Genomic DNA, 47,606 nt, shown 5'->3' on the forward strand with positions numbered 1-47,606 from the left:
GACACGACCTACACGCTGCGGCTCGGGCGCCACGCCGGTCCGCTGGGCTTCGACCCGACGGTCCGGTTCGAGCACGATTGCGGCACGACGATCGCGGGCACTCCGATCCGGCCCCTTTGGAAAGTGTACTACCTCTACCGGAACCGGGCGATGGTCTATCGCGCGGCCGTCGGGCGGGCGTGCGGCACGATGATCTATCTCGCCCTCGGCGTGGTCTGGCGGTTCCGGGCACGGCGGTACGGGGCCGACCGGGCCGCCTATATCCGCTTGTGGCGGGCGGCGGTGGCGGACGGTCTGGCCGGACGGCTCGACCGCGAATTCGATGGGGTCCGCGCCCTCATCACCGGATCTGGACCCGGCCGTTGAAGCGCCGCATCAGGAGCATCCCGAGGAACAGGGTGATGAATATCACCCCGCCCGTATAGGCCGCCGAGACGAATTGCGGGTCGTAGGTCGGGAAGAACCCGCTGCGCGCCGTCGCCGTCATGTGCAGCAGCGGATTGTACCACAGGATGTCCTGCGCGATCCGGGGCAGATCCTCGTAGATGTAGAGCACCCCGGAGGCGAGCATCAGGGGCCGCGTCACGATGGTCCAGATCGTCCGCCAGATCGGGAAATAGGCCAGCAGGACGCCGTTCGTCATGCCCACCCCCGTCCCCAGCAGGATCGCGGTCACGAAGGCGATCAGGATCGGCACCATGTCGACCTGCACGTCGAGGTCGAGGAGCACCACGATCCCGATCAGCAGCAGCGTCGCCACCAGCACGCCGGTCAACGAATGCAGCAGGACCCGGGCGAGGATGGCGTCGAACCATGTCACGACCGGATAGACGAGGAGGCTGCGGGAGTATTTCAGGGCCTGCGAGACCATCTGCTGCAAGCGCCCGTACAACTGGAACGGCAGATATCCGGTCGCGTAGAACAGCAGGAAGCTGTCTCCGAGGGAAGGCCGCCGCAACAGGAGCGAGAAGCCGAAGGCGAGCAGCGTGATCATCCCCAGCGGTTCGAGTATGGCCCAGACGTAGCCGCCGGGCGAGCGTCCGTAGCGCGACTGCATCTCGCGCAGCGCGAGCGCCGCGATCGAGCGGAGCCGGCTGCCGTTCTGCCGCATCCGCTTCCGTGGTGCGAGGGCCGGGGGTATGGTGGTTGCGTCGACCACGTCTTCCATCGAACTGGTATTTCCAAGCACACCTATTTAGGAGATCCGGACGAACATCAATCGTGCGCCCGATCCGGGCGACGCCATCCGGCAGGCCACCAGCCCCCATGACAGACCGCGACAGCTCCGCATCCGATCCCGAGAACGTGTCCCCGATCACGTTCGCGTCCGGCGTCGCGCGGCGCCGCACGGCCAGTGACGAGGAGCGCGAGGAACGGCGCATCGCAAGACGCGCGGAGCGGGGCGCCGACCGCGAGGACGACGCCGACGCGCGCGAGGAGCGACGCGCCGCGCGCCGCGCGGAGCGGGACGCCGCGCGCGAAGCCGAGCCCATCGGCGAGGATGAGACGAAGGGCGGCAAGCGCAAGAAGGGCGGCAAGAAGAAACGCAGCGGGAAGCGGAACAAGGCCGACGACGACCGGGTGGTCGAGGTCGCGCCGATGGCGGCGCCTGCGCGGATGCGGCGTCGGCACTGGGGCGTGCTCCTGAGCTTCGTGCTGATCGTCCTCGTGCCCACGACACTCGTCGGCGCGTATCTCTGGACGACGGCGCGCGACCAATACGCTTCAACGGCCGGATTCACCGTCCGGCAGGAGGAGGGGGGCGCGGCGACGGAGCTTCTGACTGGCTTCGCCGCGCAGCTTTCGAGCGGCTCCGCCGGGTCGGATGCGGGCATCCTCTACGAATACATCCAGTCCCAGGCGATGCTGCAGGCCATCGAATCGGAGGTCGGTCTGGTCGAGCACTACGCGCAATACTGGGACGAGGACCCGGTCTTCTCGATCTGGCCCGATCCGACCATCGAAGAGCTCTTGTGGTACTGGTCGCGGATCGTCCGCGTCTCCTACGACCAGACCAGCGGGCAGGTGGAACTTCGCGTCCTCGCCTTCGACCCGGACAAGGCGGTCCGGATCGGGCAGGCCATCCTGCGCGAGAGCCAGCGGCTCGTGAACGAGCTCAACGCGACGGCGCGCGAGGATGCGAGCCGTTTCGCGCGGGAGGATCTCGACGAGGCGCTGGCGCGGCTCAAGAAGGCGCGCGAGGCTCTCACCCTGTTCCGCACCCGCACGCAGATCGTCGATCCCGAGACCGACCTCGCCGGCCGCATGGCCGTCGTGAACACGCTGCAGGCGCAGCTCGCGCAGGCTCTGGTGGACCTCGACATCCTGCGGGAACGGACCAGCGCCACCGATCCGCGCGTCGATCAGTCCGAACGCCAGATCGCCGTCATCCGTGAGCGCATTGCCGCGGAACGGGCCGCCGTCGCGGCCGGGCAGGACGACATCGACGGCGACGACTATCCGACCCTGCTCGCGGAGTACGAAGGGCTGGTCGTGGACCGGGAATTCGCAGAGGAAAGCTACCGTGCCGCGCTGAGCGCGCTCGACATCTCGCGAACGAACGCCAGTCGGCAGACGCGCTACCTCGCGACCTATATCAGCCCGACCCGGCCGCAATCGGCGGAATATCCCCGACGCAGCGTCCTTCTCGCGCTGACGGCGCTGTTCCTGATTCTCGGCTGGTCGATCCTCGTGCTCATCTACTACTCCGTCCGGGACAGCCGCTGAGGATCCCGGCGATGCTCCGGCTCGAGAACCTGTCGAAGAGCTTCTGGTACAAGGGTGTCCGCCGCACGGTCATCTCGAACCTGAACCTCACGCTGCCCGAGGGCCGGTCGCTCGCGCTTCTGGGCGGAAACGGCGCCGGCAAGACGACGCTTCTCGAAATCATCGCGGGCGTGCAGCAGCCTGATACCGGGCGCATCGTCACCGACGGTTCCGTTTCCTGGCCCGTGGGTTTCAGCGGCTCCTTCAACAGCGACATGACCGGGGCGCAGAACACCATCTTCGTCGCGCGCGTCTACGGCGTCGACACGGCGAGCCTCGTGCGCTTCGTCCTCGACTTCTCGGAGCTCGGCACGCAGTTCGACGCACCGGTGCGGACCTATTCTTCGGGCATGAAGGCGCGGTTGAGCTTCGGGCTTTCCATGGGTATCCAGTTCGACACCTACCTCGTGGACGAGACGACGGCGGTGGGCGACGCCAGCTTCAACCGCAAGTCGAAGGCCGTGTTCCGCGAGCGGATCCGCAACGCCAGCGCCATCATGGTCAGCCACCAGACGCGCAAGGTGAAGGATTTCTGCGACGCGGCCCTCGTCCTGCACGAGGGCAAGCTCGAATATTACGACGACCTCGACGAGGGCGTGGCGCGGCACAAGGCGCTGATGGGCGAGGACTGACCGTTCCCCCGTCCGGGGCGCCGGAAACCATGTTGCGCCGCTTCGCTTGCCGGCCCGTTCCCATATCTCTATCGGTCGCGCCAACCGACACGAGGACGACATGACCAGGCGCAAGGGCATCATCCTTGCCGGCGGCTCCGGCACCCGGCTTTATCCGATCACCGCGGGGGTCTCCAAGCAGCTCCTGCCGATCTACGACAAGCCGATGATCTACTATCCGATCTCGGTGCTGATGCTGGCGGGCATCCGCGAGATCGCGATGATCACCACCCCGCAAGACCGCGAGCAGTTCCAGCGCACGCTGGGCGACGGCAGCCTCTGGGGCATCTCGCTCACCTATATCGAGCAGCCCTCGCCCGACGGTCTGGCGCAGGCCTACCTGCTCGCCCGTGACTTCCTCGACGGGGCGCCCTCCGCGATGGTGCTGGGCGACAACGTGTTCTTCGGCCACGGCCTGCCCGAGATCCTGCGGGCGGCGGACGCGCGGACCGACGGCGGGTCGGTCTTCGGCTATCAGGTCGCCGATCCAGAGCGCTATGGCGTGGTTGATTTCGATACGTCGGGGCAGGCCAAGGCGATCATCGAGAAGCCGGAGGTGCCGCCCTCGAACTACGCGGTCACGGGCCTTTACTTCCTCGACGGCACGGCGCCCGACCGCGCCGAGGGGATCGAGCCTTCGGCGCGCGGTGAGCTCGAGATCACGTCGCTTCTGCAGCTCTATCTCGACGACGGGTTGCTGTCGGTGGAACGGATGGGACGCGGCTATGCGTGGCTCGACACCGGCACGCACGAGAGCCTGCTGGATGCGGGCAACTTCGTGCGGACGCTTGAGCGGCGGCAGGGCCTGCAGACCGGCTGCCTGGAGGAGATCGCCTTCGACGCGGGCTGGATCACGCGCGACGACCTGCTGGCACAGGCCGACCGCTACGCGAAGAACCGCTACGGCACCTATCTGCGCCGCATCGCCGGCGCCTAGGGGCGGGAGCGAGACGCCCGCCGGCCCGGCGGTGCCCTTCTGTTGCCGTCCGCCCTCCGCAACATTCGGTTGCGATGCGCGCGGCACTCAGCTCATCGAGCCCGTCAGCCCGTCAGCCCGTCAGCCCGTCAGCGCGCGAGCCGGGCGAGCAGGCTCTGCCGGTCGACGATCCCGATCGGGTGGCCGTCGCGTTCCACCGGGATCGGGCCGTCGCGTCCTGCGCAGAGCTCGATGAGCTCGCGGACGGGCATCTCCGCCGGGATCGCCGGTCCGGCCCCCTCACCGGGCGTGGCCGCATCGGCCGCGGTCAGCACGCCGAGCGGGTTCATGTGCGCGACGAAGTCAGCCACGTATTCGTTCGCGGGCCGGGTGAAGATCTCCGCGGGCGTGCCGCACTGGATGATGCGGCCGCCCTCTAGGATGGCGATGCGCTGGCCGAGCTTGAACGCCTCGTCGAGATCGTGGCTCACGAAGACGATGGTCCGCCGGAGGCGGGATTGCAGCTCCAGGAGCTCGTCCTGCAGACGCGTCCGGATCAGGGGGTCGAGCGCGCTGAACGGCTCGTCCATCAGCAGGATCGGCGCCTCGGTCGCGAAGGCGCGGGCGAGGCCCACGCGCTGCTGCATCCCGCCGGAGAGCTCGCCCACCCTGCGGTCGGCCCATTCCGTCAGCCCCACCAGTTCGAGCTGCCGGTTCACGATCTCGCGCCGCTCCGCCGCCGATCGGCCGGCAAGCTCCAGCCCAAGGCCCACGTTCTCCCGCACCCGCCGCCAGGGCAGGAGGCCGAATTGCTGGAACACCATCGCGACACGTTCCTGCCGGAGCCGGCGCAACTCGCGCGGGCGGGCCTGCGTGACCGAGGCCATCCGGCCGCCGTCGTCGATCCGCACCTCGCCGCGCACGACCGGGTTCAGCCCGTTCACCGCGCGCAGCAGCGTGGACTTCCCGGAGCCCGACAAGCCCATCAGCACGACGATCTCTCCCTCGGCGACGGAGAGGGAGCAGTCGTGGACGCCGAGCACCTGATCCGTCTCCGCCTGCACCTCGGCGCGGGTTCGGCCCTCGTCCATCAGCGGCAGCGCGCGGTCCGGGCGGTCGCCGAAGACGATGGAGACGCGGTCGAACTCGACGGCGGGGCGGCTCATCCGGGCATCTCCTGCCGCGTGTAGGTCAGCACGCCGGCGACGCGCGAATGGCCCACGTCGCTCGGATGCGCCTGACCGTCGTGGACGACGACGAGCGGCAGATCGAAGGGCGAGACGCCGTCGAGGCAGGCGACGTTGACGCCGTATTCGTCCGGGTGCGAGCGGCGACGGTGATGGGTGTAGATGCCGCAGCGGCCGCAGAAGTAGTGCTGCGCCGTCTCCGTGTTGAACCGGTAGAGCGTCAGCACATCCGCCCCCTCGACGATCTCGATCCCGTCCCCCGTCGCGGTCACGGTAACGGCCCCGCGCATCGCGCAGAAGCTGCAATCGCACCGGCGGGCGGTGTGGAGCCCGTCCACGAGGGCGACGCGGAGGCGAACGGCCCCGCAATGGCAGGCGGCATCGCGTGTCTCGGTCATTTGTGCTCCATTCGCAGCATCCGGTCCAGCATGATCGCGACGACGACGATGACGATGCCGCTTTCGAATCCGAGGGACGTGTTCACCTGATTGAGCGCGCGCACGACCGGCACGCCCAGCCCGTCCGCCCCCACCAGCGCGGCGATCACCACCATCGACAGCGACAGCATGATCGTCTGGTTGAGGCCCGTCATGATCTGCGGCAGCGCGTAGGGCAACTCCACCTTCCACAGCGTCTGCTGCGGCGTGGCGCCGAACGCCTCCGCCGCCTCGGTCAGGGCTGCGGGCGTGCTGGAGATGCCCAGGTGCGTGAGCCGGATCGGCGCGGGCAGCACGAAGATCACGGTGGCGATCAGGCCCGGCACCATGCCGATGCCGAAGAACACGATCGCGGGGATCAGGTAGACAAAGGTCGGCAGGGTCTGCATCAGGTCGAGCACCGGCCGCATCCAGGCGTAGAGGCGCGGCCGATGGGCCACCGCGATGCCGATCGGCACGCCGACGCCCATGCAGACGACGCAGGCCGACAGGACGAGCGTCAGGCTTTCCGCCGTCTCCTCCCAATAGCCCTGGTTCAGGACGAAGAGAAAGCCGAGCGCGACGAAGAGCGTGATCCGCCACGAGCGCTGCAACGCCCAGGTCAGCGCCGCGAACGCCCCGATCACGAGAAGCGGGTGTGGCGTCTGGAGGACCCACAGGATCGCCTCGATCATCGCCTCCATCACGAGGGCGAGCGCGTCGAAGAACGGCTGGCCCACGTCCTGCAGCCAGTCGAAGGCGTCGGCAGCCCAGTCGCCCAGCGGGATCTTGTTGTCGGTCAGCCAGTTCATGTGCGTCCGCTCCTTTTGCGTTCCGCGGCCGGACGAATCGTGTCAGCGTTTCGGCAGGCAGACATGGGAAGCCCGCCATGTCCGAATTGATCCTCTACACGAACCCGATGTCGCGCGGGCGCACGGCGCGCTGGATGTTGGAGGAGGTCGGCACGGAATACGAGACCGTGACCGTCGATTTCGCGAGCAAGGGGGCGCTCGATGACGTCAATCCGCTGGACAAGGTCCCGACGCGCGTCCACGGTGGGACCGTCGTGACGGAGATGGCGGCGATTTGCGCTTGTCTCGCGGATGCGTTCGCCTGGGCCGGGCTCGTCCCGCCGCCGGACAGCGCTTTGCGGGGCGCCTGTCATCGCTGGCCCTTTTTCGCGGCCGGGCCCGTCGAGGCGGCGACCACGGATCGCGTCCCCGGTGCCGGGGCGACGCCGGAGCAGGAGCGCACGGTCGGCTACGGCAGCCTCCGTCGGACGCTCGAAGCCACTCTGACAGAGAACGCGCATCCGGTCAGCTTCCGTTTCACGACGGCCGAACCCGATGACGCGCTGTTGCCGCCGGCTACCGGGTCGCGCCGCCGCGTGAGGGCGCGCGCATGGCGATCGCGCGCCGCCCCGACCATGTATCCGGCGGGAAACGATCAGCTCTCGAGCTCGGAGGTGACGGCCTCCATCGCGTCGCCGCCGTCGATCGTAGTGACGCCGTCGAGCCAGACGCCGAGCACATCCTGGTTGGATGCGAGCCAAGCGGTCGCCGCGTCCCGCGGATCTTCTCCGTCGTCCAGGATCCCGCCCATGATCTCGTTCTCCATGGCGAGCGAGAAGCCGAGGTTCTCCAGCAGGCGGCCCACATTCGGGCAATCCTCGACATAGCCGGCGCGGGTGTTGGTGTAGACCGTCGCGCCCCCGAGATCGGGGCCGAAGTAGTCGTCGCCGCCCTGCAGGTAGGTCAGGTCGAAATTGGCGTTCATCGGATGCGGCTCCCAGCCGAGGAACACGATGGGCTCGTCGCGCTTCGTCAGGCGCTCGACCTGGGCCAGCATCCCCTGCTCGGAACTTTCCACGACCTCGAAGTCCGACAACCCGAACGCGTCGTCGTCGATCATCGACTGGATAAGGCGGTTGCCGTCATTTCCCGGCTCGATGCCGTAGATCTTGCCGTCCAGCGCTTCGGCCTGGCTCACGATGTCGCCGAAGGACGCGATGCCGAGCTCCTTGGCGGGCCGGTTGACGGCGAGCGTGTATTTCGCACCTTCGAGGTTGGCACGCACGGTGTCGACGGTCCCGTCCTCGCGATAGGACGCGATGTCGGCCTCCATCGTAGGCATCCAGTTGCCGAGGAACACGTCCACGTCGCCCTCGGCCATCGAGGTGTAGGTGATCGGGACGGACAGGAGCTTCACGTCGGTCTCGTAGCCGAGCGCGTCGAGCAGGACGGTGGTCGCCGCGGTGGTGGCGGTGATGTCGGTCCAGCCGACATCGGCGAAGACGATCTCCTCGCAGGCCTCCTGCGCGTGGGCGAGGCCGGCCGACAAAGCCAGAGCCGAGGCAGTCGTGACGATGCGTTTCATGAGTATCTCCCCATTCGATATTGACGAGGCCGATATATTGATTGATCAGTCAATCAGTATTCGGCCGGGTCTTGATCGGAGTTTGCTGTGCCGCGCAGCGGAATGGAACCCCGACGTAGGGAGGACCTGGTACGCGCCGCGATCTCCGAGATCGCCGCGACCGGGGCGGGCGACGTCACCGTGGCGGGAATCGCCCGCCGCGCGGGCATGTCGCCGGCGCTGGCGCATCATTATTTCGGCTCCAAGGACCGGATGTTGCTGGCCGCGATGCGCCATGTCCTCGCGGTGTTCGCCGCCGAGGCCCGGACCTCGCTCGCCGCCGCGAAAACGCCGCGCGCGCGGCTCGAGGCGATCGTGCGGGCGAGCTTCGCGCCCTCGAACTTCCGCGACGAGGTCGTGGCGGCCTGGCTCAACTTCTACGTCCAGGCGCGGCGCCCCGGCGAGACGCAGCGGCTCCTGCGCGTCTACCAGTCGCGCCTGCGCTCGAACCTCGTCCATGCGCTCCGCCCCCTGACGGACCGGCCGGAGGCGCTGGCCGAGGGGATCGGCGCACTGATCGACGGGCTCTACGTCCGGCAGGGGCTCCGGCCGGGCGATCTCGACAGCGCGGCCTCCACCGCGCTCGTCCTCGACTACATCGACAGGGGGTTGGCATGAGCATGCCCGAAGGCGGGGGGCCGAACATCCTGATCCTCATGGTGGATCAGCTGAACGGCACGCTGTTTCCCGACGGGCCGGCCGACTGGCTGCACACGCCGAACCTGAAGCGGCTCGCCGCGCGGTCGCGGCGGTTCCGGAACTGCTACACCGCTTCGCCGCTCTGCGCGCCGGGGCGGGCCTCGTTCATGTCCGGTCTGCTGCCCAGCCGCACGCGGGTCTACGACAACGCCGCCGAGTTCGCCTCCGACATCCCGACCTACGCGCACCATCTGCGCCGCGCGGGCTGGCGCACCTGCCTGTCGGGCAAGATGCACTTCGTCGGCCCCGACCAGCTGCACGGGTTCGAAACGCGGCTCACGACCGACATCTATCCGGCCGATTTCGGCTGGACCCCGGATTATCGCAAGCCCGGGGAGCGGATCGACTGGTGGTACCACAACATGGGGTCGGTGACCGGTTCGGGCTTGGGCGAGATCACCAACCAGATGGAATACGACGACGAGGTCGCGCATTTCGCCAAGATGTGGCTCTACGACGCCGCACGGAAGCAGGATGCGCGGCCCTGGTGCCTGACGGCGAGCTTCACGCATCCCCATGACCCCTACATCGCCCGCAGGCGGTTCTGGGATCTCTACGAGGATTGCGCGCATCTGCTGCCTGACGTGGGCGAGATGCCCTACGAGGCGCACGACCCGCATTCCAGGCGCATCCTCGACGCCAACGACCGGAGCAACTTCGACGTGACCGAAGCGGACGTCGCGCGCTCCCGCCGGGCCTATTTCGCCAACATCTCCTACCTCGACGAGAAGGTGGGCGAGTTGCTGCAGGTCTTGGAGGATACGCGGCAGGAGGCGATCGTGCTCTTCGTGTCCGACCACGGCGACATGCTCGGCGAGCGGGGGCTGTGGTACAAGATGAGCTTCCTCGAGGGCGCCTCCCGCGTGCCGTTGATGATTGCCGCGCCGGGGCTCGAGCCGGGGCTCGACCTCACGCCGGTCTCCAGCATCGACGTCTGTCCCACGCTCTGCGATCTCGCGGGCGTGGATCTGAGCGAGGTCGAGCCGTGGACCACCGGCGAATCGCTCGTCCCGCTGGGGCAGGGCGGGCGGCGCGAGACGCCCGTGGCGATGGAATACGCGGCCGAGGGAAGCCACGCGCCGCTGGTCGCGCTGCGGCAGGGGCGGTGGAAGTACACCCGCTGCGCGCTCGACCCCGAGCGGCTCTTCGACCTCGACGCCGACCCGCACGAGCTTGCGAATCTCGCGGACGATCCGGCCCATTCCGAAACGCTGGCCGCGTTCCGTGCCGAGGCCGACCGCCGCTGGGACCTCGACCGGTTCGACGCCGAGGTGCGCGAAAGCCAGGCCCGCCGCTGGGTCGTGTACGACGCGCTGCGCCAGGGCGGTTACTATCCGTGGGAGTACCAGCCGCTGCAGGCCGCCTCCAGGCGGTACATGCGCAATCACATGGATCTGAACGTGCTGGAGGACAGCCAGCGCGCGCCGAAGGACTGAACCGGCGGAGCGTGGGGCTGGTCCCGCGCGCTCCGTGGAATATTTTCACCGAGAAGAAGGGCGCGGGTCCGGCAGGGCGGCGTCCGGAGAGTTCACCATGACCAGACCCGATGCGACGCCTGTCGCCAGCCATTTCATCGACGGCGCCTATGCCGAGGATGCGTCCGGCACGCCGATCCCGGTGATCTATCCCGCGACCGGCGAAACCGTCGCGACCGTGCATGCGGCAACGCCGGAAATCCTGGAGCGGGCGCTGACCTCGGCCGAGCGGGCGCAAGCGGAATGGGCGTTGGCCGATCCGGTCGAACGGGGCCGCGTGCTCCGGCGGGCGGCCGACCTGATCCGCGCGCGCAACAGGGAGTTGTCCGTGCTCGAGACGCTCGACACCGGCAAGCCGCTGCAGGAGACGCTGGTGGCCGATGCGACGTCCGGCGCCGACGCGCTCGAGTATTTCGGCGGGCTGGCGGCGGACGTGACCGGGACGTCGATGCGGTTCGGCGGGGACTGGGCCTACACGATCCGCCGGCCGCTCGGCGTTTGCGCGGGCATCGGCGCGTGGAACTATCCGACGCAGATCGCCTGCTGGAAGGCGGCGCCCGCGCTCGCCACCGGCAACGCGATGGTCTTCAAGCCGTCCGAGACGACGCCGCTTTGCGCTCTGAAAGTGGCCGAGATCCTGATCGAGGCGGGGCTGCCCGCCGGTCTCTTCAACGTGGTACAGGGCGCGGGCGAGGTCGGCGCGGCGCTGACGACCGACCCTCGCGTGGCGAAGGTCTCGCTGACGGGGTCCGTGCCGACGGGCCGCAAGGTCGCGGCCGCCGCAGCGGGCGGGATTAAGCATGTCACGATGGAGCTCGGTGGGAAATCCCCGATCCTCGTCTTCGAGGATGCCGACCTGGAGGATGCGGTCTCGGGCGCCATCAACGGGAACTTCTATTCCTCGGGGCAGGTCTGCTCCAACGGGACGCGCGTCTTCGTGCACGAAAGCCTGCACGACGCGTTCCTCGACCGCCTGCGCGCGCGTCTCGGGGGCGTGGTCATGGGCGACCCGCTCGATGAGGCCACGAATTTCGGGCCCATCACGACCGCGGCGCAGGCCAACCTCGTGATGCGCCACATCGCGACGGCGGAGGCCGAGGGCGCGACGGTCGCGATCGGCGGCGCGCGCCTGGATCGCGCGGGCTACTGGATCGAGCCGACCGTGCTGACCGGCCTTTCCGACGACATGACCTGCGTGCGCGAGGAGATCTTCGGCCCCGTCATGTCGGTTCTGACCTTCGCCGACGAGGACGAGGCCGTTGAACGGGCCAACGCGACCGAGTTCGGGCTGAGCGCCGGTCTTTTCACCAGCGACCTCGCGCGCGCGCACCGGGTCGTGGCGCAGCTTCGCGCGGGGACCTGCTGGATCAACCAGTACAACCTGACGCCCGCGGGCATGCCGTTCGGCGGCTCCCGCGCTTCGGGCATCGGACGGGAGAATGCCCGGATGGCGATGGATCACTTCACCGAGGTGCAGACGGTCTATGTCGGCATGGGCCCTGTCGAGAGCGCGTTCTGATGCAGACCGACTATGTCATCGTCGGCGCCGGCAGCGCGGGCTGCGCCATGGCCTACCGGCTCGCCGAAGCGGGGCGTTCGGTCATCGTGCTCGAATTCGGCGGAACCGATGCGGGGCCGCTCATCCAGATGCCGGGTGCGCTCAGCTTTCCGATGAACATGCCGCGCTACGACTGGGGCTACTGGACCGAGCCGGAGCCGCATCTGGGCGGTAGACGACTGGCCTGTCCGCGCGGCAAGGTCTGGGGCGGGTCGAGTTCCATCAACGGAATGGTCTATGTCCGCGGCCATCCGCTCGACTATGCGCATTGGGCGGAGCAAGGGGCGACCGGCTGGGACTTTCCGGACGTGCTGCCCTATTTCAAGCGAATGGAGACCTGGCACGACGGCGGCCATGGCGGCGACCCGGCCTGGCGCGGCACCGACGGGCCGCTGCACGTCACGCGGGGGACGCGGCTCAACCCGCTCTACCGGGCCTTCGTCGAGGCGGGCCGGCAGGCCGGATACGAGGTCACGGGCGACTACAACGGCCAGAAGCAGGAGGGCTTCGGGCCGATGGAGCAGACGGTCTGGAAAGGCCGGCGCTGGTCGGCGGCGAATGCCTACCTTAAGCCCGCCCGCGCGACCGGTCGCTGCCGGCTCGTGCGTGGACTGGCGGAGCGCATCGTCATCCAGGACGGCCGGGCGACCGGCGTGCGCCTCAAGGGCGGACAGCTGCTCGAGGCCGGGCGGGAGGTCATCCTCGCCGCCTCCTCCATCAACTCGCCGAAGCTTCTGATGCTGTCGGGGATCGGGCCGGCCGGGCATCTGGCGGAGCACGGGATCGAGGTCGTCGCGGACCGGCCGGGCGTGGGACAGAACCTGCAGGACCATCTGGAAATGTACATCCAGATGGCCGCGTCGAAGCCGATCACGCTCTTCACCTACTGGAACCTGCTGGGCAAGGCGTGGATCGCGGCCCGTTGGCTGTTCCACCGCAGCGGGCCGGGGGCCACCAACAACTTCGAGAGCGCGGCGTTCATCCGGTCGCGGGCGGGGATCCGCTACCCGGACATCCAGTACCATTTCCTGCCGCTCGCCGTGCGCTACGATGGCAAGATCGCGGCGGAGGGGCACGGCTTCCAGGCGCATGTCGGGCCGATGCGCTCCCGCTCGCGGGGCGACGTGACCCTGCACTCCGCTGATCCCGAAGCGCCGCCGCGCATCCGGTTCAACTACATGGGGCACCCGGAGGACTGGGCGGAGTTCCGCACCTGCATCCGCCTGACGCGGGAGATCTTCGCGCAGGACGCCTTCGCCGATTTCCGGCGTCACGAGATACAGCCGGGCGCGCATGTGCAGAGTGACGACGAGCTCGACGACGCGATCCGTGAACATGTCGAGAGCGCGTACCACCCCTGCGGGACCTGCCGCATGGGCGCGAAGGACGATCCGGGCGCGGTGGTGGATCCGGAATGCCGCGTCATCGGGGTCGAGAACCTGCGGCTGGCGGACAGCTCCATCTTTCCCCGGATCACCAACGGCAACCTCAACGGCCCGTCGATCATGGTCGGTGAGAAGGCGTCGGACCATATCCTCGGACGGTCCCTCCCGCGCGATCCGCAACCGTTCTGGCAGCATCCGCACTGGGAAACCGCACAACGCTGAGGCAATCGACGCCGGACCGCGCATCGTCGCGGCGACCGGCTTGATTCTTTCCGATCGGCGCGGGATCCTGTGCCCGATCGGGGCTGATGACGGGGGGAGACGTCGATGAATCTCGAAGGATCCTGCCATTGCGGCGCCGTGCGGTTCACCGTCGACGCCCCGCATCCGGTTCCGTACCAACGATGCTATTGCTCCATCTGCCGCAAGACGGCGGGCGGCGGGGGCTTCGCCATCAACATCGGCGCGCGGCGCGACACGCTCGACGTGACGGGGCAGGAGAACGTATCGACCTATCAATCGAGCGAGAGCGCCGAACGGGCATTCTGCCGCAATTGCGGCAGCGCGCTGTGGCTCTATTCGCCGTCCTGGTCGGACCTGATCCATCCCCATGCCTCGGCCATCGACACGGACCTGCCGGTGCCGCCGGAGCGGACGCATATGCTGCTCGACTCGCGCGCGAACTGGGCCGAGCCGCAGGTCGCGCCCGGGGACAGGACCTTCGAGGGCTATTCGGAGGAAAGCCTCGCGGCGTGGCACGAGCGGACGGGGCTCGCGCGATGAAGGATCCGTACACGAAAACGCCTTTCTGGCGCCCGTCGGTGGCCGAATGCGAGGCGCTCCGGACGCATCTGCTGGCGGAGCTTCCGGTAGGGCACGCCCTGTGGCCGCCGAGCGACCGGCTTCAGGTCATCGCGCGCGATCGGAACGGGGACAGGATCGTGGTACGGACCGGGATCGCCGTCACGCCGGTCGCGCTCGTTCACATGAGCTGGGCCGGGCGGCCGCCGATGGCCCCGTTTCTGCCGGAGACCGAGTTCTATGCCTCCGACGAAGAGCTGATCGCGGCGGTCCATGATGCCCCCGCGCCGAACGGGGCCCGGCGGGCCTGACGCTCTAGCGCGACTCCATCGCGATCAACGTCGCATTGCCGCCCGCCGCCGTGGTGTCGGTCGAGACGACGACCTCCTCCACGAAACGCTGAAGATAGAGGGGGCCGCCCGCCTTCGGGCCCGTACCGGACTTGCCGCGCCCGCCGAAAGGCTGGGAGCCGACGATGGCGCCGATCTGGTTGCGGTTGACGTAGACGTTACCGGCCGGCGCACGGGCGGTGACGCGGTCGATGGTGTGGTCGATGCGCGAATGGAGCCCGAAGGTCAGGCCGAAGCCGGTCGACTCGATCTCGTCAAGCACGGCGTCGATCCGCCCGGCCTTCCAGCGCTTGACGTGCAGGACGGGGCCGAACACCTCCTCCGTCAGCCGGTCGTCGGGGCCGAGCTCGATGATCGTCGGCGGCATGTAGAGGCCCTCGGGTGGCGCGTCGCCCTGCCAGCGCACGCGGTGCGCGGAGACGTGCTCGCGCAGCTTTCGCAACGCGGCCTCGTCGATGACGGGGCCGATATCGGTCGCCGGGTCCATGGCGTCGCCGAGGGTCAGCGTCGCCGCCGCGCCCTCGAACATTTCGAGCATCCGGTCGGCCACGTCCTCCTGCAGGTAGACGATGCGGCAGGCGGAGCAGCGCTGGCCGGCGGAACGGAAGGCGGAGGCGACCACGTCGCGCGTCACCTGCTCGGGCAGGGCGGTGGCGTCCACGATCATCGCGTTAACCCCGCCGGTCTCCGCGATGAGGGGGACGATCGGACCGTCCTTCTGTGCGAGCGCGAGATTGATCGCCTTGGCCGTGGCGGTGGAGCCTGTGAACGCGACGCCCGCGACATCCGGATGCGCGATCAGCGCCTGGCCCGTCTCGACGCCGCCGGGCACGAGGATCAGCGCGTCCTCGGGCACGCCAGCGCGGTGCATCAGCGCCACCGCCTGCGCCGCGATCCGGGGCGTCTGCGGTGCGGGCTTGGTGGCCACGGCGTTGCCCGCGGCGAGCGCGGCGGCGTTCTGGCCGAGGAAGATCGCTAAGGGAAAGTTCCAGGGCGCGACGGTGACGAAGACGCCGCGGCCCCGGACCCGCCATTCATTCGACTCGCCCGTGGGCCCGGGCAGGATGCGCGGCTGGCACAGCGTCTCGGCCTCGTCGGCGTAGAAGCGCAGGAAGTCGACGGCCTCGCGGATCTCCGCAATGCCGTCGTCGATGGTCTTGCCCGCTTCCCGCGCGAGCGTCGCCATCAACGCGGGCCGTTCCGCTTCCAGAAGGTCCGCCGCCCGGCGCAGGATCGCGGCACGGGTGGCGGGTGCGGTGGTGGACCAGTCGGCGAAGGCCGCGCGGGCCCGGGACATCGCGCCGTCGATGTCGGACGGGGCCATCGGGGCGATTTCGGGCGCCGCCGGGGCGCGCTGCATGTCGTGGCACAGCGCGTCGAGCTCCCGCCGTGCGCCGATCTCGACGCCGGCGGAGTTGCGGCGCCCGGCGAACAGGCCGTTCGGCATCGGGATGCGCGGATGCCGCGGCGTCGCGGCGAGATCCTGCGGCATGTCGAGCACGGCGGCGACGTCGACGTCCTTGTCGCCCGCCATGGCCACGAAGCTCGTGGAGGCGCCGTTCTCCAGCAGGCGGCGGACGAGATAGGCCAGAAGGTCGCGGTGCCCGCCGACGGGGGCGTAGATCCGGCACGGCATCTCCGTTTCCTTCGCGACGGCGGCGTAGAGCGCCTCGCCCATTCCATGCAATCGCTGGAACTCGAACCCGCCGGGATGGCGGTTGCCGGTGCCGTGGCCCTCCGCGTCCATCTCGAGGATCTTGGCGATGGTCAGCGCGTTGTGGGTGGCGAATTGTGGATAGAGGTGCGGGCGCAGCGCCAGCATCTTCTTGGCGCAGGCGAGGTAGTTCAGGTCGGTGACGGCCTTGCGGGTGAAGACCGGGTAATCGGCATGGCCCTCGACCTGCGCGTGCTTGATCTCGGTGTCCCAGTAGGCGCCCTTGACCAGCCGGACCATCATCGTCTGTCCGTACCGGCGGGCGAGGTCGCCGGTCCAGTCGATCACCGACTCGGCCCGCTTGCCGTAGGCCTGAATGGCGAGGCCGAAGCCGTTCCAGTCACGCAGGCCCTCGTCCTCGAACGCCGCCCCGATTACCTCGAGGGACAGCTCCAGCCGGTCCTGCTCTTCCGCGTCGACGGTGAAGTTCAGGTCGTAGGACTTCGCCTTGCGGGCCAGATCGACGAGGATTGGGGTAAGCTCGCGCAGCACCGCCGCGCGGTTGCGCGGCTCGTAGCGGGGATGAAGGGCGGAGAGCTTGACGGAGATGCCGGGCCGGCGGGGCAGGGCGCGGTTGCCCGCCGCGCGGCCGATCGCGTCGATCGCGCCGGCATAGGATTTCGCATAGCGCTCGGCATCGGCGCGCGTCTTCGCGCCCTCGCCCAGCATGTCGTAGCTGTGCAGCGCGCCCTTCGCCTCGTTCTCGCGCGCCCGCTTCAGCGCGCCTTCGATCGTTTCGCCCAGCACGAACTGGTGGCCCATGAAGCGCATCGCCTGCCGGACGCCGGTGCGCACGGCGGGCGTGCCGATGCGGCGGGCCAGCCCCGTCAGGACACCGGGCACGGTATCGCCCGGACGAAGCAGACGGTTCGACAGGTCGAGCCCCCAGGTCGCCGCGGAAACGAGCCAGGCATCGGACGGCGCATGCTCGTCCCACTTTCCGGCGCCGATCTTGTCGGCGATCAGCGCGTCCTGCGTCGCCTCGTCAGGCACGCGCAGAAGCGCCTCCGCCATCGCCATCAGCGCGAGCCCCTCGCGGGTGGAAAGGTCGTAATCGCGCAGGAAGTCCTCCAGGCCGCCGATCCGCGTCTGCGCGCGGCGGATGCCTTGGATCAGGCGCTCGGCCCGCTGGCGCGTCTCGGGCGCGACCTCGGCGAGCGGCAGGAGCGCCGGGACGAGCGTTTCGTCGGGCGCGGCGAAGGGGGCGGAGAAGGACATGGACGGGCTCCTCGGATTGTCTCGTTGCAGAGATAGCACGGCGAAGGCGGCATGATTCACCGAAAACGCGACCTGACGCCCGGAAGGGCTTGTCGTATGATCTGCGGGACGGCCGAAAACGGAGGATTTCGCGGTGCCTGCTTCCATCGACCGGACGGATCGGCGGCTGATCCGCGCACTGCAGGAAGATGCGCGGCTTTCCGTCACGGCCCTGGCCGACCGGATCGGCCTGTCGGCCAACGCGACGGCGGAGCGGATGCGGCGGCTGCGTCGCGCGGGCGTCATCGCGGGCTACACCGTCCGCCTCGACCACGCCGCGTTGGGGCTGGGCCTGATCGCCTTCGTGGAAGTCAAGCTGGAGCGGACGGACGGCGACGTCTTTTCGGCCTTTGCGCAGGCTGTCGCCGGCGTGCCGGGGATCGAGGAATGTCACATGGTCGCCGGCGGGTTCGACTACCTCCTGAAGACGCGGCACCGGGACATGGCCGACTACCGCGCCTTCCTCGCCGAGGCTCTGGCCGCGCTTCCGGGCGTACGGGAAACGCGCACCTATGTCGTGATGGAAGAGCTCGTGGCCGGAGGTCCCGCGCTGCCGCTCTAGGCTTTCCGCCGGGCCGTCGTCCGCCGGTGTCCGGGTCTTGCCCAGCAAACCACTCAAATGCGACGCAAAGTCGAGGAACAGGCAACCTCGCTGTTAGGCTTCGCTTAAGTCCGTGACACTAAGACCACCCATGCCGAGAACGGCGATACGGGAAACACCGAAGCGATCGGGTCCCGAAGGACAGAATGTCGAGCCATCCGCGAAGGCGGACGTCACATGCCTGCGAAGCAGGCGCATTCAAAGGAACACACCCATGACCAGCATTCTGACCAACAACGGCGCGATGGTCGCGCTGCAGACCCTGAAGTCGATCAACAGCAACCTCGAGACCACGCAGAACGAAATCTCGACCGGCAAGAAGGTCGGCTCCGCCAAGGACAACTCGGCGATCTGGGCGATCTCGAAAGTCATGGAATCGGATGTCAGCGGCTTCAAGGCCGTCAAGGACTCCCTGTCGCTGGGCGAGTCGACGGTGTCCGTCGCCTCCGCCGGTGCCGAGCAGATCGTCGACGTGCTCAACGAGATGAAGGAACTCGCGATCTCGGCGCATTCCGAGAACGTCGACCATGGCAAGATCGAGGCGACGCTGGCCAAGAAGCGCGAGCAGATCCAGGCGATCATCGGCTCGTCGCAGTTCAACGGCACCAACCTGCTCAAGACCGATACCGACGGCAACGGCAGCACCGGCCTGACGGTCGTTTCCTCGCTCGACCGCACGGGCGCCGGCGCGCCGGCCACCTCGACGATTACCGTCGCTTCCGCCGACTTCGAGACCAACGTCGATACCACCGGCGCGACCGCGATCACCGACAAGGCCAGCGCCGCGACGGCCCTGACCGAGATCGAAGGCTGGCTGACCAAGGCCGTGGAAGGCGCGTCCTCACTGGGTGCCGCCGCCGCGCGCATCTCCGACCAGTCGGAGTTCATCGGCAGGCTGTCCGACACGATGGAAATGGGTATCGGCAGCCTCGTCGATGCCGACATGGAAGAGTCCTCGGCCCGCCTCAAGGCCCTGCAGACGCAGCAGCAGCTCGGCGTCCAGTCGCTGTCGATCGCCAACCAGGCGCCCGGCGCGATCATGTCGCTCTTCCGCTGATCTGAACCCTCCGCCCGCCCCGGTCCTCCGGGGCGGGCCTCCCTCTGGACCACGGCGTAAAGCGCCGGACCTTCGCCGCCCGCGTCGCATCAGGCGCGCGAAGCTCGCTAAAAGTGAGTTCTCGAATCCATGGGTTACTCCCAGCACGCTGCCGCGGCCTATGCCGCCATCGATCCCTGCCTCACGACGCCCGGCCGCGCCGAAGCCCTGGTCTTCGCCAAGGTCACGCGCCGGATGCGGGCGGTCTTCGCCGACGAGGACGCTCCTTACTCGGAGAAAGTCTCTGCCCTTCACGACAATCGCCGCCTCTGGCAGGAGGTCGTCTCGTGCTGCGTATCGGATGCCAACCTGATGGCGCCGGAGCTTCGCGCCAGCCTCATCGGCCTCGCGGCCTTTGTCGACCGCCACACCAGCGCCGTGCTCCGCAGGAAGGCCGAGCCCGAGGTGCTTTGCGAGATAAACCAACGTATTGCGGCGGGCCTGTCCGCGGGGGCGAAGTAAATGGCCGGTCTCATGCTGAAATTCCCCGCCGGCGACCGGATTGTGGTCAATGGCGCGGTGATCGAGAATGTCGGGCGCGGCGCCCGGCTGCGTCTTCTTACCCCGGACACGCAAATCCTGCGGCTTCGTGATGCGGTCGATCCCGCGGAGGCGACGACCCCGGTCAGTCGGGTCGCGCATACCGTGCAGATGATGCTGATCGGCGAGATCGAGCCGCGCGTGGCGCTGGACGACGTGCTTGCCGCGCTCGTGCCGCTCAGGCACGCTTTCGTGGCCGACATGGACCGGGACTGCATCGACCGGATCGTGGCGCATCTGCGCGAGGGCCAGTTCTATCAGGCGCTGCGCCTGCTGGGCGGATTGCGAAAGAAGGAAGCCGTCCTGCTGTCGCTTGGCACGTCATGACGTTCCAGCCGTTCGTCCCGACCGGCGGACTGGCCGGATGGCGCTTCCTCCAGACGACCATGGAGGTGCAGAAGACGGCGCATGGCAAGAGCGCCGTCATCCAGCGGGATCTGGACTACTTCCGTGAGAATATCGGCAAGATCAACACGCCGGAGGAGCTGGTAAAGGACTACCGGCTCCTTTCCGTCGCGCTCGGTGCGTTCGGCCTCGACGAGGACATCAACTCCAGGCATCTGATCAAGACCGTGCTGGCGGAGGGCGTCGACGATCCGAAATCGCTCGCCAACAAGATGTCCGACAAGCGCTACCGCGACCTGAGCCGAGCCTTCGGGTTTGGCGATTTCGCGTCGCCGAGCAGCAAGATGCCCGATTTTGCCGACAAGATCGAGGCGCTCTACAAGGACCGCAGGTTCGAGACCGATATGGGCGCGACGGACGAGACGATGCGTCTGGCCCTGAATGCGAAGCGGGAGCTTGCCGAGCTCGGTGCCGGTCCGGGATCGAACCGCACCAAGTGGTTCACCTTGATGAGCACGCCGCCCCTCCGCACGGTCATGGAGACCGCGCTGAACCTGCCGTCCTCGTTCGCCGCGCTTTCCATCGATCGTCAGCTCGAGGATTTCATGGAGCGCGCGGAGGCCCGGTTCGGAACGTCAGACCTTTCCGAGCTCGGCAAGGGGGAGGCGCTGGACAAGGTCGTCGATCGGTACACGATCATGGCCGGGCTTTCGACCGAAAGCAGCGCATCTTCGCCCGCCCTGATGCTGCTTCGTGGCTACTGATCCGCCCGTGACGGCCCCAGGCAAGTCGCGGCCCTACGCCGTGCGGCCCGTATAGGGCTTCCCCAAGAGCCCGCCCAGGAGTCGGAAGCCGTCGCCGGGGCGGGCCAGTCCCTGCGTCGTGAAGATCTCGTTCATGCGCGGGACGAGGGCGGTCGCGCGGTCGATCTCCGGATTCGAGCCCTTCTCGTAGAGGCCGGAGCTGACCATCAGGTCGCTGCGATCGTGGGTGCCGAGAATCTTCCGCGCTTCCGTGATGATTCCGTTCTCCTCCCGCGTGGCGACCTCGGGCAGGGAGCGGGACACGGACCGGAGCACGTCGATGGCCGGAAAGCGACCCGCTTCCGCGATCTCGCGCGACAGGACGACATGGCCGTCGAGCTGGCCGCGGGTGATGTCGGCCACCGGTTCCTCCATGTCGGAGCCGGCGACGAGGACGGAAAAGATCGCGGTGATGTCCCCCTGCGCGTCCACGCCCGGACCCGTCCTTTCACAGAGAGCGGCGAGAAGCGGCGTGAGGCTGGCGGGGTGGCCGCGGAGCGAGGCCGGCTCGCCCGCGGCGGTCGCGACCTCCCGGTGCGCTTCGGCAAGCCGGGTGACGCTGTCGCAGAGATAAAGGACCTTGCGGCCCTTGTCCCGGAAGTGCTCGGCCACGGCGAGCGCCGCGAAGGCGCAACGCCTGCGCGTATTGGCCGGCATGTCGGAGGTCGCGGCGACGACCACCGTGCGCGCCATGCCCTCCGGCCCGAGGACGCGGCGCACGAAATCCGAAACCTCTCGGCCCCGCTCGCCGACGAGCGCGAGGACGCAGATGTCCGCCTCCATCTCGCGCGCGAGCGATCCCAGAAGGGTGGACTTGCCGACGCCCGACCCCGCGAAGAGGCCGATCCGCTGGCCGGCCGCGATGGGCAGCATCGTATCGAGGACGGCGAAGCCTGTCCGCTGCCGCGCCCCCATGCCGCGTCTCCGCGCCGGTGCGGGCGGCTCGGCGTGGAGCGGCACGGGCGCGCCGTTGCCGAGCGGGCGACCGTCGAGCGGCCGGCCGAACGGGTCGACGATGCGGCCGATCCATGACGCGTCGGGGGCGATGCGCGGCGAGCCGGCCGGCCGCACGGCGAGGCCGATCCGCAGGCCCTCCGCGGCCCCGAAGGGCGTGGCGCGCAGCGATGTCCGGTCGAGCCGGGAGACTTCGGCCCGAAGCTTCTGTCCGCCCGCCGCGTCGATGATGAGCTCGTCGCCCAGAAGCGCGTGATCGGACAGACCCTCGACCACGAACCCGGCCGGGTCGAGACTGGTGATGCGCCCCAACGGATAGCTCTGCTCGATGAGCCTGACCTGCGCGCGCAACGTGCCGAACGGATCGGGTGCATGGGTCTCGTCGGGTTCGGTCACGGACGACCTCCATTGGATATGCAACGGTTTCTAAAGGAATCAGTCTTAAGGCATCGTTTCACGGACGACGAAGGAGTTCGCCAGTGAACGAGATGCCCGCCATCATGCGACTCGCCGCAGGATCCGCCAAGCAGGCGGCCGCGCGGCAGGCCGTCATTTCCGGCAACGTCGCCAACGCCGACACGCCGGGCTTCCGGGCCCTCGACCTCGCTCCGTTTTCCCCCGACGACGAGTTCGGCCTGCGTCGTACGCATCCGGGGCATTTCGCGGGGCGGGAGGGCCAGATGGAGGCCTTCCAGCTTCGCGGTGTCGCGGCCGATCCCAACGGAAACACCGTCGATCTCGAAGACCAGATCCTGCGCGGCGTCGACGCCGCTCGAGAGCACGACCGCGCCCTCACCGTTTATCGCAGCGCGCTCGGCATGATGCGCGCCGGACTCGGGCGGGGCTGATCATGACCGAATTTTCGAGCGCACTTTCGGTCCTGTCCAGCGGCATGCGCGGGCAGGGTCAGCGCCTGCGCCACATCTCCGAGAACATCGCGAACGTCGACACGCCGGGCTACCGTCGCAAGACCATCGAGTTCCGCGCGGCGGTCGAGGACGGACGCCGCTCCGGCGCGATCGAGGCCGGCCCGGTGCAGCTCAAGAGGGGCGACCTCCCCCGCATCTACGACTCCGCGCATCCGATGGCCGATGCGGAGGGCTACTACGACGGCTCCAATGTGGAGCTTGTCACCGAACTGGCCGATGCCCGCGAGGCGCAGCGCAGCTACGAGGCCAACCTGAAGATGTTCGAGCAGGTGCGACGCATGTCGGCCGAGCTTTTCGGGCTCCTCAAGCGCTAGGGCCCCACCCCGCAAACTAGACGAGACGACCCATAGGAGGCCAGAATGGACCTTTCACCGATTCAGGCGGGCCTGGCAGGCACGCCCGCACCCAAGCCGAACGCTGCCACGAAGGCCGCCGCCGGATTTGCCGACATGCTTCGCCAGGCCGAGCTGCAGGCCGGGGCCGCCGTCACCGGCGGCGCCGATCCGCACGCGCTCGTCACCGCGCTCGCCGAGGGCCAGCTCGCTGTCGACACGGTGGTGACGGTCCGCGACCGCGTGGTGGAGGCCTATCAGGAAATCCTCCGGATGCAGGTCTGAGACCCGCGCCCGATGTCCGAGCTTCTTTTCTTCGACACGCTTCGCCAGGGTCTCTGGATCGCCGTCCTCATCTCGGCTCCGATCCTGGCGGTGGCGCTGGTGGTCGGTCTCGCGATCGGCCTGCTTCAGGCGCTGACCTCCATCCAGGAGATGACGCTGACCTTCGTGCCGAAGATGGCCGCGATCCTCGCCGTGTTCTGGGGGACGATGGGCTTCATGACGCTGACGCTCGGACGCTACTTCACCGACACGATCGTGCCCATCATCCAGGGATTCTGACGAGATGACGGACGGCATCTACACGACCATCGGCCGTCAGGCCGGCCTCCTGCGCGAGATCGACGTGATCGCGCAGAACATCGCCAATGCCAACACCACCGGCTACCGCGCCGAGGGGCTGATCTTCTCCGAGCACGTGACCCGGACGGGACGCGACTCCCCCTCGATCTCCTTCGCCAGCGCCACGGGGCGGCAGACCCGCTTCGATCAGGGCGGCCTCGAGCGGACCGGCGGGTCCTTCGACCTCGCCATCGAGGGCGAGGGCTACTTCACGGTGGAGGTGGACGGCGCGACGCACTTGACCCGCGCCGGCGCCTTCGTGGCGGCCGCGGACGGATCGCTGCAGACGCCGGAGGGCCACCCGCTCCTCGACGAGGGCGGCGCGCCGGTCTTCGTGCCCCAGAACGCCCGCGCGGTCAGCGTCGGCACGGACGGGACGCTTTCCGCCGACGGCCAGCCGATCGCGCGCGTGGGCGTCGTGCTGCCCGACGATGCCGGCGCGATGACGCGCCGGGCAGGGACGATGTTCGCGACCGAGGAGTTCCAGCCGGTCGAGAACCCGCGCGTGGTGCAGGGCTTTCTCGAGGCCTCGAACGTCGATCCGGTGATCGAGATCGCGCGGATGGTCGAGGTCCAGAACGCCTACAAGATGGGCCAGGACTTCATGGACAAGGAGCACGAGCGGATGCTCGCCATGCTCCGCCTGATGGATCAGTGAAAGGAGCGGCAGAATGCGCGCACTCAGCATCGCGGCGACCGGCATGGCCGCCCAGCAGACGCGGGTGGAGGTCATCTCCAACAACCTCGCGAACATGGACACGACCGGCTACAACGCCCGCCGGGCCGAGTTCGCGGATCTGCACTACCAACAGGTGACGCGTGCCGGCTCGATCAACGCGTCCAACGGGGCGATCGTGCCCGCGGGCGTGCAGCTCGGCCTCGGCGTGCGCCCAACCGCGGTCGCCATGGAGGTCGCGCAGGGCGCGCTGGCCGCGACGGGCGGCGACCTCGACATGGCGATCGAGGGGCGCGGCTACCTCGAGGTGACGCTCCCGTCGGGCGCGTCGGCCTATACCCGCGACGGCGCGCTCAAGCGGACCGGCGAGGGGCAGCTCGTCACCTCGGACGGGCACCCCGTCGTTCCCGACGTCACCATTCCCGCCGACACCCGGTCGATCACGATCAACCCCGAGGGCGAGATCTACGCCTACTTCATCGACCGGGTCGAGCCGGAGCTGCTCGGGCAGCTGTCGCTCGTGAACTTCTCCAACGAGAAGGGGCTTGAGGCGCTCGGCTCCAATCTCTACGGGCAGACGGCCGCGTCGGGCGATCCGCTCGTGGGCTTCCCGGGCGAGGACGGACTCGGCTTCTTCCGCCAGGGCTATCTCGAGGAAAGCTCCGTCGACGCCGTGCGCGAGATCACCAACCTGATCGAGGCACAGCGCGGCTACGAGATGAACGCCAAGGTCATCACCGCGGCCGACCAGATGATGTCGGCGACGACGCAGATCAGATGATCCGTCTCCTCGCTCTTCTCGCCATGATGACCGGCCCGGCCCTCGCGGAATCGGTGATGGTCGTCCAGCCGATCCGCGCCGGGACGGTGCTGACGTCCGACGACCTCGCCTTCGCCGACACGGCCGTGGAGGACGGGTTCGAGGACCCGCGCGACCTTGTCGGTCTCGAGGCGCGGGTGAACCTTTATCCCGGTCGGCCCGTCCAGACACGCGATGTCGGCCTGCCGACGGTCGTTCAGCGCAATGCCACGGTCCCCCTCGTCTTCAACCGCGGCGGGCTCACCATCACCCTCGAAGGTCGCGCGCTCGGCCGCGCGGGCGAGGGCGAGCCGGTCCGCGTCATGAACCTGTCCTCCCGCAATACGGTCACCGGCATCGCCACGTCCGATGGCGCCGTGGTCGTGAACTAAACCAGATCGGTCGGAGCCCTCAGATGAAACGACTTCCGCTTCTTTTCCTTTGCGCCGCGCTCGCGCTCGGCGCCTGCGGGCGCATCAAGGATGTGGGGCAGGCCCCCGAACTGACGCCGGTGCAGCAGAGCAACGAGAGCCTCGCGATGGCCGCGCCGCAGCCCGTCGACATTCTCGCCTCGCGGGATCCGCTCAGGGCGGCGTCGCTCTGGACCGGCGGGAAGCGATCCCTGCTTGGCGATCATCGGGCGCGGAACCGCGGCGACATTCTCACCGTCGTCGTCGAGATCGACGACCGCGCCGAGATCGACAACGCCACCAACCGCTCGCGCAGCGGGTCCGAATCCATGCAGATCCCGCAGCTCTTTGGCGTGCCGCAGAACCTTCAGGACCGTCTCCCCGAGGGGGCGAGCCTCGCCGACGCCGTCGATCTCGATTCCTCGAGCACCTCGAAGGGGCAGGGCGGCGTGCGTCGCAAGGAACGCCTGACCGTCCGCCTCGCCGCCACGGTCATCAACGTGCAGCCGAACGGCGTGCTCCAGATCGAGGGGCGTCAGGAGGTTCGCGTGAACTTCGAACTTCGCGAGATGCTGGTGACCGGCTATGTCCGGCCCGAGGACATCTCGCGCCAGAACGAGATCACTTACGACAAGATCGCCGCAGCGCGCATCTCCTATGGCGGCCGCGGCCAGATCACCGATGTCCAGCAGCCGCGCTACGGCCAGCAGGTCGCCGACATCATCCTGCCGTTCTGACATGGGCAAGCTGATCCCCGTTGCCGTGATCCTCGTCACACTGCTCGGAGGCGGTGCGGCGGGATACGTCCTGAAGCCCCCGCCCGCCGAGGAGAAACCCGCGGAGGAGGGCGCTCACGTGGCCAAACCCGTGAAGGCCGATCTGGTCGAACCATCGGCCGTGACCCTGCGCGACCCCTTCGTGGTGCCGGTCCTGCGGAATGGCCATGTCTGGAGCAATGTGATCGTGACGCTCGGCCTGCGATCCGAGCAGACGCCGGAGGAGAAGATCCTGTTGCGGGAGCCCGTCCTGCGCGACGGGCTGAACCAGGCGCTCTTCCTGCATGGCAGCCTCGGCGGCTTCGACGGCGACTTCACCGAGCCCCGCGCGATGGAGCGGCTGCGCAAGCGGCTCGACGAGGTGGTGATCCGCCACCTGTCGGACGAGACGGTCCGAATCCTGATCGTCTCGCTGGCCCGACAATCGGCCTGACCCGGCTCTCGCCCGGGGTCAGGGCTTGAGCCGGTCCTTCAGCTTTCCCAGTACCGCAGCCCTCGCGCGATCCCGTGCGAGGGTTTCGCGTTGCGGTTGCGCGACGGCGTTGAGCCGGGCGACTTGTGTGTTCAGCATCGTCACCTGCTCCCGCCGCCAACGATTCCAGCGGTCCTGCATCTGCGCTTCGCCGATGGAGGCGGGCGGCTCGGGCCGGGCATCGCGAAGCGCACCCGCGCGTCCCTCGAGTTCGTCGATCAATCCCTGGATCCGGGCAAGCCGGGCGGCCGAGCGGTCGGTCCGCAGGTCGGCGAGCCGACGCAGCCGCGCGAGCTCGGCGGTCTTTCTGGACGTCCCGCTCACGCCCCGCTCTCCTTCATCATGCCGCGCGCGAAGCGGACGGCGACGGCGACGGCGGCGAAGTGCTCGCGCTCGATCGGCGCGCCGACCTCTACCGTGGCGTGAAGCGCGCGCGCCGTGGGCGGGTCGCTGTAGATCGGCACGCCCGCTTCGGTCGCCGCCTCGCGGATGCGCAGCGCGACATTGTCCACTCCCTTGGCGAGGCAGACGGGCGGCGACGGGTCCGAAGGCGACCATTTGAGCGCGACCGCGTAATGGGTCGGGTTGACGATGACCACGGTCGCGTCGGGCACGTCGTGGATCATCTTGTTCATCGCGATTTCCTGCGCGCGCTGACGCCGCTTGCCCTTCATGTGCGGGTCGCCCTCGGACTGCTTCATCTCGTCGAGGACTTCCTGGCGCGTCATCATCTGCTTCTTGATGAACGAATGATGCTGCCAGAGGTAGTCGACCGCCGCGATCGCGCCCGAGACGAGGACGACGGCGATCGTGAATTCCGACAGCAGCGCCGGCATCATCGCTCCCACGGCGCGCGGATCGCTCGCCGCCGCGCCGACCATCTCGTCCGCGTGGCGCAGGAGAAACCAGCCGAGGAGCCCGCAAAAGACGAGCATCTTCACGGCTGACTTCGCGAACTCGAAGAGCCCGGTCGGGCCGTACTTGTTCTTGGCGTTGCCGAGGATGGAGATCCGCGACAGCTTCGGCTTGATCTTGTCGGGCGCGACCACGAAGGCCTGTTGCACCACCAGAACGACGATCACCAGAAGGGCCGCCGGCAGGGCGACGAGGCCGATCACCGTCATGGTTTCCAGAAGGATCGCGCCGCTCTGGTTCGCGCCGCCCGTGCGCAGCGGCTCCGACAGGCGTTCCGCGCGCAGAAGGAGCGTGCCGCCCAGATCGACGATCCGTTGCGAGGCCGGTGACGCGATCATGAACAGGCAGAGCAGGACCCCGAGATAGCTGGCCCAGGTGGAAAGGTCCTGCGACTTGACGATGTCGCCCTTCTCGCGCGCCTGGCGGAGCTTCTGCTCCGTCGGCTCGTGGGAGCGTTCGGCGCCGTCGTCCTGGCTCACGGCATGCCGCCCCCGATCGGGTCGCCGAGCGCGGCGAGCATGGCGGATCTCCAGACCGTCAGGATGAGCGGGGCGGACAGGAACAGCAGGACCGCGCTCGCCCCGGTGATCGCGGGCGCCCCGACCAGCGCCACCATGAGCTGCGGCATCGCGCGATTGATGACGCCCATGGCGGCATTGTAGAGCAGCGCCGCCAGCGCGAAGGGCGCGGCCATCCCGAAGGCCAGCGCGAAGGCGCGCGCCGCGCGCGCGACACCCCATTCCGCGAGGTCGCCGCCCGCCGGCGCCAGTCCCATCGGCAGCACGTCGTAACTGCGGATCAGCATGTCCACGAGCATCAGCGGCAGACCCGACGCCATCAGCAACGCGAGTCCGGCGAGGTTGAGGATGTTGCCCATCGCGGAGGACGGCTCCGCGCCGCCGAAGAGCTGCGACAGCGAGGTGAGCTGCGCCGCCATCATCCCCGCCATGGTCAGCGCCATCGCGACGAAGCGCAGGACGGCCCCGAGGGCGAGGCCGATGGTCAGCTCGACGGCGATCAGGCCGGGCGGAACCGTGTCGGGCTGGACGACGGACGGCGCCACCGCGGCCGACAGGGCGAAAGCCGCGACGAGCTTGACGCGGACCGGGATCATCCGGTCGCCCAGACCCGGCACCAGAAGCATCATGCCGCCGACGCGCAGGAACGTCGCGAAGAACTGCATGAAGACGGGCAGCGCCGCGTCGTGAAGCGCGAGCGCGCCCTCGATCATGCGGCGACCGAGCCGACGATGGCGGGCGACGTGTTGTGGCCGATCTCCTCGTAGGCGATCACCGGGTTCGACAGGCCGCGCGCCGCCATGACGTCGTGGAGGAACCGGCGCCGGCGGGAAGAGGTGACGATGGCCGCATGGCTGCCCTGCTCCGCGACACGGCTGATTCCTTCGGCGAGGCCCTTGGCGAGCTTCTGGAACAGCTCCGGGGGAAGCGCCACGTCGCTGCGTCCGCCCGCGCCGTCGAGCTGATGCTGCTCGAACGCGGCCTCCCAGTCGGGCGCGAGCTGGATCAGCGGCAGGGTGCCGTCCGATCGCTTCAGCTCCGCGGTGATCTGCGCGGCGAGGCGATGGCGGACATGCTCGGCGATATCCTCGGGCGAGAGGCCCATGTCGCGGCGTTCGGCGATCGCCTCCAGGATCACGGGGAGGTTGCGGATCGAGACCCGCTCCGCCAGCAGCAGCCGCAGGACCGCGAGAAGAAGCTCCGGCTGCACCTTCGACGGGACCAGATCCTCGAGCAGGCGGCGGTTCGCGACGGACCGTTCGGGCGAGGAGACCTTCGCGAAGGCGTCGAGCAGGCGTTGCAGGCCCTTCAGGCCGAGCAATGTGGGGAAATTCGACTTGATGACCTCGAGCAGGTGCGTGGCGAGCACCTCGCCCGGGGTCACGATGGTCTCGCCGATCAACTCCTCGGCGGCGCTTGCGGGAATCCAGCGCGCGGGCGCGCCGTAGACCGGCTCCTTCACGTCGCGGCCGGGCACCGTTTCCGGCGAGCCCGCCCCGGTCAGCATCAGCACGTGATCCCGCTCCAGCCGGTCGCAGGCCATCTCCACGCCATGTATGCGGATCGCATAGGTGCCCCCCGGCAATCCCTGGTCGTCGGTCAGGCGGATCTCGGGCAGGATGAGGCCGAACTTCTCGGCGATATGGTCGCGCAGGCCATTGATGCGGGATTCGAGGCCGTTCGACGGATCGAGGGCCAGGTCCACGAGGTCGAGCGAGAACTCCACCCGGATGTCGTCGAGCGCCAGCACGTCGCCGATCTCCCGCCGGGGCATGGCTTCCAGCTCCTCGACGGGTTCGGGCTCGGCAGCCTTCAGGTCGGATTTCCGACGCAGCCAGGCGCAGCCACCGAGAATGAGGGCACCGGCCGTGAAGGGCAGGAAAGGCAGACCGGGGACGAGGGCGAAGACCATCATGATTCCGGCCACCGTGGCGAGCGCGGCCGGCTTGCGTCCGATCTGCGCCACGATCTCGATATCGACCGCGCCCTTGCCGCCGCCGCGCGCGAGCAGGAGGCCCGACGCGATGGAGATGATGACCGCCGGGATCTGCGAGACGAGCCCGTCGCCCACCGTGAGGATCGCATAGGTCTCGACGGCCTGCCCGATCGGCATCCCGTGCGCGATCATGCCGGCGGACAAGCCCACGACGAGGTTCAGGATGGTGATCAGAAGGCCCGCGACGGCATCGCCCTTGACGAACTTGGAGGCACCGTCGAGCGAGCCGAAGAACGTGGTCTCGGCGAGGTCGGTCTCGCGGCGGCGCTTGGCCTCCTCGTGGTCGATGGCGCCCGCCGACATGTCGCTGTCGATGGCGAGCTGCTTGCCGGGCATCCCGTCGAGCGCGAAGCGCGCGCCGACCTCGGCCATGCGCGTCGCGCCCTTGGTGATGACCATGAAGTTCACGATCAGCAACACGCCGAACACCACGAGCCCGAGCGCGATGGAGCCGCCCATCACGAAGCTCGCGAAGCCCTCGATCACGTGGCCGGCGGCGTCGGTCCCGGTATGGCCCTGTCCGATGATGAGCTTGGTCGACGACACGTTGAGCGACAGACGAAGCATCAAGGAGGCGAGCAGGATCGTCGGAAAGGCCGAGAAGTCGAGCGGCCGTTCGATGAAGAGCGTCGTGGTGAAGATCAGGATCGCCAGCGCGAAGCTCGCCGACAGGCCGATATCGAGCACCCAGGACGGCATCGGCAGGATCATCATCAGGATGATCGCCATCAGGGCCACGGCCATCATCACGGTGGGCTGGAAGATCGATCTCATGGATGGGGGGCTCGCGGCGAAGGTCTCGGGGAGATGGTTTCCCTCTAGTCGCCGGATGGTTAATCCGCGGTTACGACGGCGCGTCGCCGGCGAGCAGATCGGCCAGCAGGGCGCCCAGACGCTCGCTGTCGCGCAGCACGCGCTCGGCCGCCGCGAGGTCGGTTTCGGGCAGCGGCGTGGTGTTCCGCTCCACGATGGCGGCGGAGACCTCGCCCCGGATCGCCTCGTCCGCCGCCTCCGCCATGCCCACGAGATCGCGCGCGAGCCACGGGTCGGTCGCAGGCGCGTCGGTCACTTCGCGCGGACGGTCGGGAATCGTCTGCCCGGCAAAGCGGGCGGCAGCCCCCGGCAGCCCGATCGCCGCGAAGAGCGGCGGCAGGCGGGGATCCGCGCGACGTTCCGGCGAAAGGTGGGGGCGCAGGCGCGCGAGAAACTCCGCGGCCACCGCCGGCTCCAGACGGGTCACCACGACGTCGAACACGGGGTCGGCGGGCACGCTGCCGTCGGCGACGAGATCGACCGTCTCCACCGGTCGGCGCGACAGGGCGAAGGCGGTCGCCAGCGCGAGGTCGAACTGCGCCTTCTCCGGGCCGGGGGGGATCGAGCTGCGCAGCGCCATGGCGTTCACGAGATGGATGTCCTCGCTCGCCGCGCCGTCCTCGTTGGCGCGCGACAGGATCGTCCGCACGGCCGTTATCGCCGCCGCGTCGGTTCCCGCCGCGGTGGCGTCGTCCGTCGCGACCTGCAATTCGGGCGTCCCGACGTCCTCGCGGATGCCGGTCAGCAGGTCGTCCTCTCCGACCATGGCCAGCCGCGCGCCGAGACGCCCCTTGAGGTCGCGCCAGCGTTCCAGCGGCAGCTGATCGACGAACGCGACCAGCCCCTTGCGATCCGCGCGTTCCCAGTCCTTCGCCGGATCGGTGTCCAGAAGGGCGACGAGCGTCGTCGCGGGGCCGCAAGCCGGGTCGAGTCGGGCATCGTCCGGGCGGGGCAGGTCGTCGAGCGCGGCGGCAAGGGCCGCGACATGCGGGGCGGACCGGTCGGCCTGATCGGCGATCTGCAGCGCCTCCGTGCCGAACCCGGCGGCGAGATAGGTTTCCGCGAGATCGATCAGACGGTCGGGCTCGAAGCGATCCTCGCCGTCGAGGACGTCCGCCATCGCCCCTTCGAGCGCGACGAACGCCTCGTTCGGGTCGCGCAGCAGGATGTCGGACGCGATGGATTCGAGGTCGCAGGACGGGACCAGGGGCGTCTTCGCGGCCTTTCTGGTCTCCGGAAGAACGAACGGCCGGTCGCGGACCTCCATCCGCCGCACCTGTGGCGGGACGTCGTCCGGTTCGTCGGGCGTCACGGCCGTCGGCGCAGGCGGATGGCGCGGCTTCGAGGTTTCGGCGGGCATCTGCGGAAAGGTCAGCGTCATCGGCAGCGGTGCAAGGGGGAACGGCAGGGCGTTCGCGACCGCGACCGGGGCGGGGCGTTCCGGCAGCGGCTCGCCGTCGAGGACGTCGATCACGATATGGCCGGAGCCGATCTGGCTTACCTCGACGGGGCAATCGCAGCCGAGGTCGAGGACGACCGCCCCGGTTCCGGCGGTCATGCCCCTCAGGCGGGTTCGGGGAATGCGCGCGAACACGTCCGTCAGGTCGAGATCGGGGGAGGGCATGAACGCGATCCGCGCCTCGCCCGCCCACGGGCGCTCCACGGTCCATTCCAGCGCCTCCTCGCTCGGAAAGACGAGGCGCGAGAAGGTGGCGTGCTCTCCCGAGCGGACCCTGACGGATTCCGCGGCGGCGGAGACGGGCAGGGCGGCCAGGGCCGCCAGAACGGGGGCGATCCGCATCACGCGGCCGCCTTCCGCGCCTTCAATGCCTCCTCCAGCTCGGAGAAGCTCGGACGCATGTGGGTGGGGGTGCGCTGACGGCCGACCTCGATGCAGATGTTGGTGGCGTGGTTGTGCAGGTTGGCGACCAGCACCTCCTGGATGAGCGAGTAGAAGTTCGCGTCCTGCTCGCCGATGGCCTTGAGCCGGGTCGCGAAGGGGCCGACGAGGCCGTAGGCCAGGAACACGCCGAGGAACGTCCCGACGAGCGCGCCGCCGATCAGCTTGCCCAGAACCTCGGGCGGCTGGTCGATCGAGCCCATCGTCTTGATCACGCCAAGCACGGCCGCGACGATGCCGAGCGCGGGAAGCGCATCCGCCATGCCTTGCAGCGCATGGCTCGAATGCATGGCATGGTGAAGGTTCTCCTCCATGCGCGTTTCAAGCACCTCCTCGACCTGATGGGGGTCGTCGTAATTCATCGACATCGCCCGCAGCGTGTCGCAGATCATCGCGACCGCCTCCTTGTCCGTGAGGATCTTCGGGTATTCCAAGAAGACGTCGGATTCCTCTGGCTTCTCGATATGCTCCTCGAGGGCGACGGCGTCCTGGCGGCCGAGGCGGACCAGCTCGTAGAGCAGGCAGAGCAGGTCGCGGTAATCCTCGGGCTTCCATTTCGGACCCTTGAAGACCTTGCCGACGTCCTTGAGCGTGTGGATGACCTCGGACATGGAATTGCCGATCAGGAAGGCGCCCACGGCGGCGCCGCCGATCATGATCATCTCGAAGGGCAGGCTTTTCAGGATGATGCCCATCTTGCCGCCGGCCAGAAGATAGCCGCCGAAAACCATCACGAAGATGCAGATAACTCCCGCAATTCCGACCATGGTGCTACTCCGTTGCCGCGTTGGCGTTGCGCCCGGCCATCATCACGCTGAGCGCGTAGGCCTTTTCGGGCGACAGGTTCGAGAAGAGGGCGGAGGCCGCATCGGGCCGCATCCGGGCGAGAAAGCCGGAGGCGAAGGTCGGCTCCATCGCCTCGAAGAGGACGGCGGCGTCCTTGGGCTTCATGCCCTCGTAGACGGCGACGAGCCGATTGATGTCGTCGTTCGATGCCGTGGCCGACATCTCCATCCGCGCCGCGAGCCGGGACTCGGCCTCGCCGAGCCGTTCGAGCGAACTCTCGATCTCCTGCCGCGCGATCTCGAGATCCTGCTCGCGCATCGCGAGCGCGGTCTCGCGGCCACGCAGTTCCTCGTCGCGTCCGGCGATCTGGCCGAGCAGGGTCGCCACCTCGTCCGAAGGCGGGCAAAGGAGCACTTCCTCCAGCGGGTCGGCCTCGGTCCCCTCGGGCATCGCACCGAGGCCTGCGGAAACGATCCGGGCCAGGGCGGAGAGCACGAAGAGCGTGAGCAGGCCCGTGATCGACAGGCGTTTGATCCAGCGTCCCATCAGGCGGCCCCCGCCTTCCGGGCCCGGAAGCTGGGCATGAGCGGAGCGGTGGATTCGGACGCCCGGGCGGGTTCGGGCGCCGGAGCGGGTTCGGGTACCCGGGGGGCGTCCATCGCGTGCGCCGCGGTCTGCGCCTCGACATCCTCGTAGCTGGCGAGAAGCATTTCCATGTGCCCGATCCGGTCGTCGGCCTCGACAAGCTGATCCTTCATCCGGTCGCCGCGCTCGTCGATCTCGAAGCGGGCCGTCGCGACGGCGGCCTTCAACGCCTCGACCTGTGTCGCAAGCGCGGCGATCGAGGCGCGAATCTCCGACATGTCCGCGGGTGTTTCGCTCTCGCGGGCTTCGACGTCGTCGAGCTTGCGCAGGCGTCGGGCCAGGGTCCGGCACCAGAGCGCCATGCCGCCCGTCGCGGCGATCAGGAGGACGTCCGATAAAAGACTGAGATACATCATATCAGGCGATCACGAAATCGATGATGAGAAGGTCCTTCACCGCGTCGCGTCCGGCGAGGAGCTGAACCCGGCGCAGGAGCTGCGCGCGCAGATGCAAAAGCCCCGTCGGATCCTCCAGACGGTCCACGGACACGGCGCGGAGGTAGGTCGCGAAGATGTCCAGGATCCGTGGTTGCAGTGCGGCGACGTCGGTCTGCGAATCGTCGGCAAGTTGCAGGAACGCGCGGAAGCGCAGCTGCTTGACGGATTGCGCGCCGCCGACCGAGATCATCAGAGGGTCGAGCTCGAGGTAGCTCTCCCTGGCCGTCTCGGTGCCTTCCTTGACAGGTGGCGCTTCCTCGGCGTGCAGCAACCCGTCCGCCAGGCCCGAATGCATCGCGAAGAAGGCGCCGCCGCCAAGACCGAGGGCGAGGGCCGCGGTGATACCCCAGCCGATGAGTCCCATGCCGCGCTTTGCCGGAGCTTCCTGCTCGTCCGCTGAATCTTCTGACTCGGCCATAAGCTTGTCCTCGTGATTTCGAGGCTGCCTAACCTGCGGAGGGCTAACCCAATGTTAATGCAATTAAGGAATCTTCCGCTTCGACGCCCAGAAGGGCGAGACGTATCCCGGAGGATCGCACGTGGAGAACCTGACGACCGTTTGGCAACGGCAGGACAAGCGCCGTCTCGCAATTCTCGCGATCGCCACCTTGTCGGCCTTCGCAACGGTCCTCTTCCTCACGCGACTCGCGACGGCCCCCCGGATGGAGCTCCTCTTCGGTGGCCTCGAGCCTGCCGCCGCGTCCGAGGTCGTCGCGAGTCTCGAGGCGCGCGGCGTGGCCTACGAGGTTCAAGGCAACGCGATTCGCGTCGATGCGGAGCTGCGCGATTCGCTTCGCATGCAACTGGCGGGCGAAGGATTGCCGCGGATGGACGGCGCCGGCTACGAGCTTCTCGACGACCTGAGCGGCTTCGGCACCACCTCCCAGATGTTCGATGCCGCGTATTGGCGCGCGCGGGAGGGCGAGCTGACGCGCACCATTCTGGCGACCCCCGGGGTGCGGCAGGCCCGCGTCCACCTGGCCACGGCGGATACCTCGCCCTTTTCTCGGGACCGGTCCGCGACGGCCTCGGTCACCCTGCAGGTGAGTTCGGGCGCGGTCGGCACCTCGCTCGCGCGGGCGGTGCAGTCCCTCGTCGCGGGCGCGGTTCGCAACCTCGCGCCCGAGGACGTCACCGTGATCGACGGCACCAGCGGGCGGGTCGTCGGCGGCGGCCCGGTCGACACCGAGGCCGAGGCGCGCGACGCGCGGCTGGCCGAGATGCGCGCGTCGGTCGAGAACATCCTCGCCGCGCGGGTCGGCGCCGGACGGTACGTCGTCGAACTGGCTCTCGAGACGCGCAAGGATCGCGAGACCATCACCGAGCGGGTGCTCGATCCCGAAAGCCGCGTCGTGGTCAGCACGGACACCGAGGAGCGGTCCTCCTCCGAGAGCGGCCCCGGCGGCGCGGGCGTGACGGTGGCGAGCAACCTTCCCGATGGCGACGCGGCCGGCGGCGAAGGCAGCGAGAGCAACAACGCCGAGACGCGCGAGCGGGTAAATTACGACTTCTCCGCGACCGAGCGGCAGATCGAACGCGGTCCCGGCGCCATCGAGCGGGTGACCGTCGCCGTTCTCGTCGACGGGGTCCGCAGCCCGGCCGACGACGGCACGGCCGAATGGGCACCCCGTCCCGGCGAGGAGCTGGAGACGCTGCGCGAGCTCGTCCAGAGTGCGGTCGGCTACCGGGAATCGCGCGGCGACGAGGTCACGGTGCGCAGCATGCAGTTCGAGCTGCCCGCGCCCCTCGAGGCGGCGCCCGGTCTGTCGCTGCCGTGGTTCAGCGGTGGTCAGATCACCCAGATGGTCACGTCGCTGCTTCTGGCCTTGGTCGGCCTCGGCGTGCTCGCCTTCGTCGTCCGCCCGCTTATGACCAAGGTGCTGGCCCCCGAACTGCCGGCCCCCAACGCGGCGGCCGCGCTCGCCGCGCCGGGCGAGACGTCGGACGGGATCGCCGGCGGCCCGCGCGAGCTGCCGGCGCCGGAGAGGGGTTCGGGCAGGGCCGCCATCGCGAACGACATGTCGGGGGGCGGCGACCTGCCGCAGCTTTCCGACCTTCCGGGCCTGCCCGATCTCGGCATCGGCAACTTCGAGGACGGGCAAACGGAGGATCCGGTCGAGCGGCTGCGCCAGCTCATCGCCGATCGCCGCGAGGAGACGATCGAAGTGTTGCGCGGATGGATGGATGAATCGGAGGAAGTCCAATGAGCGGGTTCGCGCTGGAGGATTTCGGCGACGTCTATCCATTCGACAAGCCCGTGAAGCCGGTCGTCGAGGAGCCCCGGCCCGACCGCTACGAGGAGGGTTACAACGCCGGCTACGACGACGCGATGGCGCAGGTGGAAACCGAGCAGGGCCGCGTGGCCGAGAAGTTCGCCGAACGGCTCCACGGTCTGGACCTCGATCGCCGGGCGGCCATGGGCACGGCGCTGACGGCGCTGGAGCCCGCGCTGCGCGAGATCTTCGATCGGCTGCTGCCGCACGCGGCAGAGCGGTCCTTTCTGCCGATCCTGATGCAGGAAATCCGCAAGGCCTTCGATGGCGAGGCGGCGACGGTGACGGTTCTCGTTGCGCCGGAGGACAACGCGCGTCTCGTGCGGCTTCTGGACCGCGCCGACATCGAGTCCGAACGGGTGACCGTCCGGTCGGAGCCCGCGCTTTCGATCAATCAGGCGCTGCTGCGGTGGGACGGACAGGAGCGGCGCGTCGATCTGGAGGGCGCCCTGACCGCCCTCGACGATGCGCTGGAGACGTATCTCTCGACAATGGACCGCGGCACTTCCGCCGGGGACGACGACCTGATGAAGGAGGCCGCGAATGGCTGACGAAACCCACGACCGCTCGGCCCTGTCGCGCGTGCCGGTCGAGATCACGATCTCGGTCGGCCGCGCGCATCCGACGGTCTCCGAGTTGCTGAAGCTGCGCCGCGACGCGATCCTGCCGCTGGACCGCAGCGTGTCCGATCCGGTCGAACTCTATGCCGGCGATCGCCTGATCGCGCGCGGGGAGTTGCAGGAGATGGAGGGCGACGCCTCCGGACGTCTGGCCGTGCGCCTGACCGAGGTCGCCGAGACGGACGGCGCCGCGTGAGATTCGCCTTTGTCCTGACGCTGGCCCTCGCGCTCGCCCTTCCGGGCGCGGCGCTGGCGCAGGACATCGCCATCGACCTGGGCGGCGAGGGGTCGCTGACCCTCAGGACGGTGCAGCTCATCGCGCTGCTGACGGTGCTGAGCCTCGCGCCCGGCATCGCCGTCACCGTGACCTGCTTTCCGTTCGTCGTCACCGTGCTCTCGATCATGCGGCAGGCGATCGGGCTCCAGGCCTCGCCGCCGAACATGCTGATCGTCAGTCTCGCGCTGTTCCTGACCTATTTCGTCATGGAGCCCGTCGCGACCGCCGCCTGGGAGGCCGGGATCGGTCCGCTCACGCGCGGGGAGATGGACGTGACCGACGCGATCCCCGCCGCGGTCGAGCCGTTCCGCGCCTTCATGGCGGCCCGCGTCGATGCCGACACGCTCCAGCACCTTCAGGATCTGCGGCCCGAGGCGGAGGAGGACGCGCTGTCCGTCCTGATCCCGGCGTTCCTGCTTTCCGAGATCAGCCGGGCGTTCCAGATCGGCTTTCTCGTGTTCATGCCGTTTCTCATCATCGACATGGTCGCTGCCGCGATCCTGATGTCGATGGGCATGATGATGGTGCCGCCGGCCATCGTCTCGCTGCCCTTCAAACTCGCCTTCTTCGTCGTGGTCGACGGCTGGACTCTCGTGTCCGGCGCCCTCGTGCGAAGCTACATGTGAAAGGTCCCGCTCCATGTTGAACCTGCGTTCCGCCAAGCTGAAGCCGAAGCCGAAGCCGGAGGCTCTCGCCGACGCCGTCACGAACCCGGAAAAGGCGCGCGCGCTGCTCGCCCTGCTCGAGGCGGGGGATACGTCGAAGGTACCGCCGGAACGGCTGCGCGACTGGGCGAGCGATCTGGTGCGCACGGTCGAGCGTCAGAAGGCCGACGCGATGGCGCGCAAGACCGGGGCTCCCGTGCCGCGTCCGGTCGCGGCGGAGGCCGCGCCTCCGCGGGAGCCGGTCGCTTCGGTCGCGGCCGCCCCCGCAACGCCGGCGGCGGCGCCAAAGGTTTCGCCGGCGGCGCGGCCGGATCCGACGCTTCCGCAGCGCTCCCGCCTGTTCCGCAGCTCCGCGCCGAAGCTCGCGCCCAAGGCCGAGACCGAGGTGCCCCGTCGCGCGGCACCGGCGAAACCGGATGTGCCCGTCCGGCCCGTCATGGCCGCTCCGGCCACGGCGTCGCACCTGCCGCACGCGATGACGCCCGCCCCGTTCCGCAGCCAGCGCCACGCCGTCGCGGTCCGCTCCTTGCCGACACGCGCGGAGATACGGGTGATGGTGACCACGGCCGTCACCCCCGCGACGTTGTCCGACGAACATCCCGCCGTCATCGCGATGACGCTGTTCGGCAAGCCGTCTCTTGAACAGGCGGAGGCGCTTCGCGGCCTGCCCGGCGGCCAGGCGCGCGCCGTGCATCGGGCGCTGCGCCAGCTCGCCGCAGGGCCGAAGTGATCGGTCGCGACGGCCGCGACGACGACGGGCGGGAGGCGCGGCACAGCCGCCGACCGTGCCGTCGGGCCGCGACCCCGAGGGGGTAGAGGCAAACCCCCGTCACGGATCGCCCGGAGTTTCGCCGGGCGAGGGACGGACGAAAGGGGCCGCTGCCGTCCATTCCTTCGGACGCACCGGGAGGCGGGACCGCGTTCGGGGCGTCCCGCCGCAAGCGGCCTAGCGGCTGAACTTCTTGTACTTCATCCGCGTCGGCTCCATCGCGTCCGCACCGAGCCGGCGCGCCTTGTCCTCCTCGTAGGCCTCGAAGTTGCCCTCGAACCATTCGACATGGCTGTCGCCCTCGAAGGAGAGGATATGCGTGCAGAGGCGGTCGAGGAAGAAGCGGTCGTGGCTGATGACCACGGCGCAGCCCGCGAAGTCCTCGATCGCGTCCTCGAGCGCGCGCAGCGTCTCGACGTCGAGATCGTTGGTCGGCTCGTCGAGCAGCAATACGTTGCCGCCGTCCTTCAGGAGCCGGGCCATGTGGACGCGGTTGCGTTCCCCGCCCGAGAGGATGCCGACCTTCTTCTGCTGGTCCGGCCCCTTGAAATTGAAGGCCCCGCAATAGGCGCGTGACGCGATTTCCGCGTCGCCGAGCTTGATGAGCTCCGCCCCGCCGGAGATCGCTTCCCAGACGTTGTGGTCCGGATCGAGATCGTCGCGCGACTGGTCGACGTAGCTCAGCTTCACCGTGTCGCCGTATTCCACCGTGCCTTCGTCGGGCTGTTCCTGCCCGGTCAACATCCGGAACAGGGTAGACTTGCCCGCGCCGTTCGGCCCGATCACGCCGACGATGCCGCCGGGCGGCAGCGAGAAGCTCAGGTCGTCGATCAGGAGCCGGTCGCCATAGGCCTTCCGCAGCCCCTGAACCTCGATCACCTTCTGGCCGAGGCGCGGACCGTTCGGGATGATGATCTGGGCCTTGCCCACGCGCTCGCGCTCGGACTGGCCCGCCATCTCCTCGTAGGCGGCGATCCGGGCCTTGGACTTGGTCTGCCGGGCCTTGGCGCCCGAGCGCATCCAGGCGAGCTCGCGCTCCAGCGTCTTCTTGCGCGACTTGTCCTCCTTGGCCTCCTGCTCCAGCCGCTTGGCCTTCTGCTCAACCCAGGAGGAATAGTTTCCCTCCCACGGGATGCCCCGGCCGCGCTCGAGCTCGAGGATCCACGACGTGATGTCGTCGAGGAAATAGCGGTCGTGGGTGACGATCAGGATCGTGCCCTTGTACTCCATCAGGTGCTTCTGGAGCCACGCGATCGTCTCGGCGTCGAGGTGGTTCGTCGGTTCGTCGAGGAGGAGCATGTCCGGCGCCTCGAGCAGAAGCTTGCAGAGCGCCACGCGCCGCCGCTCGCCGCCCGAAAGGTTCGCGGGGTTCGCGTCGTCGGGCGGGCAGCGCAGCGCCTCGAGCGCGATGTCCACCTGGCTGTCGAGATCCCAAAGGTTCTGGCTGTCGATCTCGTCCTGGAGCTTCGCCATCTCCTCGGCCGTCTCGTCCGAGTAGTTCATGGCGAGCTCGTTGTAGCGGTCGAGGATCGCCTGCTTCTCGGCCACGCCCTCCATCACGTTCTCGCGGACCGTCTTCGACTCGTCGAGCACCGGCTCCTGCGGGAGGTAGCCGACCTTCGCGCCCTCGGCGGCCCAGGCCTCGCCCTGGAAGTCCTTGTCCTGCCCGGCCATGATCCGCATCAGGGACGACTTGCCGGTGCCGTTAACGCCCACGACGCCGATCTTGACGCCCGGCAGGAACGACAGGCGGATGTTCTCGAACACCTTCTTGCCGCCCGGATAGGCTTTGGACACGCCGTCCATGTGGTAGACGTATTGATAGCTGGCCATGACGAACTCCTCCGGAGGCTCGGGTGTGCGCGGCATGTATCGCGGGCCGGGAGCGGGGGCAATCCGGGGGCCGGCGGGGCTTGCCCGCGCGGGCAGGGCGCGGCTAGGTGCGGCGCATGCGCGCGGGTCTGCCCATCGCTCCGGCCGGAATGGTCGTCGGTCTGCTGGGGGGGTCGTTCGATCCGGCCCATGCAGGACATGTCCACATCACGCGGGAGGCGCTGAAGCGGTTGGACCTCGATCGGGTCTGGTGGCTGGTAAGTCCCGGCAATCCGTTGAAGGCGCGCGGTCCCGCCCCGCTCGAGCGGCGGATCCGCCATGCCCGCGCCATGATCCGAGACCCGCGCGTGGTCGTCACCGGCATCGAGGCCACGCTCGGCACGCGCTACACCGCGCGGACCATCGCGGCGCTGCAAAGGCGCTATCCCGGGGCGCGGTTCGTCTGGCTCATGGGGGCCGACAATCTCGCGCAGTTCCACCGCTGGGAGCAGTGGCGCGACATCCTCGCGCGCGTGCCTGTGGCCGTGCTGGCGCGGCCGGGGGAGGGGATCGCCGCGCGCACCTCGCCCGCCGCCACGATCTACCGGCACGCCTTCGTTCCCGCCGCCGCCGCGAAGGGGATCGGCCGACGGGCGCCGCCGGTCTGGACGTTCCTCGACATGCCGACGCACGACGCCTCCTCCACCTCGATCCGGGCGGGCGGCGGCTGGCGTTAGCGGGGGTGGTGGACGCCAGGGGCGGGGCGCTTCAGACCGTCAGCTCGCCCGGCGGCACGCCGGGCAGCCCTCGACCGCTCCACGGTACGGGATCCGTCCTGTCCGAATTGCGTCTGACGTCCGGTATCGACCCAATGGGCGTCAATCCCGCCGGAAAACGACCGTGCCGACCCCTGCCGCCACGAGGATGGCGAGGCCGGCGAGTGACGTCGCGTCGGGAAAGGTGTCGAACACGGCCCAGCCGAGGATCGTGGCCGAGATGAGCTGGGAGTAGACAAAAGGCGCGAGCACCGTCGCGGAGGTGCGGCGGTAGGCCAGCACGAGAAGAAGGTTGCCGCTCGCCGAGGCCGTGCCCGACAGGAGCACGAGGCTCGCGACGGGCGCGCTCGCCTCTGGCACCTGCAGAAGCCCCACCGGCAGAAGAAGGAGCGTGCCGATCGCCGACTGGCTCAGCATCAGCTGTCGCGGTGCCGCCACGTCCGAAAGCCAACGCGAGGTCGTCAGAAAAGCCCCGTAGAAAAGCCCGGCCAGCACTGCGAAGCCCAGACCCGGCGTCATGCCGAAGCCCGGCCGAACGACGAGGAGCACGCCGCAGAAGCCGCCCGCAAGCATGATCGTCTGCAAGGACGTCACCCGCTCGCCCAGGAAGCGGATCGACAGGACGTAGCTGAAGAGCGGCCCGACGAAGAAGGCGCCGAAGACGGTGGCGATCTCCTCGGTGCGGAGGGCCGTCAGGATGCAGGAAATGGCCGCCGCAATGAGGCCCCCGCGCAACCAGATGCGCCAATCACGGAAGACGGGCCAGTCGACGCGACCCCCGAGGATCAGGATGACGACGGCCGTGCCCACCGCGAAGCGGCTGAACGCGACGAAAAAGGGTGAGGCGCCGTGGGTCGCGGTCAGGAGTTTTCCCGCCGTGTCCCCCACCGGGATCAGCGACATGGCGACGAACATCATCGTCACCGATCCGAGGGTTTCGCGAGTCATGCGGCGGCCTAGCACCGGCGCAGGGGACGGAACAGGGCCGCCCCGGCTCTTCACATCTCGTTAACCTCCATGCATGAAACCGCCGGGACGGAGGTGCTGCGATGCAACGACGCTTCTTCATGACGGCGGCGCTGTCGACCGCGGCCCTGCCGGCCTGCGCGAACCCGCCCGCGACCTCCGCGCGCCCGGTCCTGAAGCCCGGCGACGCGCTGGCCCGGTCCGCCCCGGCGGCGGAACGGCTGGTCGGGGCGGCAGGTCTCGGCGGGCGGGTCGGCTTCGTCGTGGCCGACGCGCGGACCGGCGAGGTGCTGGAAACGCTGAACCCGATCCGCCCCTTTCCGTCGGCCTCCGTCGCGAAGGCTGTGACCGCGCTCTACGCGCTGGAGGCGCTGGGGTCGGACTTCCGCTTCCAGACCCGGCTCGTCGCGACGGGGCCGATCCGGGGCGGCCGGCTCGACGGCGATCTCGTGCTCGTGGGCGGCGGGGATCCGTCGCTCGATGCGGACGGGCTCTACGACCTCGCCGCGCAGGCCAAAGCGGCCGGACTGCGGGAGGTGAGCGGCCGGCTCCTCGTCGATGCCTCCGCGCTGCCGGCGATCGAGCGGATCGACCGGGCGCAGCCGGACCATGTCGGCTACAACCCGGCGGTCGGCGCCCTGAACCTGAACTTCAACCGGGTGAACTTCTCCTGGCGGCGCGCGGGCGGCGACTACACCACGACGATGGACGCACGGACCGGCCGCTTCCGGCCCGAGGTGGCGACGAGCGAGATCGCCGTCGCGAACCGTTCGCTGCCGGTCTACACCTACGACCGGCGCGGCGACATCGACAGCTGGACCGTGGCGCGGGGTCAGCTCGGCGGCACCGGTTCCCGCTGGCTGCCGGTGCGCAATCCGGACCTTTATGCGGGAGACGTGTTGCGGACGATGCTGCGCTCGAACGGGATCGTGACACCCGCGGCGCGGCGGGGCCGGGGGCAGGGAGCGACCATCGCGATCGGGCAGGGCGCGACGCTCGACCGGGTGGCGGCGTCGATGCTGAATCATTCGACCAACCTCGTGGCGGAATTGCTGGGTCTCACCGCGACGACGCGGCTCAGCGGTCCGCCCCGGTCGCTCGACGCATCCGCCGACGTGATGTCGCAATGGGTGGCGCAGCGAACCGGCGCGCGTCGGCCGGACTTCGACGACCATTCCGGCCTAAACGGCACCTCGCGCATCTCCCCGTCCGACATGGTCGGATTGCTGACCGCGCCCGGCGCGATGGCGCGGCTGCGACCGCTTCTGAAGGACATCACGCTCGAAGGCCCGCCGCGGCAGAGCCTGCAGGCGAAGACCGGGACGCTGAACTTCGTTTCCGGTCTGGCCGGCTATTTCGACGCGCCGACCACCGGGCGCAGCCTGGCCTTCGCGACCTTCGCGGCCGATACCGACCGTCGCGCGAAGCTGGCGAAGGACGACCGCGAGCGTCCGACGGGCGGACGCAACTGGAGCCGGGCGGCGCGCAGCCTGCAATTCGACCTCTGCGAGCGCTGGGCGGCCGTTCACGCATGAGCGCGCCCGGTCCGGCCATCGTGCTCGTGCGGCCCGAGATCGCGGGCAACACCGGCTCCGTCGGGCGGACCTGCGTCGCGCTCGACCTCGATCTCTGCCTCGTGCGGCCCTACGGGTTCGAGATCACCGACCGGAACGTGCGCCGGGCGGGGCTCGATTACTGGAAGCACGTGCGGCTGCACGAATACGACGATTGGGACGACTTCCTCGCACGCCGGGCGCCGCGCGCGGAGGCGCTGGTCCTGTTCGAGGAGTACGGCGCGACGAGTTTCCGCGACCGAACGTACCCGTCAGACTTCCACCTCGTCTTCGGGCAGGAGACGGTGGGCCTGCCGCCGCATGTTCTAGCGGGACGGGAGGATCGGCTGACGCGGATGCCGATGCGCTCTCCGCATATCCGCTCGCTCAACCTCGCCAATGCCGCAACGGCCGCGGCCTACGAGGCGCTGCGCGGCGTCTTGTGAACAGGGGCCGCCCCCCTAGGTGTTGCGCATGAACGAGACACCCGAACCCTTCGCCCTCGGCACGCGCGACGGCCTGCCCGAGGGGCTCGACGCCCTTCTGCGGCAGCATCCGCGCGAGGGGTGGCAGGCGCATCCCGAGTTCGGCGAGCTGACCCGGTTCTGGTTGGAACGGCACCTCGCCTTCCGGGAGATGCTGTCGCGGCTCGAGGCGGACGGACGGGCGGCCCAGGCCAACGACCTCGACCCGCAGGTCCACGCGCAGCGCCTTTCGCGTCTGGGTGGCATGTTCCTGGAGCACCTGCACGGGCACCATTCGATCGAGGACGCGGTCTATTTTCCGAAGCTCGTCGTCCACGCGCCGACGCTCGAGCGGGGGTTTGAGATCCTCGACGCCGACCACCATCGCCTGCACGACGAGCTCGACGCCTTCGCGAACGACGCGAACGCGGTGCTGCGCGGCGGCGGATCGGATGCGGTGGGCCGCCTGAACGAGGGGCTGGAGCGGATGCAGGCCTTCCTCGACCGCCACCTGACGGACGAGGAGGATCTGGTCGTCCCGGTGATCCTCGCAGTGGGCGAAGGCCGGCTGGGCTGAGGGCCGGGCGCGGCCGGTATCCGCCTCGTTCGCGCGAGGCCGAGCGTGCGCCCTGAGAAACCCGGCCTCGACGGCGCCCGGATACCGCTTGCGCGGCACGTCGCCGGCGGACGTATCTGCTGGTAGTGGACGGCGGCCCGGCCATCGCCTGTCGCATCGACCGCGGCTGCGGGCCGGCGGTCGCGATTCCGCGATCCGGTTCGCGGGCGGAATGCGACACCGGGCCGGATCTGACGTCGGTCTTCCGAGCAGCGAAGTCGGGAGCCCGATGCCACGTGACGCCTACGTCACGCTCGTCACCGACGACGCGTTCGCGGTCGGGGCGGTGACGCTCCTGAGGTCGCTGGAGCATGCGGGGGCGGCGCGGGACCGGGTCGTCCTCCTTCCCGGCGGGGTGGGGCGCGAGGCGCTCGCACGCCTGCGCCGGACTGGCGCACGGGGCTGCGCACGAACCTTGAGAAGATGCTGGCGTGCGATGCAGTCCCCCTGATCTGCCGTCGCAGGCCGCCTGTGCCCTTTGGAGGATGCAGAAAACGAAGTCGCACGCCCGTGAAACGATGAGGCGTAACGGCCCGTATCGAAGGCACTCAAATATCTCCAAGGAAGCGGATAAAAACATCGCAGATGCACTTGCGGTCGCCGGGGGCGGGCGTTATTGGGCGGGCATGGCGCGGGGTGGAGCAGTCCGGTAGCTCGTCAGGCTCATAACCTGAAGGTCGTAGGTTCAAATCCTACCCCCGCAACCAACTTCCGCGAAAATCGCAGAACCACGCAAGGCGTCGCGTTCAATTGGCGCCGATTGCGTAGCATCTCCAACAAGTTGCCCTCGATCTCCAGCTAGTGGCGATGGGCGTTGTCATCCCATTGCACGACGATTCTGTCGACGAGATCGTGCAGCTCGTCGGCGGCGCGCCCGGCCACGCTTTCCTTGGACAGCTTGGCCGCCAGCACCGCGACCGTCTCCCGGTAGAGCTTGGGCAGGCCGTCCGGAAGCTCGATTTCCGATGACGGCGCCGCACGGACGATCCCGGCCGGGAACGCCATGTGCGGCGCGGGCTCGCCCGCGGTTCCCGGTGCGCGACCCTGTCGCTTCGGGGCGATCACCCCCCGGTCACGGCGATCAGACGCCGGTCGCGCGCCGACCCCGACCATCCGCGCCGCCGCCCGGCACGAATGACCCGCGGCGATGCAATGCGTCTTCGCGTCCAGATCGTCGCGCTACACGAAACCTGTCGCTGCCCACACCCGACGGCTGACCGGGGTAGACCTCGAGCCCATTGGCCGGCTCCGTCGGGGGTAGTTACGACAATGCCCTCGTCGGGACGATCATCGGGCTGTTCGAGGCCGCGTTATTCGTAGGCTTGGCTCTGGGAAATCGGCAAACGCGGCGGGGTGGGATGAGCGGACTGGTTCAACAATCGACGCCCGCCCGGGCCCATCGGAAGCATCCCTCTCGCTGAAGCGGAGAGGAAGGCTCATGACCGACGAACCAGCCTCCTGTCTTCTTCGGATCGTCTATGCCGGTGATGCGGACGGCATCCCGAGAGCCTCCGGGGTGATCGAGCCCGATTGCCGGCGTGGGAGCCATCCGCGTTCTCGCTCGCCATCCTGAACAATTGACTGGGGCCGTTCCAACGGACCCCGCAGAACAGGAGCAGGACTACCATGCAGAACGTCTACGTCGGTGTCGACGTCGCCAAGAACTGGCTCGACATTCATCATCCCGAGCACGGCGCGCGCCACATCGAGAACACCCCTGCCGCCGCACGGGCCTTCGCCAGGTCCTGCGCGCGCGACGGCGCCTGGGTCATCTTCGAGGCCAGCGGTGGCTACGACCGCGTGCTGCGAGAGGCGCTCGAGGCGGCAGAGGCCAAGTT

53 protein-coding genes, 1 tRNA gene and 2 pseudogenes (1 of these 56 running past the window's edge) are annotated in these 47,606 nt (G+C 68.8%); 37 read left to right on the forward strand and 19 right to left on the reverse strand.

Features of this window, described 5'->3' with window-relative positions:
- On the forward strand, positions 1-366 hold the final stretch of the coding sequence (locus Q1B08_RS10770) for a glycosyltransferase (RefSeq protein ID WP_299818151.1). The gene continues 609 nt to the left of window position 1, outside the view; 366 of the gene's 975 nt are visible here — the last part of the coding sequence; the start codon falls outside the window, past its left edge; its stop codon occupies positions 364-366.
- Here Q1B08_RS10770 and Q1B08_RS10775 read toward each other — a convergent pair.
- Positions 341-1,159, reverse strand: a complete 819-nt coding sequence (locus tag Q1B08_RS10775) for an ABC transporter permease (protein WP_299818154.1) — start codon at positions 1,157-1,159, stop codon at positions 341-343. The two genes, Q1B08_RS10770 and Q1B08_RS10775, sit on opposite strands and share 26 nt — an antisense overlap.
- A 107-nt stretch (positions 1,160-1,266) precedes the next feature.
- Between Q1B08_RS10775 and Q1B08_RS10780 the strand changes: the two genes are divergently transcribed.
- From Q1B08_RS10780 to rfbA, 3 genes are all read left to right on the forward strand, one after another.
- Positions 1,267-2,727, forward strand: coding sequence for a sugar transporter (locus Q1B08_RS10780; protein ID WP_299818157.1), 1,461 nt, complete (start codon positions 1,267-1,269; stop codon positions 2,725-2,727).
- 11 nt (positions 2,728-2,738) lie between these two features.
- Positions 2,739-3,398 carry an ABC transporter ATP-binding protein gene (locus tag Q1B08_RS10785; RefSeq protein ID WP_299818160.1) on the forward strand — a complete coding sequence of 220 codons (660 nt, stop codon included), beginning with the start codon at positions 2,739-2,741 and terminating at the stop codon, positions 3,396-3,398.
- Between the two features lie 100 nt (positions 3,399-3,498).
- Positions 3,499-4,374, forward strand: coding sequence for a glucose-1-phosphate thymidylyltransferase RfbA (gene rfbA, locus Q1B08_RS10790; protein WP_299818164.1), 876 nt, complete (start codon positions 3,499-3,501; stop codon positions 4,372-4,374).
- A gap of 128 nt (positions 4,375-4,502) precedes the next feature.
- On the opposite strand, the gene choV is transcribed toward rfbA, so the two are convergent.
- Genes choV through choW form a run of 3 tightly spaced genes read right to left on the reverse strand, consistent with a single transcriptional unit; the run spans position 4,503 to position 6,768 of the window.
- Positions 4,503-5,519 carry a choline ABC transporter ATP-binding protein gene (choV, locus tag Q1B08_RS10795; RefSeq protein ID WP_299818167.1) on the reverse strand — a complete coding sequence of 339 codons (1,017 nt, stop codon included), beginning with the start codon at positions 5,517-5,519 and terminating at the stop codon, positions 4,503-4,505.
- Complete coding sequence (locus Q1B08_RS10800; protein ID WP_299818171.1) at positions 5,516-5,938, reverse strand: GFA family protein; 423 nt, start codon at positions 5,936-5,938, stop codon at positions 5,516-5,518. The genes choV and Q1B08_RS10800 overlap by 4 nt, the downstream gene beginning before the upstream one ends.
- Positions 5,935-6,768 (reverse strand): choline ABC transporter permease subunit, encoded by an 834-nt coding sequence (gene choW, locus Q1B08_RS10805; protein ID WP_299818174.1) that lies wholly within the window; start codon positions 6,766-6,768, stop codon positions 5,935-5,937. Before choW ends, Q1B08_RS10800 begins: the two co-directional genes overlap by 4 nt.
- A gap of 77 nt (positions 6,769-6,845) precedes the next feature.
- Here choW and Q1B08_RS10810 point away from each other — a divergent pair.
- Positions 6,846-7,055: pseudogene (locus Q1B08_RS10810) on the forward strand (glutathione S-transferase N-terminal domain-containing protein); the annotation flags it as partial.
- Between the two features lie 347 nt (positions 7,056-7,402).
- On the opposite strand, the gene choX reads toward Q1B08_RS10810, so the two are convergent.
- Positions 7,403-8,332: a choline ABC transporter substrate-binding protein gene (choX, locus tag Q1B08_RS10815; protein WP_299818177.1), complete on the reverse strand. Its 930-nt coding sequence runs from the start codon at positions 8,330-8,332 to the stop codon at positions 7,403-7,405.
- 87 nt (positions 8,333-8,419) lie between these two features.
- On the opposite strand from choX, the gene betI reads away from it, so the two are divergent.
- The 6 genes from betI to Q1B08_RS10845 all read left to right on the forward strand — a co-directional run bounded on the left by betI (position 8,420) and on the right by Q1B08_RS10845 (position 14,600).
- On the forward strand, positions 8,420-8,989 hold the full coding sequence (gene betI, locus Q1B08_RS10820) for a transcriptional regulator BetI (protein ID WP_299818180.1): 570 nt from the start codon (positions 8,420-8,422) through the stop codon (positions 8,987-8,989).
- Positions 8,986-10,506 (forward strand): choline-sulfatase, encoded by a 1,521-nt coding sequence (gene betC, locus Q1B08_RS10825; protein WP_299818183.1) that lies wholly within the window; start codon positions 8,986-8,988, stop codon positions 10,504-10,506. Before betI ends, betC begins: the two co-directional genes overlap by 4 nt.
- Positions 10,507-10,603: 97 nt before the next feature.
- Positions 10,604-12,064: a betaine-aldehyde dehydrogenase gene (gene betB / locus Q1B08_RS10830; protein WP_299818186.1), complete on the forward strand. Its 1,461-nt coding sequence runs from the start codon at positions 10,604-10,606 to the stop codon at positions 12,062-12,064.
- Positions 12,064-13,710 carry a choline dehydrogenase gene (betA, locus tag Q1B08_RS10835; protein ID WP_299818189.1) on the forward strand — a complete coding sequence of 549 codons (1,647 nt, stop codon included), beginning with the start codon at positions 12,064-12,066 and terminating at the stop codon, positions 13,708-13,710. Before betB ends, betA begins: the two co-directional genes overlap by 1 nt.
- Positions 13,711-13,815: 105 nt before the next feature.
- Positions 13,816-14,271 carry a GFA family protein gene (locus Q1B08_RS10840; RefSeq protein ID WP_299818192.1) on the forward strand — a complete coding sequence of 152 codons (456 nt, stop codon included), beginning with the start codon at positions 13,816-13,818 and terminating at the stop codon, positions 14,269-14,271.
- Complete coding sequence (locus Q1B08_RS10845) at positions 14,268-14,600, forward strand: hypothetical protein (protein ID WP_299818195.1); 333 nt, start codon at positions 14,268-14,270, stop codon at positions 14,598-14,600. Before Q1B08_RS10840 ends, Q1B08_RS10845 begins: the two co-directional genes overlap by 4 nt.
- 4 nt (positions 14,601-14,604) lie before the next feature.
- Here the strand turns inward: Q1B08_RS10845 and putA are convergent, their stop codons facing one another.
- On the reverse strand, positions 14,605-17,571 hold the full coding sequence (gene putA / locus Q1B08_RS10850; RefSeq protein WP_299818198.1) for a bifunctional proline dehydrogenase/L-glutamate gamma-semialdehyde dehydrogenase PutA: 2,967 nt from the start codon (positions 17,569-17,571) through the stop codon (positions 14,605-14,607).
- Between the two features lie 133 nt (positions 17,572-17,704).
- Here putA and Q1B08_RS10855 point away from each other — a divergent pair, with 133 nt between their 5' ends.
- The 5 genes from Q1B08_RS10855 (at position 17,705) to Q1B08_RS10875 (ending at position 20,956) form a co-directional block, all read left to right on the forward strand.
- A complete protein-coding gene (locus Q1B08_RS10855; protein ID WP_299818201.1) occupies positions 17,705-18,172 on the forward strand; it encodes an Lrp/AsnC ligand binding domain-containing protein in 468 nt (155 codons plus the stop codon).
- A gap of 253 nt (positions 18,173-18,425) precedes the next feature.
- The gene (locus Q1B08_RS10860; RefSeq protein ID WP_299818204.1) at positions 18,426-19,268 is read left to right on the forward strand and encodes a flagellin; all 843 of its coding nucleotides are present in this window, start codon (positions 18,426-18,428) and stop codon (positions 19,266-19,268) included.
- A 129-nt stretch (positions 19,269-19,397) separates the two neighbouring features.
- The gene (gene flaF, locus Q1B08_RS10865; protein ID WP_299818208.1) at positions 19,398-19,769 is read left to right on the forward strand and encodes a flagellar biosynthesis regulator FlaF; all 372 of its coding nucleotides are present in this window, start codon (positions 19,398-19,400) and stop codon (positions 19,767-19,769) included.
- 12 nt (positions 19,770-19,781) lie between these two features.
- Positions 19,782-20,174 carry a flagellar biosynthesis repressor FlbT gene (locus Q1B08_RS10870; RefSeq protein WP_299818211.1) on the forward strand — a complete coding sequence of 131 codons (393 nt, stop codon included), beginning with the start codon at positions 19,782-19,784 and terminating at the stop codon, positions 20,172-20,174.
- Positions 20,171-20,956, forward strand: a complete 786-nt coding sequence (locus Q1B08_RS10875) for a DUF1217 domain-containing protein (protein ID WP_299818214.1) — start codon at positions 20,171-20,173, stop codon at positions 20,954-20,956. Before Q1B08_RS10870 ends, Q1B08_RS10875 begins: the two co-directional genes overlap by 4 nt.
- A gap of 33 nt (positions 20,957-20,989) precedes the next feature.
- On the opposite strand, the gene Q1B08_RS10880 is transcribed toward Q1B08_RS10875, so the two are convergent.
- On the reverse strand, positions 20,990-22,345 hold the full coding sequence (locus Q1B08_RS10880) for a FliI/YscN family ATPase (protein ID WP_299818217.1): 1,356 nt from the start codon (positions 22,343-22,345) through the stop codon (positions 20,990-20,992).
- A gap of 92 nt (positions 22,346-22,437) precedes the next feature.
- On the opposite strand from Q1B08_RS10880, the gene Q1B08_RS10885 reads away from it, so the two are divergent.
- The 9 genes from Q1B08_RS10885 to Q1B08_RS10925 are packed head-to-tail and all read left to right on the forward strand — an operon-like array spanning position 22,438 to position 26,928.
- On the forward strand, positions 22,438-22,797 hold the full coding sequence (locus Q1B08_RS10885) for a flagellar basal body protein (protein WP_299818336.1): 360 nt from the start codon (positions 22,438-22,440) through the stop codon (positions 22,795-22,797).
- Positions 22,798-22,799: 2 nt separating this feature from the next.
- A complete protein-coding gene (gene flgC, locus Q1B08_RS10890) occupies positions 22,800-23,192 on the forward strand; it encodes a flagellar basal body rod protein FlgC (RefSeq protein WP_299818220.1) in 393 nt (130 codons plus the stop codon).
- Positions 23,193-23,237: 45 nt separating this feature from the next.
- On the forward strand, positions 23,238-23,495 hold the full coding sequence (locus tag Q1B08_RS10895) for a flagellar hook-basal body complex protein FliE (RefSeq protein WP_299818223.1): 258 nt from the start codon (positions 23,238-23,240) through the stop codon (positions 23,493-23,495).
- Positions 23,496-23,507: 12 nt separating this feature from the next.
- Complete coding sequence (locus tag Q1B08_RS10900; RefSeq protein ID WP_299818226.1) at positions 23,508-23,774, forward strand: flagellar biosynthetic protein FliQ; 267 nt, start codon at positions 23,508-23,510, stop codon at positions 23,772-23,774.
- Positions 23,775-23,778: 4 nt separating this feature from the next.
- Entirely contained in the window at positions 23,779-24,492 is a 714-nt protein-coding gene (locus Q1B08_RS10905; protein WP_299818229.1) for a flagellar hook-basal body complex protein, read from the forward strand.
- Positions 24,493-24,505: 13 nt separating this feature from the next.
- A complete protein-coding gene (flgG, locus tag Q1B08_RS10910; RefSeq protein ID WP_299818232.1) occupies positions 24,506-25,291 on the forward strand; it encodes a flagellar basal-body rod protein FlgG in 786 nt (261 codons plus the stop codon).
- Positions 25,288-25,701: a flagellar basal body P-ring formation chaperone FlgA gene (gene flgA / locus Q1B08_RS10915; protein ID WP_299818235.1), complete on the forward strand. Its 414-nt coding sequence runs from the start codon at positions 25,288-25,290 to the stop codon at positions 25,699-25,701. The genes flgG and flgA overlap by 4 nt, the downstream gene beginning before the upstream one ends.
- 23 nt (positions 25,702-25,724) lie before the next feature.
- Positions 25,725-26,456, forward strand: a complete 732-nt coding sequence (gene flgH, locus Q1B08_RS10920) for a flagellar basal body L-ring protein FlgH (RefSeq protein ID WP_299818238.1) — start codon at positions 25,725-25,727, stop codon at positions 26,454-26,456.
- Between the two features lies 1 nt (position 26,457).
- Positions 26,458-26,928: a hypothetical protein gene (locus tag Q1B08_RS10925; RefSeq protein ID WP_299818241.1), complete on the forward strand. Its 471-nt coding sequence runs from the start codon at positions 26,458-26,460 to the stop codon at positions 26,926-26,928.
- Positions 26,929-26,946: 18 nt separating this feature from the next.
- On the opposite strand, the gene Q1B08_RS10930 is transcribed toward Q1B08_RS10925, so the two are convergent.
- The 9 genes from Q1B08_RS10930 to Q1B08_RS10970 form a co-directional block, all read right to left on the reverse strand.
- Entirely contained in the window at positions 26,947-27,291 is a 345-nt protein-coding gene (locus Q1B08_RS10930) for a hypothetical protein (protein WP_299818244.1), read from the reverse strand.
- Complete coding sequence (locus Q1B08_RS10935) at positions 27,288-28,361, reverse strand: flagellar type III secretion system protein FlhB (RefSeq protein WP_299818247.1); 1,074 nt, start codon at positions 28,359-28,361, stop codon at positions 27,288-27,290. The genes Q1B08_RS10930 and Q1B08_RS10935 overlap by 4 nt, the downstream gene beginning before the upstream one ends.
- A complete protein-coding gene (locus tag Q1B08_RS10940; protein WP_299818250.1) occupies positions 28,358-29,113 on the reverse strand; it encodes a flagellar biosynthetic protein FliR in 756 nt (251 codons plus the stop codon). Before Q1B08_RS10940 ends, Q1B08_RS10935 begins: the two co-directional genes overlap by 4 nt.
- Positions 29,110-31,170, reverse strand: coding sequence for a flagellar biosynthesis protein FlhA (locus Q1B08_RS10945; RefSeq protein WP_299818253.1), 2,061 nt, complete (start codon positions 31,168-31,170; stop codon positions 29,110-29,112). Before Q1B08_RS10945 ends, Q1B08_RS10940 begins: the two co-directional genes overlap by 4 nt.
- Before the next feature lie 70 nt (positions 31,171-31,240).
- On the reverse strand, positions 31,241-33,010 hold the full coding sequence (locus Q1B08_RS10950) for a hypothetical protein (RefSeq protein ID WP_299818255.1): 1,770 nt from the start codon (positions 33,008-33,010) through the stop codon (positions 31,241-31,243).
- A complete protein-coding gene (gene motA, locus Q1B08_RS10955) occupies positions 33,010-33,876 on the reverse strand; it encodes a flagellar motor stator protein MotA (protein WP_299818258.1) in 867 nt (288 codons plus the stop codon). The genes Q1B08_RS10950 and motA overlap by 1 nt, the downstream gene beginning before the upstream one ends.
- A gap of 4 nt (positions 33,877-33,880) precedes the next feature.
- On the reverse strand, positions 33,881-34,441 hold the full coding sequence (locus tag Q1B08_RS10960; protein WP_299818261.1) for a hypothetical protein: 561 nt from the start codon (positions 34,439-34,441) through the stop codon (positions 33,881-33,883).
- Positions 34,441-34,896 (reverse strand): hypothetical protein, encoded by a 456-nt coding sequence (locus Q1B08_RS10965; protein WP_299818264.1) that lies wholly within the window; start codon positions 34,894-34,896, stop codon positions 34,441-34,443. Before Q1B08_RS10965 ends, Q1B08_RS10960 begins: the two co-directional genes overlap by 1 nt.
- 1 nt (position 34,897) lies before the next feature.
- Positions 34,898-35,395, reverse strand: a complete 498-nt coding sequence (locus tag Q1B08_RS10970; RefSeq protein WP_299818267.1) for a flagellar basal body-associated FliL family protein — start codon at positions 35,393-35,395, stop codon at positions 34,898-34,900.
- A gap of 121 nt (positions 35,396-35,516) precedes the next feature.
- On the opposite strand from Q1B08_RS10970, the gene fliF reads away from it, so the two are divergent.
- Genes fliF through Q1B08_RS10995 form a run of 5 tightly spaced genes read left to right on the forward strand, consistent with a single transcriptional unit; the run spans position 35,517 to position 39,542 of the window.
- A complete protein-coding gene (fliF, locus tag Q1B08_RS10975; RefSeq protein ID WP_299818270.1) occupies positions 35,517-37,184 on the forward strand; it encodes a flagellar basal-body MS-ring/collar protein FliF in 1,668 nt (555 codons plus the stop codon).
- Positions 37,181-37,801 carry a hypothetical protein gene (locus Q1B08_RS10980; protein WP_299818272.1) on the forward strand — a complete coding sequence of 207 codons (621 nt, stop codon included), beginning with the start codon at positions 37,181-37,183 and terminating at the stop codon, positions 37,799-37,801. The genes fliF and Q1B08_RS10980 overlap by 4 nt, the downstream gene beginning before the upstream one ends.
- A complete protein-coding gene (locus tag Q1B08_RS10985; protein WP_299818275.1) occupies positions 37,794-38,066 on the forward strand; it encodes a FliM/FliN family flagellar motor C-terminal domain-containing protein in 273 nt (90 codons plus the stop codon). Before Q1B08_RS10980 ends, Q1B08_RS10985 begins: the two co-directional genes overlap by 8 nt.
- Positions 38,063-38,773: a flagellar type III secretion system pore protein FliP gene (gene fliP, locus Q1B08_RS10990; RefSeq protein WP_299818280.1), complete on the forward strand. Its 711-nt coding sequence runs from the start codon at positions 38,063-38,065 to the stop codon at positions 38,771-38,773. Before Q1B08_RS10985 ends, fliP begins: the two co-directional genes overlap by 4 nt.
- A 13-nt stretch (positions 38,774-38,786) precedes the next feature.
- Positions 38,787-39,542, forward strand: a complete 756-nt coding sequence (locus Q1B08_RS10995; RefSeq protein WP_299818285.1) for a hypothetical protein — start codon at positions 38,787-38,789, stop codon at positions 39,540-39,542.
- A gap of 216 nt (positions 39,543-39,758) precedes the next feature.
- Here the strand turns inward: Q1B08_RS10995 and ettA are convergent, their stop codons facing one another.
- Positions 39,759-41,414: an energy-dependent translational throttle protein EttA gene (gene ettA, locus Q1B08_RS11000; protein ID WP_299818289.1), complete on the reverse strand. Its 1,656-nt coding sequence runs from the start codon at positions 41,412-41,414 to the stop codon at positions 39,759-39,761.
- A gap of 116 nt (positions 41,415-41,530) precedes the next feature.
- On the opposite strand from ettA, the gene Q1B08_RS11005 reads away from it, so the two are divergent.
- Positions 41,531-42,130, forward strand: coding sequence for a nicotinate-nucleotide adenylyltransferase (locus Q1B08_RS11005; protein ID WP_299818294.1), 600 nt, complete (start codon positions 41,531-41,533; stop codon positions 42,128-42,130).
- A gap of 141 nt (positions 42,131-42,271) precedes the next feature.
- On the opposite strand, the gene Q1B08_RS11010 is transcribed toward Q1B08_RS11005, so the two are convergent.
- Complete coding sequence (locus Q1B08_RS11010) at positions 42,272-43,117, reverse strand: DMT family transporter (protein ID WP_299818299.1); 846 nt, start codon at positions 43,115-43,117, stop codon at positions 42,272-42,274.
- Positions 43,118-43,218: 101 nt separating this feature from the next.
- On the opposite strand from Q1B08_RS11010, the gene dacB reads away from it, so the two are divergent.
- From dacB to Q1B08_RS11035, 5 genes are all read left to right on the forward strand, one after another.
- Positions 43,219-44,670 (forward strand): D-alanyl-D-alanine carboxypeptidase/D-alanyl-D-alanine-endopeptidase, encoded by a 1,452-nt coding sequence (gene dacB / locus Q1B08_RS11015; RefSeq protein WP_299818302.1) that lies wholly within the window; start codon positions 43,219-43,221, stop codon positions 44,668-44,670.
- On the forward strand, positions 44,667-45,134 hold the full coding sequence (locus tag Q1B08_RS11020; RefSeq protein ID WP_299818305.1) for a TrmH family RNA methyltransferase: 468 nt from the start codon (positions 44,667-44,669) through the stop codon (positions 45,132-45,134). The genes dacB and Q1B08_RS11020 overlap by 4 nt, the downstream gene beginning before the upstream one ends.
- 28 nt (positions 45,135-45,162) lie before the next feature.
- Positions 45,163-45,729, forward strand: coding sequence for a hemerythrin domain-containing protein (locus tag Q1B08_RS11025; RefSeq protein ID WP_299818308.1), 567 nt, complete (start codon positions 45,163-45,165; stop codon positions 45,727-45,729).
- 268 nt (positions 45,730-45,997) lie between these two features.
- Complete coding sequence (locus Q1B08_RS11030; protein ID WP_299818311.1) at positions 45,998-46,219, forward strand: hypothetical protein; 222 nt, start codon at positions 45,998-46,000, stop codon at positions 46,217-46,219.
- 179 nt (positions 46,220-46,398) lie between these two features.
- Positions 46,399-46,475: transfer RNA gene (locus tag Q1B08_RS11035), tRNA-Met, on the forward strand.
- Positions 46,476-46,566: 91 nt separating this feature from the next.
- Here the strand turns inward: Q1B08_RS11035 and Q1B08_RS11040 are convergent.
- Positions 46,567-46,773: a hypothetical protein gene (locus tag Q1B08_RS11040; RefSeq protein ID WP_299818316.1), complete on the reverse strand. Its 207-nt coding sequence runs from the start codon at positions 46,771-46,773 to the stop codon at positions 46,567-46,569.
- 621 nt (positions 46,774-47,394) lie between these two features.
- Here Q1B08_RS11040 and Q1B08_RS11045 point away from each other — a divergent pair.
- Positions 47,395-47,606 (forward strand): annotated as a pseudogene (locus Q1B08_RS11045) (IS110 family transposase); the annotation flags it as partial.

Origin of the sequence: uncultured Jannaschia sp. (assembly GCF_947494025.1) — a bacterium.
In the GTDB taxonomy this organism is placed as follows: Bacteria; Pseudomonadota; Alphaproteobacteria; order Rhodobacterales; family Rhodobacteraceae; genus Jannaschia.

What these genes read in the sequence shown, in the direction of transcription:
- Q1B08_RS11040 (WP_299818316.1), bottom strand. Translation starts at nt 46,773, where the DNA reads ATGGCGTTCCCGGCCGGGATCGTCCGTGCGGCGCCGTCATCGGAAATC.
- Q1B08_RS10980 (WP_299818272.1), top strand. Translation starts at nt 37,181, where the DNA reads ATGAGCGGGTTCGCGCTGGAGGATTTCGGCGACGTCTATCCATTCGAC.
- betC (WP_299818183.1), top strand. Translation starts at nt 8,986, where the DNA reads ATGAGCATGCCCGAAGGCGGGGGGCCGAACATCCTGATCCTCATGGTG.
- Q1B08_RS10995 (WP_299818285.1), top strand. Translation starts at nt 38,787, where the DNA reads ATGTTGAACCTGCGTTCCGCCAAGCTGAAGCCGAAGCCGAAGCCGGAG.
- Q1B08_RS10970 (WP_299818267.1), bottom strand. Translation starts at nt 35,395, where the DNA reads ATGGCCGAGTCAGAAGATTCAGCGGACGAGCAGGAAGCTCCGGCAAAG.
- Q1B08_RS10860 (WP_299818204.1), top strand. Translation starts at nt 18,426, where the DNA reads ATGACCAGCATTCTGACCAACAACGGCGCGATGGTCGCGCTGCAGACC.
- Q1B08_RS10845 (WP_299818195.1), top strand. Translation starts at nt 14,268, where the DNA reads ATGAAGGATCCGTACACGAAAACGCCTTTCTGGCGCCCGTCGGTGGCC.
- flgH (WP_299818238.1), top strand. Translation starts at nt 25,725, where the DNA reads ATGAAACGACTTCCGCTTCTTTTCCTTTGCGCCGCGCTCGCGCTCGGC.
- flgA (WP_299818235.1), top strand. Translation starts at nt 25,288, where the DNA reads ATGATCCGTCTCCTCGCTCTTCTCGCCATGATGACCGGCCCGGCCCTC.
- Q1B08_RS10780 (WP_299818157.1), top strand. Translation starts at nt 1,267, where the DNA reads ATGACAGACCGCGACAGCTCCGCATCCGATCCCGAGAACGTGTCCCCG.
- Q1B08_RS10875 (WP_299818214.1), top strand. Translation starts at nt 20,171, where the DNA reads ATGACGTTCCAGCCGTTCGTCCCGACCGGCGGACTGGCCGGATGGCGC.
- Q1B08_RS10940 (WP_299818250.1), bottom strand. Translation starts at nt 29,113, where the DNA reads ATGATCGAGGGCGCGCTCGCGCTTCACGACGCGGCGCTGCCCGTCTTC.
- betA (WP_299818189.1), top strand. Translation starts at nt 12,064, where the DNA reads ATGCAGACCGACTATGTCATCGTCGGCGCCGGCAGCGCGGGCTGCGCC.
- Q1B08_RS10950 (WP_299818255.1), bottom strand. Translation starts at nt 33,010, where the DNA reads ATGCGGATCGCCCCCGTTCTGGCGGCCCTGGCCGCCCTGCCCGTCTCC.
- Q1B08_RS10785 (WP_299818160.1), top strand. Translation starts at nt 2,739, where the DNA reads ATGCTCCGGCTCGAGAACCTGTCGAAGAGCTTCTGGTACAAGGGTGTC.
- Q1B08_RS10905 (WP_299818229.1), top strand. Translation starts at nt 23,779, where the DNA reads ATGACGGACGGCATCTACACGACCATCGGCCGTCAGGCCGGCCTCCTG.
- Q1B08_RS10800 (WP_299818171.1), bottom strand. Translation starts at nt 5,938, where the DNA reads ATGACCGAGACACGCGATGCCGCCTGCCATTGCGGGGCCGTTCGCCTC.
- Q1B08_RS11010 (WP_299818299.1), bottom strand. Translation starts at nt 43,117, where the DNA reads ATGACTCGCGAAACCCTCGGATCGGTGACGATGATGTTCGTCGCCATG.
- Q1B08_RS10985 (WP_299818275.1), top strand. Translation starts at nt 37,794, where the DNA reads ATGGCTGACGAAACCCACGACCGCTCGGCCCTGTCGCGCGTGCCGGTC.
- flaF (WP_299818208.1), top strand. Translation starts at nt 19,398, where the DNA reads ATGGGTTACTCCCAGCACGCTGCCGCGGCCTATGCCGCCATCGATCCC.
- Q1B08_RS10870 (WP_299818211.1), top strand. Translation starts at nt 19,782, where the DNA reads ATGCTGAAATTCCCCGCCGGCGACCGGATTGTGGTCAATGGCGCGGTG.
- Q1B08_RS10960 (WP_299818261.1), bottom strand. Translation starts at nt 34,441, where the DNA reads ATGGGACGCTGGATCAAACGCCTGTCGATCACGGGCCTGCTCACGCTC.
- motA (WP_299818258.1), bottom strand. Translation starts at nt 33,876, where the DNA reads ATGGTCGGAATTGCGGGAGTTATCTGCATCTTCGTGATGGTTTTCGGC.
- Q1B08_RS10925 (WP_299818241.1), top strand. Translation starts at nt 26,458, where the DNA reads ATGGGCAAGCTGATCCCCGTTGCCGTGATCCTCGTCACACTGCTCGGA.
- flgG (WP_299818232.1), top strand. Translation starts at nt 24,506, where the DNA reads ATGCGCGCACTCAGCATCGCGGCGACCGGCATGGCCGCCCAGCAGACG.
- Q1B08_RS10965 (WP_299818264.1), bottom strand. Translation starts at nt 34,896, where the DNA reads ATGATGTATCTCAGTCTTTTATCGGACGTCCTCCTGATCGCCGCGACG.
- Q1B08_RS10900 (WP_299818226.1), top strand. Translation starts at nt 23,508, where the DNA reads ATGTCCGAGCTTCTTTTCTTCGACACGCTTCGCCAGGGTCTCTGGATC.
- dacB (WP_299818302.1), top strand. Translation starts at nt 43,219, where the DNA reads ATGCAACGACGCTTCTTCATGACGGCGGCGCTGTCGACCGCGGCCCTG.
- Q1B08_RS11030 (WP_299818311.1), top strand. Translation starts at nt 45,998, where the DNA reads ATGCCACGTGACGCCTACGTCACGCTCGTCACCGACGACGCGTTCGCG.
- choV (WP_299818167.1), bottom strand. Translation starts at nt 5,519, where the DNA reads ATGAGCCGCCCCGCCGTCGAGTTCGACCGCGTCTCCATCGTCTTCGGC.
- putA (WP_299818198.1), bottom strand. Translation starts at nt 17,571, where the DNA reads ATGTCCTTCTCCGCCCCCTTCGCCGCGCCCGACGAAACGCTCGTCCCG.
- betB (WP_299818186.1), top strand. Translation starts at nt 10,604, where the DNA reads ATGACCAGACCCGATGCGACGCCTGTCGCCAGCCATTTCATCGACGGC.
- Q1B08_RS11020 (WP_299818305.1), top strand. Translation starts at nt 44,667, where the DNA reads ATGAGCGCGCCCGGTCCGGCCATCGTGCTCGTGCGGCCCGAGATCGCG.
- flgC (WP_299818220.1), top strand. Translation starts at nt 22,800, where the DNA reads ATGACCGAATTTTCGAGCGCACTTTCGGTCCTGTCCAGCGGCATGCGC.
- Q1B08_RS10895 (WP_299818223.1), top strand. Translation starts at nt 23,238, where the DNA reads ATGGACCTTTCACCGATTCAGGCGGGCCTGGCAGGCACGCCCGCACCC.
- Q1B08_RS10885 (WP_299818336.1), top strand. Translation starts at nt 22,438, where the DNA reads ATGCCCGCCATCATGCGACTCGCCGCAGGATCCGCCAAGCAGGCGGCC.
- Q1B08_RS10840 (WP_299818192.1), top strand. Translation starts at nt 13,816, where the DNA reads ATGAATCTCGAAGGATCCTGCCATTGCGGCGCCGTGCGGTTCACCGTC.
- choW (WP_299818174.1), bottom strand. Translation starts at nt 6,768, where the DNA reads ATGAACTGGCTGACCGACAACAAGATCCCGCTGGGCGACTGGGCTGCC.
- Q1B08_RS11025 (WP_299818308.1), top strand. Translation starts at nt 45,163, where the DNA reads ATGAACGAGACACCCGAACCCTTCGCCCTCGGCACGCGCGACGGCCTG.
- ettA (WP_299818289.1), bottom strand. Translation starts at nt 41,414, where the DNA reads ATGGCCAGCTATCAATACGTCTACCACATGGACGGCGTGTCCAAAGCC.
- Q1B08_RS10945 (WP_299818253.1), bottom strand. Translation starts at nt 31,170, where the DNA reads ATGAGATCGATCTTCCAGCCCACCGTGATGATGGCCGTGGCCCTGATG.
- rfbA (WP_299818164.1), top strand. Translation starts at nt 3,499, where the DNA reads ATGACCAGGCGCAAGGGCATCATCCTTGCCGGCGGCTCCGGCACCCGG.
- Q1B08_RS11005 (WP_299818294.1), top strand. Translation starts at nt 41,531, where the DNA reads ATGCGCGCGGGTCTGCCCATCGCTCCGGCCGGAATGGTCGTCGGTCTG.
- choX (WP_299818177.1), bottom strand. Translation starts at nt 8,332, where the DNA reads ATGAAACGCATCGTCACGACTGCCTCGGCTCTGGCTTTGTCGGCCGGC.